The sequence below is a fragment of the Streptomyces sp. NPDC012794 genome (assembly GCF_042901085.1).
GTDB lineage: Bacteria > Actinomycetota > Actinomycetes > Streptomycetales > Streptomycetaceae > Streptomyces.
Map to the genome: position 1 here is coordinate 1 of NZ_JBIBCI010000016.1, position 56,941 is coordinate 56,941.

49 protein-coding genes and 2 pseudogenes (1 of these 51 cut by a window edge) are annotated in these 56,941 nt (G+C 72.5%); 27 read left to right on the forward strand and 24 right to left on the reverse strand.

Translation table 11 applies throughout. The features are described 5' to 3' along the window. Positions 1–353: 353 nt before the first annotated feature. From ACFY7H_RS25755 to ACFY7H_RS25775, 5 genes are all read right to left on the reverse strand, one after another. Positions 354–1,505, reverse strand: coding sequence for an acyl-CoA dehydrogenase family protein (locus ACFY7H_RS25755; protein ID WP_388942168.1), 1,152 nt, complete (start codon positions 1,503–1,505; stop codon positions 354–356). Continuing rightward, positions 1,502–3,409: a biotin carboxylase N-terminal domain-containing protein gene (locus ACFY7H_RS25760; RefSeq protein WP_388942178.1), complete on the reverse strand. Its 1,908-nt coding sequence runs from the start codon at positions 3,407–3,409 to the stop codon at positions 1,502–1,504. Before ACFY7H_RS25760 ends, ACFY7H_RS25755 begins: the two co-directional genes overlap by 4 nt. Positions 3,410–3,417: 8 nt before the next feature. Further along, positions 3,418–5,016, reverse strand: a complete 1,599-nt coding sequence (locus ACFY7H_RS25765) for an acyl-CoA carboxylase subunit beta (protein ID WP_388942181.1) — start codon at positions 5,014–5,016, stop codon at positions 3,418–3,420. Continuing rightward, on the reverse strand, positions 5,013–6,794 hold the full coding sequence (locus ACFY7H_RS25770; protein WP_388942559.1) for an acyclic terpene utilization AtuA family protein: 1,782 nt from the start codon (positions 6,792–6,794) through the stop codon (positions 5,013–5,015). Before ACFY7H_RS25770 ends, ACFY7H_RS25765 begins: the two co-directional genes overlap by 4 nt. A 68-nt stretch (positions 6,795–6,862) precedes the next feature. After that, positions 6,863–7,768, reverse strand: a complete 906-nt coding sequence (locus tag ACFY7H_RS25775) for a TIGR03084 family metal-binding protein (RefSeq protein WP_388942184.1) — start codon at positions 7,766–7,768, stop codon at positions 6,863–6,865. A 351-nt stretch (positions 7,769–8,119) separates the two neighbouring features. Here ACFY7H_RS25775 and ACFY7H_RS25780 point away from each other — a divergent pair, with 351 nt between their 5' ends. The 4 genes from ACFY7H_RS25780 to nadE all read left to right on the forward strand — a co-directional run bounded on the left by ACFY7H_RS25780 (position 8,120) and on the right by nadE (position 12,796). After that, positions 8,120–9,778 carry an alpha/beta fold hydrolase gene (locus ACFY7H_RS25780; protein WP_388942186.1) on the forward strand — a complete coding sequence of 553 codons (1,659 nt, stop codon included), beginning with the start codon at positions 8,120–8,122 and terminating at the stop codon, positions 9,776–9,778. A gap of 103 nt (positions 9,779–9,881) precedes the next feature. Beyond that, positions 9,882–10,697 carry an alpha/beta fold hydrolase gene (locus ACFY7H_RS25785; protein ID WP_388942189.1) on the forward strand — a complete coding sequence of 272 codons (816 nt, stop codon included), beginning with the start codon at positions 9,882–9,884 and terminating at the stop codon, positions 10,695–10,697. A 541-nt stretch (positions 10,698–11,238) separates the two neighbouring features. Beyond that, on the forward strand, positions 11,239–11,955 hold the full coding sequence (locus tag ACFY7H_RS25790; RefSeq protein WP_388942192.1) for a hypothetical protein: 717 nt from the start codon (positions 11,239–11,241) through the stop codon (positions 11,953–11,955). Between the two features lie 19 nt (positions 11,956–11,974). Beyond that, positions 11,975–12,796 (forward strand): ammonia-dependent NAD(+) synthetase, encoded by an 822-nt coding sequence (gene nadE / locus ACFY7H_RS25795; RefSeq protein ID WP_388942197.1) that lies wholly within the window; start codon positions 11,975–11,977, stop codon positions 12,794–12,796. A gap of 498 nt (positions 12,797–13,294) precedes the next feature. Here the strand turns inward: nadE and ACFY7H_RS25800 are convergent, their stop codons facing one another. Both ACFY7H_RS25800 and ACFY7H_RS25805 read right to left on the reverse strand, forming a co-directional pair. Next, a complete protein-coding gene (locus ACFY7H_RS25800) occupies positions 13,295–14,335 on the reverse strand; it encodes a DMT family transporter (protein WP_388942562.1) in 1,041 nt (346 codons plus the stop codon). A gap of 81 nt (positions 14,336–14,416) precedes the next feature. After that, positions 14,417–17,338 carry an FAD-binding and (Fe-S)-binding domain-containing protein gene (locus ACFY7H_RS25805; RefSeq protein WP_388942200.1) on the reverse strand — a complete coding sequence of 974 codons (2,922 nt, stop codon included), beginning with the start codon at positions 17,336–17,338 and terminating at the stop codon, positions 14,417–14,419. Here ACFY7H_RS25805 and serC point away from each other — a divergent pair. Together serC and ACFY7H_RS25815 are read left to right on the forward strand one after the other, a co-directional pair. Continuing rightward, the gene (serC, locus tag ACFY7H_RS25810) at positions 17,310–18,428 is read left to right on the forward strand and encodes a phosphoserine transaminase (protein WP_388942204.1); all 1,119 of its coding nucleotides are present in this window, start codon (positions 17,310–17,312) and stop codon (positions 18,426–18,428) included. The genes ACFY7H_RS25805 and serC overlap by 29 nt on opposite strands. 211 nt (positions 18,429–18,639) lie before the next feature. Beyond that, complete coding sequence (locus ACFY7H_RS25815; protein ID WP_388942207.1) at positions 18,640–21,771, forward strand: sacsin N-terminal ATP-binding-like domain-containing protein; 3,132 nt, start codon at positions 18,640–18,642, stop codon at positions 21,769–21,771. Here ACFY7H_RS25815 and ACFY7H_RS25820 read toward each other — a convergent pair. The 4 genes from ACFY7H_RS25820 to ACFY7H_RS25835 all read right to left on the reverse strand — a co-directional run bounded on the left by ACFY7H_RS25820 (position 21,768) and on the right by ACFY7H_RS25835 (position 25,573). Continuing rightward, complete coding sequence (locus ACFY7H_RS25820; protein ID WP_388942210.1) at positions 21,768–22,211, reverse strand: PIN domain-containing protein; 444 nt, start codon at positions 22,209–22,211, stop codon at positions 21,768–21,770. The genes ACFY7H_RS25815 and ACFY7H_RS25820 overlap by 4 nt on opposite strands. Then, positions 22,208–22,519 carry a hypothetical protein gene (locus tag ACFY7H_RS25825; protein WP_388942212.1) on the reverse strand — a complete coding sequence of 104 codons (312 nt, stop codon included), beginning with the start codon at positions 22,517–22,519 and terminating at the stop codon, positions 22,208–22,210. The genes ACFY7H_RS25820 and ACFY7H_RS25825 overlap by 4 nt, the downstream gene beginning before the upstream one ends. Positions 22,520–22,585: 66 nt before the next feature. Further along, the gene (locus ACFY7H_RS25830; protein ID WP_388942215.1) at positions 22,586–25,042 is read right to left on the reverse strand and encodes an HAD-IC family P-type ATPase; all 2,457 of its coding nucleotides are present in this window, start codon (positions 25,040–25,042) and stop codon (positions 22,586–22,588) included. A 171-nt stretch (positions 25,043–25,213) separates the two neighbouring features. Further along, complete coding sequence (locus tag ACFY7H_RS25835) at positions 25,214–25,573, reverse strand: DUF2530 domain-containing protein (RefSeq protein ID WP_388942218.1); 360 nt, start codon at positions 25,571–25,573, stop codon at positions 25,214–25,216. A gap of 138 nt (positions 25,574–25,711) precedes the next feature. On the opposite strand from ACFY7H_RS25835, the gene ACFY7H_RS25840 reads away from it, so the two are divergent. Beyond that, positions 25,712–27,139 (forward strand): NCS2 family permease, encoded by a 1,428-nt coding sequence (locus ACFY7H_RS25840; RefSeq protein WP_388942221.1) that lies wholly within the window; start codon positions 25,712–25,714, stop codon positions 27,137–27,139. Here ACFY7H_RS25840 and ACFY7H_RS25845 read toward each other — a convergent pair. Beyond that, on the reverse strand, positions 27,132–27,314 hold the full coding sequence (locus tag ACFY7H_RS25845; RefSeq protein ID WP_249767154.1) for a BrnA antitoxin family protein: 183 nt from the start codon (positions 27,312–27,314) through the stop codon (positions 27,132–27,134). The genes ACFY7H_RS25840 and ACFY7H_RS25845 overlap by 8 nt on opposite strands. 129 nt (positions 27,315–27,443) lie before the next feature. On the opposite strand from ACFY7H_RS25845, the gene ACFY7H_RS25850 reads away from it, so the two are divergent. From ACFY7H_RS25850 to ACFY7H_RS25870, 5 genes are all read left to right on the forward strand, one after another. Continuing rightward, a complete protein-coding gene (locus tag ACFY7H_RS25850) occupies positions 27,444–27,881 on the forward strand; it encodes a MarR family transcriptional regulator (protein ID WP_361602399.1) in 438 nt (145 codons plus the stop codon). Between the two features lie 25 nt (positions 27,882–27,906). Next, positions 27,907–29,268 (forward strand): MFS transporter, encoded by a 1,362-nt coding sequence (locus ACFY7H_RS25855; RefSeq protein WP_388942225.1) that lies wholly within the window; start codon positions 27,907–27,909, stop codon positions 29,266–29,268. Positions 29,269–29,401: 133 nt separating this feature from the next. Further along, positions 29,402–29,956, forward strand: coding sequence for an RNA 2',3'-cyclic phosphodiesterase (thpR, locus tag ACFY7H_RS25860; protein WP_388942228.1), 555 nt, complete (start codon positions 29,402–29,404; stop codon positions 29,954–29,956). Positions 29,957–30,292: 336 nt separating this feature from the next. Next, positions 30,293–31,162, forward strand: a complete 870-nt coding sequence (gene ddaH / locus ACFY7H_RS25865) for a dimethylargininase (RefSeq protein WP_388942230.1) — start codon at positions 30,293–30,295, stop codon at positions 31,160–31,162. 34 nt (positions 31,163–31,196) lie between these two features. Further along, positions 31,197–31,763 (forward strand): YbaK/EbsC family protein, encoded by a 567-nt coding sequence (locus ACFY7H_RS25870; RefSeq protein WP_388942233.1) that lies wholly within the window; start codon positions 31,197–31,199, stop codon positions 31,761–31,763. On the opposite strand, the gene ACFY7H_RS25875 is transcribed toward ACFY7H_RS25870, so the two are convergent. From ACFY7H_RS25875 to ACFY7H_RS25890, 4 genes are all read right to left on the reverse strand, one after another. Continuing rightward, positions 31,726–32,709 (reverse strand): MmcQ/YjbR family DNA-binding protein, encoded by a 984-nt coding sequence (locus ACFY7H_RS25875; RefSeq protein WP_388942235.1) that lies wholly within the window; start codon positions 32,707–32,709, stop codon positions 31,726–31,728. The two genes, ACFY7H_RS25870 and ACFY7H_RS25875, sit on opposite strands and share 38 nt — an antisense overlap. Positions 32,710–32,952: 243 nt before the next feature. Then, positions 32,953–33,942 (reverse strand): aldo/keto reductase, encoded by a 990-nt coding sequence (locus tag ACFY7H_RS25880; RefSeq protein ID WP_388942237.1) that lies wholly within the window; start codon positions 33,940–33,942, stop codon positions 32,953–32,955. Between the two features lie 61 nt (positions 33,943–34,003). After that, positions 34,004–34,249 carry a hypothetical protein gene (locus tag ACFY7H_RS25885; protein WP_388942576.1) on the reverse strand — a complete coding sequence of 82 codons (246 nt, stop codon included), beginning with the start codon at positions 34,247–34,249 and terminating at the stop codon, positions 34,004–34,006. Between the two features lie 190 nt (positions 34,250–34,439). Continuing rightward, positions 34,440–36,086: an HNH endonuclease family protein gene (locus tag ACFY7H_RS25890; RefSeq protein WP_388942240.1), complete on the reverse strand. Its 1,647-nt coding sequence runs from the start codon at positions 36,084–36,086 to the stop codon at positions 34,440–34,442. A 320-nt stretch (positions 36,087–36,406) separates the two neighbouring features. Between ACFY7H_RS25890 and ACFY7H_RS25895 the strand changes: the two genes are divergently transcribed. Genes ACFY7H_RS25895 through ACFY7H_RS25905 form a run of 3 tightly spaced genes read left to right on the forward strand, consistent with a single transcriptional unit; the run spans position 36,407 to position 37,888 of the window. Continuing rightward, a complete protein-coding gene (locus ACFY7H_RS25895) occupies positions 36,407–36,598 on the forward strand; it encodes a hypothetical protein (RefSeq protein WP_388942243.1) in 192 nt (63 codons plus the stop codon). Further along, on the forward strand, positions 36,582–37,106 hold the full coding sequence (locus ACFY7H_RS25900; RefSeq protein ID WP_388942246.1) for a DUF6879 family protein: 525 nt from the start codon (positions 36,582–36,584) through the stop codon (positions 37,104–37,106). The genes ACFY7H_RS25895 and ACFY7H_RS25900 overlap by 17 nt, the downstream gene beginning before the upstream one ends. Continuing rightward, complete coding sequence (locus tag ACFY7H_RS25905; protein ID WP_388942249.1) at positions 37,103–37,888, forward strand: helix-turn-helix domain-containing protein; 786 nt, start codon at positions 37,103–37,105, stop codon at positions 37,886–37,888. Before ACFY7H_RS25900 ends, ACFY7H_RS25905 begins: the two co-directional genes overlap by 4 nt. On the opposite strand, the gene ACFY7H_RS25910 is transcribed toward ACFY7H_RS25905, so the two are convergent. Further along, on the reverse strand, positions 37,885–39,534 hold the full coding sequence (locus tag ACFY7H_RS25910) for a recombinase family protein (RefSeq protein WP_388942252.1): 1,650 nt from the start codon (positions 39,532–39,534) through the stop codon (positions 37,885–37,887). The genes ACFY7H_RS25905 and ACFY7H_RS25910 overlap by 4 nt on opposite strands. A gap of 111 nt (positions 39,535–39,645) precedes the next feature. Here ACFY7H_RS25910 and ACFY7H_RS25915 point away from each other — a divergent pair. After that, positions 39,646–40,242: pseudogene (locus ACFY7H_RS25915) on the forward strand (aldo/keto reductase); the annotation flags it as partial. A gap of 81 nt (positions 40,243–40,323) precedes the next feature. Here the strand turns inward: ACFY7H_RS25915 and ACFY7H_RS25920 are convergent. After that, positions 40,324–40,452: pseudogene (locus ACFY7H_RS25920) on the reverse strand (aldo/keto reductase); the annotation flags it as partial. A 59-nt stretch (positions 40,453–40,511) separates the two neighbouring features. Then, positions 40,512–41,201, reverse strand: coding sequence for a GDSL-type esterase/lipase family protein (locus ACFY7H_RS25925; RefSeq protein WP_388942254.1), 690 nt, complete (start codon positions 41,199–41,201; stop codon positions 40,512–40,514). A 76-nt stretch (positions 41,202–41,277) separates the two neighbouring features. On the opposite strand from ACFY7H_RS25925, the gene ACFY7H_RS25930 reads away from it, so the two are divergent. The 3 genes from ACFY7H_RS25930 (at position 41,278) to ACFY7H_RS25940 (ending at position 44,737) form a co-directional block, all read left to right on the forward strand. Then, positions 41,278–42,324 (forward strand): WD40 repeat domain-containing protein, encoded by a 1,047-nt coding sequence (locus tag ACFY7H_RS25930; RefSeq protein WP_388942257.1) that lies wholly within the window; start codon positions 41,278–41,280, stop codon positions 42,322–42,324. A gap of 161 nt (positions 42,325–42,485) precedes the next feature. Further along, positions 42,486–43,679 carry an NAD(P)/FAD-dependent oxidoreductase gene (locus ACFY7H_RS25935; protein WP_388942260.1) on the forward strand — a complete coding sequence of 398 codons (1,194 nt, stop codon included), beginning with the start codon at positions 42,486–42,488 and terminating at the stop codon, positions 43,677–43,679. A gap of 83 nt (positions 43,680–43,762) precedes the next feature. Then, on the forward strand, positions 43,763–44,737 hold the full coding sequence (locus ACFY7H_RS25940) for an RNA polymerase sigma-70 factor (protein ID WP_388942564.1): 975 nt from the start codon (positions 43,763–43,765) through the stop codon (positions 44,735–44,737). A gap of 57 nt (positions 44,738–44,794) precedes the next feature. Here the strand turns inward: ACFY7H_RS25940 and ACFY7H_RS25945 are convergent, their stop codons facing one another. After that, on the reverse strand, positions 44,795–45,727 hold the full coding sequence (locus ACFY7H_RS25945) for a DUF3027 domain-containing protein (RefSeq protein ID WP_388942263.1): 933 nt from the start codon (positions 45,725–45,727) through the stop codon (positions 44,795–44,797). Between the two features lie 372 nt (positions 45,728–46,099). Here ACFY7H_RS25945 and ACFY7H_RS25950 point away from each other — a divergent pair, with 372 nt between their 5' ends. The 4 genes from ACFY7H_RS25950 to ACFY7H_RS25965 all read left to right on the forward strand — a co-directional run bounded on the left by ACFY7H_RS25950 (position 46,100) and on the right by ACFY7H_RS25965 (position 49,698). After that, entirely contained in the window at positions 46,100–47,476 is a 1,377-nt protein-coding gene (locus ACFY7H_RS25950) for an MFS transporter (RefSeq protein WP_388942266.1), read from the forward strand. A 144-nt stretch (positions 47,477–47,620) separates the two neighbouring features. After that, entirely contained in the window at positions 47,621–48,112 is a 492-nt protein-coding gene (locus ACFY7H_RS25955) for a DUF2771 domain-containing protein (RefSeq protein WP_388942269.1), read from the forward strand. Between the two features lie 22 nt (positions 48,113–48,134). Then, positions 48,135–48,860, forward strand: coding sequence for a futalosine hydrolase (locus ACFY7H_RS25960; protein ID WP_388942271.1), 726 nt, complete (start codon positions 48,135–48,137; stop codon positions 48,858–48,860). After that, the gene (locus ACFY7H_RS25965) at positions 48,847–49,698 is read left to right on the forward strand and encodes a 1,4-dihydroxy-6-naphthoate synthase (protein ID WP_388942273.1); all 852 of its coding nucleotides are present in this window, start codon (positions 48,847–48,849) and stop codon (positions 49,696–49,698) included. The genes ACFY7H_RS25960 and ACFY7H_RS25965 overlap by 14 nt, the downstream gene beginning before the upstream one ends. 78 nt (positions 49,699–49,776) lie before the next feature. On the opposite strand, the gene ACFY7H_RS25970 is transcribed toward ACFY7H_RS25965, so the two are convergent. Then, positions 49,777–50,160: a cold-shock protein gene (locus ACFY7H_RS25970; protein ID WP_030012939.1), complete on the reverse strand. Its 384-nt coding sequence runs from the start codon at positions 50,158–50,160 to the stop codon at positions 49,777–49,779. 177 nt (positions 50,161–50,337) lie between these two features. Between ACFY7H_RS25970 and ACFY7H_RS25975 the strand changes: the two genes are divergently transcribed. Then, positions 50,338–50,592, forward strand: coding sequence for a hypothetical protein (locus ACFY7H_RS25975; RefSeq protein WP_344162807.1), 255 nt, complete (start codon positions 50,338–50,340; stop codon positions 50,590–50,592). Between the two features lie 22 nt (positions 50,593–50,614). On the opposite strand, the gene ACFY7H_RS25980 is transcribed toward ACFY7H_RS25975, so the two are convergent. Both ACFY7H_RS25980 and ACFY7H_RS25985 read right to left on the reverse strand, forming a co-directional pair. Next, the gene (locus ACFY7H_RS25980; protein ID WP_388942279.1) at positions 50,615–51,250 is read right to left on the reverse strand and encodes an HAD family hydrolase; all 636 of its coding nucleotides are present in this window, start codon (positions 51,248–51,250) and stop codon (positions 50,615–50,617) included. Between the two features lie 574 nt (positions 51,251–51,824). Then, positions 51,825–52,046: a hypothetical protein gene (locus ACFY7H_RS25985; RefSeq protein ID WP_388942282.1), complete on the reverse strand. Its 222-nt coding sequence runs from the start codon at positions 52,044–52,046 to the stop codon at positions 51,825–51,827. A gap of 276 nt (positions 52,047–52,322) precedes the next feature. Here ACFY7H_RS25985 and ACFY7H_RS25990 point away from each other — a divergent pair, with 276 nt between their 5' ends. Beyond that, positions 52,323–53,441 (forward strand): helix-turn-helix domain-containing protein, encoded by a 1,119-nt coding sequence (locus tag ACFY7H_RS25990; RefSeq protein WP_388942285.1) that lies wholly within the window; start codon positions 52,323–52,325, stop codon positions 53,439–53,441. 13 nt (positions 53,442–53,454) lie between these two features. Next, positions 53,455–54,033: an HD family hydrolase gene (locus ACFY7H_RS25995; protein ID WP_388942287.1), complete on the forward strand. Its 579-nt coding sequence runs from the start codon at positions 53,455–53,457 to the stop codon at positions 54,031–54,033. Between the two features lie 555 nt (positions 54,034–54,588). On the opposite strand, the gene ACFY7H_RS26000 is transcribed toward ACFY7H_RS25995, so the two are convergent. Then, the gene (locus tag ACFY7H_RS26000; protein ID WP_388942289.1) at positions 54,589–55,548 is read right to left on the reverse strand and encodes a hypothetical protein; all 960 of its coding nucleotides are present in this window, start codon (positions 55,546–55,548) and stop codon (positions 54,589–54,591) included. A gap of 63 nt (positions 55,549–55,611) precedes the next feature. Here ACFY7H_RS26000 and ACFY7H_RS26005 point away from each other — a divergent pair, with 63 nt between their 5' ends. Beyond that, positions 55,612–56,941: the 5' portion of a helicase-associated domain-containing protein gene (locus ACFY7H_RS26005; RefSeq protein ID WP_388942291.1), read on the forward strand. Its footprint extends 1,139 nt past the window's final position; the window shows 1,330 of its 2,469 coding nt (coding positions 1–1,330); the start codon lies at positions 55,612–55,614; its stop codon lies beyond the right edge, outside the window.

The following is a 56,941-nucleotide window of genomic DNA, read 5'->3' on the forward strand; positions in this document are numbered from 1 at the left end:
GGGGGGGGGGGGGGGGGGGGGCCGGGGGGGGGGGGGGGGGGGGGGGGGGGGGGGGGGGGGGGGGGCGGGGCGGGGGGGGGGTGTCGTCCGGGGCGGGCTTCGATGTTCGGCGCCTGCTCCGGGTCTGAGTCGTACGGGGTACCGGGCGCCGAATCCATCTCGTTTTGGCCCCGGACGACACCCCACCCCGTCCCCGCCCCCTCACGTCCGCTGTCCGGCCGCCCGCCCGTGCCTTTGCCCGCGCCGGCGTGGTGCTGGCACACCCAGTTGTCGGCCGCCTCGCCCGCAACTCCAGCCTCGCCGGCGTTTGAGGCGCGGGGGCCGGGGCGGAGCTCCGGGGAAGGGGCGGTCGATCAGTACGACTTGGGGAGGCCCAGGGTCTGGTGGGAGACGAAGTTGAGGATCATCTCCCGGCTCACGGGGGCGATGCGGGCGACACGGGCCGCCGTGATCAGTGACGCCAGCCCGTACTCGCGGGTGAGCCCGTTGCCGCCGAGGGTGTGCACCGCCTGGTCCACCGCGCGGACGCACGCCTCCCCCGCCGCGTACTTCGCCATGTTCGCCGCCTCCCCGGCCCCCATGTCGTCCCCCGCGTCGTACAGCTGCGCCGCCTTCTGCATCATCAGGCGGGCCAGTTCCAGGTCGATGTGCGCCGCCGCCAGGGGGTGGGCGACGGCCTGGTGGGCGCCGATCGGCTCCTTCCACACCTGGCGGGTCCTCGCGTACTCCACCGCCTTGGACAGGGCGTAGCGGCCCATGCCGATGGCGAAGGCGGCCGTCATGACGCGCTCGGGGTTGAGCCCGGCGAAGAGCTGGAGCAGGCCCGCGTCCTCGTCGCCGACCAGGGCTTCGGCCGGCAGCCGGACCTCGTCGATGACCAGCTCGAACTGTTTCTCCGCCGCCTGGAGTTCCATGTCGATGACCGAGCGGGAGAAGCCGGGGGCGTCGCGCGGGACGATGAACAGGCAGGGCTTCAGGCGGCCCGTGCGGGCGTCCTCCGTGCGGCCGACGACGAGGGTGGCGTCGGCGATGTCCACGCCGGAGATGAAGACCTTGCGGCCGGTGAGGATCCAGTCGTCGCCGTCGCGCCGGGCGGTGGTGGTGATGCGGTGGGAGTTGGAGCCGGCGTCGGGTTCGGTGATTCCGAAGGCCATGGTGAGGCTGCCGTCGGCCAGGCCGGGGAGCCAGGCGCTCTTCTGGGCCTCGGTGCCGAAGCGGGCGATGACCGTGCCGCAGATGGCCGGTGAGACGACCATCATCAGCAGGGGGCAGCCCGCCGCACCCAGTTCCTCCAGGACGATGGAGAGTTCGGCGATGCCGCCGCCCCCGCCGCCGTACTCCTCGGGGAGGTTGACGCCGAGGTAGCCGAGCTTGGCGGCGTCGGCCCACAGTTCGTCGGGGTGGCGGCCCTCGCGGGCGACGCGGGCGAGGTAGTCGCGGCCGTAGCGCTGCCCGAGGGCGGCGACGGCGCTGCGCAGGGCCTGGTGCTCTTCGGTCTCGATCACGGCTGTTCCTCCTGGACTACGGCGAGCAGGGCGCCGAACTCGACCTGTCGGCCGGTGACGGCGTGGAGCGCGGTGAGCGTGCCGGAGGCGGGGGCGAGGATGCGGTGCTCCATCTTCATGGCCTCCAGCCACAGCAGGGGCTGCCCGGCGGTGACGGTGCTGCCGGGGGCGAGGCCCTCGGCGATGCGGACAACGGTGCCGGGCATGGGGGCGAGCAGCGATCCCGGTTCGGCGCGGTCCTGGGGGTCGGGGAACCGGGGAACGGGCACGAGGGTGTGGGAGCCGAATGGGGAGTCCACGTAGACCTCGTCGTCCGCGTTGTGTTTCACGTGAAACACCCGCCGGACACCGTCGACTTCGAGGGTGACCGCCTCCGGGGTGGCGGCCAGGACGCGGACGCCCGGCTGTTCCACGGGTGCGTAGCGGGCCTCGTGGACGGTGCCCGCCACGGTGTACCGGCGACTCTGCGGCTGGGAGCGGAGGTTGCGCCAGCCGCCGAGACGGGCGGCGAGGCCGGCGCCGGCGGCCGGGGCCGCTTCGGCGAGCGCTGCGGCGAGGCAGGCGAGCGTGGGGTCCGGGGCGTCCTGGACGAGGGCGGCGAGGTGGCGTTCGTAGAAGCCGGTGTCGAGCCGGCCGGCGGCGAACTCCGGGTGCCGCAGTGAGCGTACGAGGAGTTCGCGGTTGGTGGTGAGCCCGTGGATCCGGGCCCGGGTCAGGGCGTCCGCGAGGATCCTGACCGCCTCGGCGCGGGTGGGCGCGTGCGCGACGACCTTGGCCAGCAGGGGGTCGTAGTGGATGCCGACGGTGTCCCCGGCGGCGAAGCCGGAGTCGACGCGGACGCGGCCGGGCACGTCGAGGGTGTGCAGGACCCCGGTCTGCGGGCGCCAGTCCCGGGCGGGGTCCTCCGCGTAGAGACGGGCCTCGACGGCGTGGCCGGCGGGCTCCGGCGGGGTGGCGGGCAGCGCTGCGCCCTCGGCGATCCGCAGCTGGAGGGCGACCAGGTCGAGGCCGTGGACGGCTTCGGTGACGGGGTGTTCCACCTGGAGGCGGGTGTTCATCTCCAGGAAGTACGGGCGGCCGTCGGCGCCGACGAGGAACTCGACGGTGCCCGCGCCCCGGTACGAGACGGCCCGGGCGGCGGCCACGGCGGCGGTGGCGAGCCGCTCGCGCAGCGCTGCGGGCAGGCCGGGGGCCGGGGCCTCCTCGATGACCTTCTGGTGGCGTCGCTGGAGGGAGCAGTCGCGGGTGCCGAGCGCCCAGACGGTGCCGTGGCCGTCGGCCAGGACCTGCACTTCGACGTGGCGGCCGCGCTCCACGTACGGCTCCGCGAAGACCTCGTCGTCCCCGAAGGCCGACCGTGCCTCGGCGCGGGCCGCTTCCATGGCCTCCTTGAGGGAGTCCAGGTCGCGTACGACGCGCATCCCGCGGCCTCCGCCGCCCGCGGCGGCCTTGAGGAGGAGGGGCAGGTCCGCCGCGGTGGCGGCGGCCGGGTCGACGGGGTCGAGGAGGGGAACGCCCGCGGCGCGCACGAGGTCCTTGGCCCGGGTCTTGGAGGCCATGGCCTCGATGGCCGCAGGCGGCGGCCCGACCCAGGTCAGGCCGGCGGCCAGGACCTGGCGGGCGAAGTCGGCGTTCTCGGAGAGGAAGCCGTACCCGGGGTGCACCGCGTCCGCGCCGGCCGTGCGGGCCGCCTCGATCAGCAGGTCCCCGCGCAGGTAGGTGTCGGCGGGTGCGGCTCCCGGCAGGCGGACGGCCGCGTCGGCGCTGCGGACGTGCAGGGCGTCGGCGTCGGGGTCGGAGTGGACGGCGACCGTGGCCAGGCCCAGGTCGCGGGCCGTACGGAAGATCCGGACGGCGATCTCGCCCCGGTTGGCGACGAGGAGGGAGGTGATGGGTGCGGTCATGTGGGGGCTCACATCCGGAAGACGCCGAAGCCGCCGCGGGCGCCCTCGACGGGGGCGTTGTGGACGGCCGACAGGCACAGGCCGAGGACGGTGCGGGTGTCGCGGGGGTCGATGACGCCGTCGTCGTACAGCCGCCCGGACAGGAAGAGGGGCAGGGACTCGGACTCGATCTGCGCCTCGACGAAGGCCCGCATCCCGGCGTCCTGTTCCTCGTCGTACGGGAGGCCCTTCGCGGCGGCGGACTGGCGGGAGACGATCGACAGCACTCCGGCGAGCTGCTGGGGGCCCATGACGGCGGATTTGGCGCTGGGCCAGGCGAAGAGGAAGCGGGGCTCGTAGGCGCGCCCGCACATGCCGTAGTGCCCGGCCCCGTAGCTCGCCCCGATGAGGACGGACAGGTGCGGGACGCGGGAGTTGGCCACCGCGTTGATCATCATCGAGCCGTGTTTGACGATGCCGCCCTGCTCGTACTCCTTGCCCACCATGTAGCCGGTGGTGTTGTGGAGGAAGAGCAACGGGATGTCGCGCTGGTTGGCGAGCTGGATGAACTGGGCGGCCTTCTGCGACTCGGCGCTGAACAGCACGCCCTGGGCGTTGGCGAGGATGCCGACCGGGTAGCCGTGCAGGGTGGCCCAGCCGGTGACGAGGCTGGTGCCGTAGAGGGGCTTGAACTCGTCGAAGTCGGAGGCGTCGACGATGCGGGCGATGACCTCGCGGGGGTCGAAGGGGGTCTTCAGGTCGGCCGGGACGATGCCGAGGAGCTCCTCCGGGTCGTACAGCGGCTCCTCGGCGCGGGGCGGTTCGGCGTACGGCTTGCGGTGGTTGAGCCGGGCCACGATGCGGCGGGCCTGGCGGATGGCGTCGTACTCGTCGAGGGCGTAGTGGTCGGCGAGGCCGGAGACGCGGGCGTGCATGTCGGCACCGCCGAGGGACTCGTCGTCGCTCTCCTCGCCGGTGGCCATCTTGACCAGGGGCGGGCCCCCGAGGAAGACCTTGGACCGGTCCTTGATCATGACGGTGTGGTCGGACATCCCGGGGACGTACGCGCCTCCGGCGGTGGAGTTGCCGAAGACGACGGCGACGGTCGGGACGCCCTGGGCCGAGAGCCGGGTGATGTCGCGGAAGATCGCGCCGCCCGGGATGAAGATCTCCTTCTGGGAGGGGAGGTCGGCACCGCCGGACTCGACGAGGCTGACCAGGGGCAGCCGGTTCTGCCGGGCGATCTCGTTGGCCCGCAGCGCCTTCTTCAGGGTCCAGGGGTTGCTGGCGCCGCCGCGCACGGTGGGGTCGTTGGCGGTGATCAGGCATTCGACGCCCTCGACGGTGCCGATGCCGGTGACCATCGAGGCGCCGACCGGGTGGTCGCTGCCCCAGGCGGCGAGCGGGGACAGCTCCAGGAACGGGGTGTCGGGGTCGAGGAGCAGCTCGACGCGCTCGCGGGGCAGCAGCTTGCCGCGGTCGCGGTGCCGGGCGGTGTACTTCTCGCCGCCGCCGGCGAGGGCCTTGGCGTGTTCGGCCGCGAGCTCCGCGAGCCGCTCCAGGGCGGCGGTACGGGCCTTCGTGTGCTCGGCGGCGAGCGGATCGACGGTGGTACCGAGGCGGGTCATCGGGTCCCCTCAGGTGCGGGAGGCGGGCTGTCGGGAAGCCGGGGCGGGGGCGGGGTGTCGGGCTGCCCGGGCGGGGGCGGGGCGGCGGGGAGGAGGTGTGTCGGGACGTCGAGGTGGCGGGCGCGCAGCCATTCGCCGAGGGCCTTGGCCTGCGGGTCGAAGCGGTGGCCGGAGGCGGCGCCGTCGCCGAGGAGGCCGGGGACGGTGAAGTTCAGGGCGCGCAGGTTCGGCAGCTCGTGGCGGGCGACGGGCAGCCCCCGGGTCTCCGGGAGCAGGCTCTGGAACGCCTCCACCGTCAGGGCGTGGCGCAGCCACTGCCAGGCGGCGTCGTCCTCCACCCACACCCCGACGTTGGCGTCGCCGCCCTTGTCCCCGCTCCGGGCCCCGGCCACCGACCCGAGCGGGGCACGGGTGGTCGCCCTGTGGCCGCCCCGGGCCGCGCCGGCGGCCCCCGGGTCCGCTGCCGGCGGCGGGGCCGGGGACAGGACCGGCGGGGCCGGATCCGGGGCGGCGGGCGGCGGGGCCGGGGACAGGACCGGCGGGGCCGGATCCGGGGCGGCGGGCGGCGGCGGGGCCGGGACCGGCAGGCGGGTGCCGTCCTCCAGGACCGCCGTGTGCGGGACGGACCCGGCCGGGACCAGGGCCGAGGTGAACACCCCGTACGGCTGCGCGGGGCCCGGCGGGGCCGTCACGTGGAAGCCCGGATAGCTGGCGAGGGCCAGCTCGACCGCCGCCGAGGTCAGCGCCCGCCCCACCCGGTCCGGGGAGGGGTCTCGCACCACCAGCCGCAGCAGGGCGCTCGCCGCCTCCTCCGTGTCGGCGTCCGCGTGGTCCGTGCGGGCGAGGGTCCAGCGGACGGAGTCCACCCCGCGCAGCGCTTCGGCGAGCTGTGCCCGCACCAGGGCGGCCTTGGCCTCGATGTCGAGGCCGGTCAGGACGAAGACCACCTCGTTGCGCCAGCCGCCGACGCGGCTGACGCCGACCTTGAGGGTGGTGGGCGGGGGCTCCCCCCGGACTCCGCTGATCCGGACCCGGTCCTCGCCGTCCGGGGCGAGGCGGACCGTGTCCAGGCGGGCGGTGACGTCGGGGCCCAGGTAGCGCACGCCCTGTGTCTCGTACAGGAGTTGGGCGGTGACGGTGCCCGGGGTGACGGCCCCGCCGCTGCCCGGGTGCTTGGTGACGACCGCCGAACCGTCCTCGGAGACCTCCGCGAGCGGGAAGCCGGGCCGCCGCACGTCGTGGCCGGTGAAGAAGGAGTAGTTCCCGCCGGTGGCCTGCGTACCGCACTCCAGGACGTGGCCCGCGACCACCGCCCCCGCCAGCCGGTCGTACTCGTGCGGGCCCCAGTCGAACCACCAGGCGGCCGGCCCGCTCACCAGTGCCGCGTCCGTGACCCGGCCGGTCACGACCACGTCCGCGCCGGCCCGCAGGCAGGCGGTGATCCCGGCACCGCCCAGGTAGGCGTTGGCGGTGAGCGCGTCCTTCCCGTACGGCATCAGGTCGTCGCCCTCGACGTGCGCGACGGAGACGGGCACCCCCACCTCGGCCGCCAGCGCCCGTACGGCCGCGGCCAGCCCGGCCGGGTTCAGCCCGCCCGCGTTCGTCACGATCCGCACGCCCCGCTCGCGCGCGAGCCCGAGGCCCTCCTCCAGCTGCTTCAGGAAGGTCTTCGCGTAGCCGAGGGCGGGGTCCTTCAGGCGGTCGCGGCCGAGGATCAGCATGGTGAGCTCGGCGAGGTAGTCGCCGGTGAGCACGTCCAGCGGTCCGCCGGTCAGCATCTCGCGCACGGCGTCGAACCGGTCCCCGTAGAAGCCGGACGCGTTGCCGACGCGCAGGGCCCGGCGCGTCACCGGGCGGTCCCCCGCACGGTCCCCCCGGTGGCCGTCCGGGGCGTTCCCCCGGGAGCCCCCGGCGGCGCCTCCCGGTCCCGCGCCCCCCGGTCCTGCGGCTCCCGGCCCGGTCCCGCGGGACCGGCGAAGGCCTGGGCGATGCCGAGCCAGCGGTCGGCGTCGGGGCCTGTCGCGGTGAGGCCGAGGTCGGCGCGGTGGGCGCGCTGCGTGACCAGCAGGCAGAAGTCCAGCGCGGGTCCGGTGATCCGCTGCGGGGCATCGGCGGGGCCGTACGTCCACACCACGTCCCCGTCCGGAGCCGTCAGCTCGATCCGGAACTCGCCCTCCGGCGCCGGCAGGCCCCGGACGGCGTACGCGTAGTCGCGCGCCCGCACCCCGATCCGCGCGACGTGCCGCAGCCGGGCCGTCGGGGTCCGCCGTACGCCGAGCGCGTCGGCGACGTCCTGGCCGTGCGCCCAGGTCTCCATGAGCCGGGCGCTCGCCATGGAGGCGGCCTTCATCGGGGGCCCGTACCAGGGGAACCGGGCGTCGGGGGAGGCGGCCGCGAGCGCCGATTCGAGGGCGGCCCGGCCCTCCCGCCAGCGGTCCAGCAGCTCGGCGGGCGCCAGCGCGGCCCCCTCCTCGGCGCCCTCGTCGACGAACGACTCCGGGGACTTCAGCGCCTGATCCACCATGCGCGCGAACGCCCCGGCATCGGTGAGGGAGAGCAGCGCGGCCCGGTCGGTCCAGTGCAGGTGGGCGATCTGGTGGGCGACGCTCCACCGGGGCGCGGGCGTCGGCCGCGTCCAGGCGGGGCCGGGCAACCCGGTGACGAGCGCTTCGAGTTCGCGGCCCTCCTCCCGGAGGTCGGCGAGAAGACCGGTGAAAACGGCGGCGGCGTCGACGGCGGACGGATCGGGCACGGCGTGCTCCCCTCTCGGCGTGCGGGGAAGCCTGGCAGCCTCCACTAAAACAATCAAGCGTGCTTGCATGATTTGGCTGAAGTGGACGGCATTCACGCCAGGGCGGTCAACGCACGCTGCTGCTCGGGGATTTGGGGCGTACCGGTCATCACCCGAGGCCCGGACGAGGACAGCGACGGGCCACGTCCGCAACGATCAGGGACGGTTCCGGCCGTACGCCGGGAAGGCGGCCTGACGGCGCCCGCCCGGGCCGATACTGGGGGCTTCCCGCCCGTGCGGCCGCCGCGCCGGGCTCCGCACCGCCTCCCTCCACGCGCCCCTCCACGCCACCGACGACGAGGACGGCCCGCCGTGAAGAACCCCGCTGCCCCAGCCTCCTTCCCCTCCCCGCCCCACGCCCCCTCCCTCTACCCCGAGCTCGACGCGACCGCCCTCACCGCCTTCGCCACCGCCCTGGAGAGCGGCGACCTCAGCGCCCTGCCGCCCGCGCGCGCCGCCGAGGTCCAGGCGTTACGGGCCGTGGCCGTCTTCAGCCGGGGCGAGGTGACCGGGGCCTGCGGCGACCTGCTCGACGCCGCGCTCTGGCGCCACACCGGGCCCCGGCCGCGGGCGGCGGTGGTGATGCCCTCGCCGTGGACCGGCCTGGGCTGGACCGCGTACGCCGTCCAGGCCACGGCGTTCGCGGCGCGCGGCTACGACGTCCTCGCCTACACCGCCCGGGGGTTCGGCCGCTCCGACGGCCAGGCCGACTTCGCCGGGCCGCTGGACGTGGCCGACGGCCGACGGGCCCTGGACCACCTCCTGGAACGCGCCGCCGGCCCGGTCACCGGGATCGGCTTCCTCGGCGTCTCCTACGGCGCCGGCATCGGCCTGCTCACCGCCGCGCACGACCCCCGGGTCGACGCGGTGGCGGCGCTCAGCACCTGGGGCGACCTCGGCGCCGTCCTGCACGAGAACTCCACCCGCCGTACCGCCGCCGTGCACGCCCTGCTCAGGGCGGCGGAGCGGGCCCGGCTGAGCCCGGAGACGGAACGGGCCCTGGAGGACGTCCTGGCCGGCCGGGACGCCGGGGGGGCCCGGCTCTGGGCGCAGCGGCGCTCGCCCTTCGGCCACGTCAAGGAGTTCAACCGCCGGCGGCTGCCCGTCCTCTTCTCGCACGCCTGGCACGAGACGCTCTTCCCCGCCAACCAGACGCTGCGGCTGTTCGACGAACTCACCGGCCCCAAGCGCCTCGACCTGTCCGTCGGGGACCATGTCGGCCCCGAGAGCGCGGGGCTGCTCGGACTCCCGAGCACGGTGTGGACGGACGCGCACCGCTGGTTCGACCACCACCTGCGCGACGCCGCCAACGGGGTGGACGGGGAGGCGCGAGTGCTCTCCGAGGTGATGTGGACCCGCGCCCTCGAACCCGCCGACGGTCTGCCCGCCCCCGGCACCGAGGTCCGCCGGCTGTACCTGACGGGGCGCGGGGAACTGGCCGGCGAGCCCGAGCACGGCTGGACGGCGGGCCTGCTGTGCGGGGTGGACACCCCGGTCACCGCGGCCGACGCGGTCGTGCGCTCTGGGTACGCGGAGATGGCCGGCCGGCCGAAGTCGTACCCGGCCGGGGAGGTCGACGCCGCCGCGGCTTCGTCGGTGACCGCCGCCTGGACCGGCCCCGCCGCCGAAGCGACCCTCCGCGTACGGGGGATCCCGCGCCTGCGCGTCACGTACCGCGCCGCGAACTCCGGCTCCACCTTCGTCGCGTACCTCCTGGACCTCGCCCCGGACGGCTCGTCCCGGCTGATCTGCCACGCCCCGTTCAGCGACCTGCACTCCCCGCCCGACAGCCTGGTGAGCGCGGACATCGACCTCCAGGCCACGGCGTACGACGTCCCGCGCGGGCACCGCCTCCTGCTGGTGGCGACCGCCCGTGACCCCTTCTACGGGGACGCCAACCTGCCACGCGCGACGCTGGCGTTCACCTCGCCGGAGCCGACGCCGTCGTACGTGGAGGTGCCGGTGGGGTGAGGGGTGCCGGGACAGCCGCCTATACACACGTATTGAACAACCGTATAGATGCTGGGTAGGGTTCATCAGGTCAAGGCGTGAACGAACCGCGAAGGGACCCACCATGGCCGCCGAAACCGCCATCACCGCCACCAGCCGCTCTGAACTGCTGCTCGGCGGACGGCGGTTGTCGTACCTGGACTTCGGCGGCACCGGCCGTCCGCTGGTCGCCCTCCACGGCCACCTGTCCGAGGGCGTCACCTTCGCCGCCCTCGCCCGGACCCTCGGCCCCGAGTGGCGGGTGGTCGCCCCGGACCAGCGGGGCCAGGGCGAGTCCGACAGCGCCGCCGACTACACGCGGGAGGGCTACCTTTCCGACATCGGCTGCCTGCTGGACCACCTCGGACTGGACCGCGTCGTCCTGCTCGGGCACTCCCTCGGCGCCATCAACGCCTACCAGTTCGCCGCACGCCACCCCGAGCGCGTGAGCGCCCTCGTGAACGCCGAGGGCCCGGCTGCGCTCGGGCTGGACGGCTCGAACCCGCTGGGCTTCCTGCTGGGCCTGCCCCACGAGGCCCCGACCCGCGAGGCGCTGCTCGCGGGCCTCGGGGCGGCCGCGCCGTACTTCGCCGACCGGCTCCGGGAGAACGCCGACGGCAGCTGGCGCCTGCCGTTCCGCCCCGCGGAGATGTACGACTCCGAGCACCACGTCCACGGCGACCACTGGGCGGACTGGACGGCGGGCACCTGCCCGGCACTGCTCGTCCGCGGCACCCGGGGGGTCATCCCGGCCGATCAGGCCCGGGCGATGACCGAGCGCCGCCCCGGCACCACCCTGACGGAACTCGACACCGACCACTTCGTCCACACCGCCGCCCCGGAGGCCTTCGCGGCGGCGGTACACCGGTTCCTGGAGGGGGCGGGGCGGGGCGAGGTGTAGGGGGCGGGGTGCCGGCGGGGCGTGTCAGAGCCGGTTCGGGGGTTTCCCGTCAGTCCCATCGTCCTTCCGGTTCGTGCCGGCCCGTCAAGGGCGCTCCTTCGTCGCGTCGCTACGCGATGGCCTTCGGCCACCCTTGACCGACCAGCCCGCCCCGGAAAGCCGAAAGACTGCCGGGAAGCCCCCAAAAGAACGGTCACGGGGCAGGAGAAGGGGAGCGGCTCCCTCAGTGACGAGACGGGCGGCCGGGCCCTGGCCATGTCCCGCATTCGGGCCCGCGCACTGCCCAGCCAGGCCCACGGGCCGACTATCCGCACCACATGACGATCACAACCCCATCCGGGACCGGCAGGCGCATCAGATCGCTAAACGCTCCTCCCGCCATAGCGTCCGACGACCGTCCTCGGCTGATACCCGCACCAAATGACGATCAGGGCAGCATTGGGGACATGTGGGCGCGTCAGATCGCTACGCCCCTCATCTCTCGGCGGCTGACGCCGTCTGGGTGCTGCCCGTGCTGACGAGTGAGGGCCATCATGGGGAGGTGCCGCACATACTCAACGCGCCAGGAGCGCTGACCGACAGGGGGCGGCGCTTCCTGTCCGCGCAGGGCCGCACCGTTCCTTTCCCTGTGAGGGAGAACCCGGGCGAGGTCGCCGAGCGGCTCGCGGCCTTCCCCGGCGTGGACACGGCGATGGTCCTCGCCGGCCTCCGGCGCGCACAGGCCCGCTACGGCGGGCTGGTCTACAGGTCTTCGGCGTGGTCGTTCGAGGAGGAGATCCGCTTCCAGCCCTGGCCGTACTACGTGGACAGCACCGAACACGGGCCGTTGGGAGAGTTCATCGACCACGAGGTGGCGCATCCCTACACCGTCGCGCTCCGGGGTGACGGCACGGTGGTGTACCGGTTCGGGCGGGACGTGGCTGTGTTTCCGGATCCTGACGCCCTCATCGAGGCGGACGCCCTGTACTGGGAGTGCGAGAGGTGGATTCCAGTGATCGAGCCGGAGCCACAGCAGTCCACGGCAGGGGTGTGGGAGGCGGCGTCACGGCTGCCGCTGATCGAGGGTTCAGGCCACACGGAGTGGTGGTGGGAGTCCGACGGGTTCCGGGTGCACCTGTGGAGGACGTTCGCGGAGCTCTTCGAGCAGGAGCGGCTGGCGCAGTGGGGACTCTGGGCGCGAGACGAGGCGGGTCTGCGGGCCGCCCACCGGTTCCTCGCGGAAAACGCTCTTCCGGCTAGGGTGAACGGCACATCGTGAACCGGAACAAGGAGCAGACGTGAGTGCCATCGCCCTGCAGCAGGAGATCGCGCGGGAACTCCAGGTCGCCGAGACCTTCGAGGCCGAGCGGGAGATCGAGCGCCGGGTGGCCTTCCTCACCGAGCGGCTGACCTCCACCGGTCTGCGGTCCCTCGTACTCGGCATCAGCGGCGGCGTGGATTCGACCACCACGGGCCGGCTCTGCCAGCTCGCCGTCGAGCGGGCCCGTGCCGCCGGGCACGAGGCGCAGTTCTACGCGATGCGGCTGCCCTACGGCGTCCAGGCCGACGAGCACGACGCGCAGCTCGCGCTGTCCTTCATCCAGGCCGACCACGTGCTGACCGTGGACATCAAGCCCGCCAGCGACGCGGCGCTCGACGCGTCGGTGGCCGCCGGCGTGAGCTTCCGCGACGCCCACCACCAGGACTTCGTGCACGGCAACATCAAGGCCCGTCAGCGGATGATCGCCCAGTACGCGGTCGCCGGCGCGCACGCCGGTCTGGTGGTCGGCACCGACCACGCCGCCGAGGCCATTTCGGGCTTCTTCACCAAGTTCGGCGACGGCGCGGCGGACGTGGTCCCGCTGACCGGTCTGACCAAGCGCCGGGTGCGCGCCGTCGCGGACGCGCTGGGCGCGCCCGCCGAGCTGGTGTGGAAGACCCCGACGGCCGACCTGGAAACCCTCGACCCGGGCAAGGCCGACGAGGACGCCCTCGGCGTCACGTACGACGACATCGACGACTTCCTCGAGGGCAAGCCGGTGAACGAGCGCGCCTTCGAGACGATCGTCCACCGCTACCGCCTCACCGAGCACAAGCGCCAGCTCCCCATCGCCCCCTGAGCCTCCCGGATGCTGCCCTGGTCAGCATGAGGTGCGGGGTATCAGCCCAAGACGGCTGGAGGACGCCGAGATCTGAGGAGCGCGTAGCGATCTGACGCGCCCACCGGTCCCGAAAGGGGCTCTGACGTCATTTCTGCGGGTATCAGCCCAGGACGGTCGCCGGACGCCAAGCCGGGAGGAGCGCGTAGCGATCTGACGCGCGGGGGTGGACCGCCGAGGGTCTCTAGGGGCCCGGATGCCCGGCGGACCGACGCCCGGCCGCCCGTCTCATCGCTGAGACGCCCGTCCCTTCCCCATGGACCGTGCCGTTCTTTTGGGGGCTTCCCGGCAGTCCTTGTCTTTCCGGGGCGGGACGGCCTGTCAAGGGTCGCCGAAGGCGATCACGCAGTGACGCGACGAAGGAGCGCCCTTGACGGGCCGGCACGAACCGGAAGGACGATGGGACTGACGGGAACCCCCAAACCCTCCCCGACCCGCCCCCGCCGGCACCCCCGCCCCTCACCCCGCTTCGCGGGGCCCCGTCCCCCTCTGCGACCTGACCGCGCCCATGCTCGCCGCGATCACCAGGGCGATCGCCAGCGCGTCGAGCGCCGACATGCCCTGGCTCAGGAGCAGGAAGCCCGCGGTCGCCGCGATGGCCGGCTCCAGGCTCATCAGGATCGCGAAGGTGGGGGCCGGGAGGCGGCGCAGGGCGAGGAGCTCCAGCGTGTACGGGAGCACCGACGACAGCAGCGCCACGCCGAGGCCCAGTGCCAGCGTGCTCGGGGTGAGGAGGGCGGAGCCCGCGTCCACCACGCCCAGCGGGAGCGAGATGACCGCGGCCACGGCCATCGCCAGGGCCAGTCCGTCCGCCTGCGGGAAACGGCGGCCGGTCCGGGCGCTGAAGACGATGTACGCCGCCCACATGGCGCCCGCGCCCACCGCGAAGCCCGCGCCGAGCAGATCGAGGCCGCCGATGCCCCCTCCGCCGTGTCCGGCCAGCAGGGCGACTCCGGCCAGGGCCAGGGCGGCCCACAGCAGGTTCACCAGCCGGCGCGAGACGATCACGGACAGGGCCAGCGGGCCGAGCACCTCCAGGGTGACGGCGGGGCCGAGCGGGATGCGGTCGATGGCCTGGTAGAAGAGGCCGTTCATGCCGGCCATGGCGGCGCCGAAGGCGACGACGGTGCCCCAGTCGGCACGCGTGTACCCGCGCACCCTGGGCCGGCACAGGACGAGCAGCACCAGCGCGGCGGCCGCGAGCCGCAGCGTGACCACGCCCGCCGCACCCACCCTGGGCATGACCATCACCGCGAGGGCGGCCCCGAACTGCACCGACACCCCGGCCGCGACCACCAGGGCGATCGGCCCGAACCGCGAGTCCCGGGCGGCGCCGGAGCCCCGGCGGGAACCCGCACCTGAACCCGGGCCGGAAACGACCGGACCGGAGACGGAACCGGAACCAGAACCGGAGCCAGAAACGGAACCTGAAACCGGGCCGGTAACCGGACCAGACCCAGGACCAGACCCGGGACCGGAACCCGGACCGGAAGTGGAAATGGCGGGGGTCGTCGGGGACGAGGAGGAGCGCGCGGGCATGAATCCAGACTAAGGGGTCCGTAAGGACCATCCCGCCGTGTTTTACCTTACATCCGCCCCGGAATCCGGCCCTCCCCTCCCCCCATCCCCCATCCCCTCCGCGAGCAGTTCCGCCAGGTGCCGCGCCCGGCGTCCGGAGAGCTGCGCGATCTGGGTGCGGCAGGAGAACCCGTCCGCGAGCACCGCCGCGTCCGGTGCCGCGTCGCGCAGCGACGGCAGCAGCTGTTCCTCCGCGCACGCCACCGAGACGGCGTGGTGGCCGGGTTCGAAGCCGAAGTTCCCCGCGAGGCCGCAGCAGCCGCCGCTGAGCTCCCCCGTGAGCCCGGCGCGTTCGCGCAGCCGCCGGTCGGCGGCGTCCCCGAGGACGGCGTGCTGGTGGCAGTGGGTCTGGCCGGCGACGGGCCGGTCCAGGCGGGGCGGGGTCCAGTGGGGGGCGTACTCCTCCAGGGTCTCCGCGAAGGTGCGGACGGCTGCGGCGAGGCGGTGGGCGCGGGGGTCGTCGGGGAGGAGGGCGGGGAGGTCGGTGCGCAGGGCCGCCGCGCAGCTGGGTTCGAGGAGCAGCACGGGGTCGCGTACCTCCCCCAGGGTGTCGAGGGTGCGCAGCATGACCTTGCGGGCGCGGTCCAGGCGGCCGGTGGAGACGTACGTCAGCCCGCAGCACACCGGGCGGCGGGTGGGGACGGTGACGCCGAGGCCGGCCGCCTCCAGGACCCGGACCGCGGCGCGGCCGGCCTCGGGGGCGAGGTGTTCGGTGAAGGTGTCGGGCCACAGGGTCACGGTCACCGCCCCGTCGGGACCGGACGCCGCCGCGCCCGCCTCCCGCACCCCCCGGCCCCGCTCCCGCACCCCAAGGCCCCCGCCCCGCCCCCACCCCCGCGTGAACGGCACCCGTGCCAGTGGTGGCAGTTGCCGTTCGGGGGCCAGGCCGGGGACGCGCAGGGTGCGGCCGGCCGCGTTGACGAGGCGGGCCGCGCGCAGGGCGGAGATCAGGCGGAGCCAGGCCGGGAGACCGCCGAGGGTGTAGTGGGCCAGGGGGCGCAGCCGGCCGGACCAGTGACGGTGCAGGAACTCCGCCTTGTACGCGGCCATGTCCACGCCCACCGGGCAGTCGCTGCGGCAGCCCTTGCAGCTCAGGCAGAGGTCCAGCGCTTCGGCGACCTCCGCCGAGCGCCAGCCGTCGGTGATGACCTCCCCGGTCAGCATCTCGTGCAGCAGCCGGGCCCGGCCGCGCGTGGAGTGCCGTTCCTCTCCGGTGACCCGGTACGACGGGCACATCACCCCGGGCCCGCCGGGTTCGGCGGTCCGGCATTTGGCGACGCCGACGCAGCGGGCCACCTCCTCGCCCAGCGCGGCGCCCCGCGCCACCGCCGCGAAGCGGAGGTTCTCGTCCAGCCGTGCCGGGCGGACCAGGATCCCGGGGTTCATGCCGCCCGCCGGGTCCCACACGTCCTTGTACGCGCCGAAGAGCTCCATGACCCGCGGCCCGTACATCCGCGGCAGCAGTTCCGCGCGGGCCTGTCCGTCGCCGTGCTCCCCCGACAGGGAGCCGCCGTGGGAGACGACCAGGTCGGCCAGTTCTCCGGAGAAGGAGCGGAAGCGGGCCACTCCGGCCGCGGAGACCAGGTCGAAGTCGATGCGGACGTGGACGCAGCCCTCGCCGAAGTGTCCGTACGGGGTGCCGTGCAGCCCGTGCTGCGCCAGCAGGGCCCGGAAGTCGCGCAGGTAGGCGCCGAGCCGGGTCGGCGGGACCGCGCAGTCCTCCCACCCCGGCCAGGCCATGCCGCCGTCCGGGGTCCGGGTGGCGGTGCCGGCCGCGTCCTCGCGGATCCGCCACAGGGCGCGCTGCGCCGCCGGGTCCGTCACCAGGGCCGCGTCGAGGGCGTCGGCCTCCCGCAGCAGGCGCCGGGCCGCTCCCTCGTCCGGCATCTCCACGAACAGCCAGGCCCCGCCCCTGGGGAGCCCGCGGGCGCCGCGCACCAGGTCCTCGGCCATGCCCTCGACGGTGAGCGGCCCGTGTCCGAGGAGTCCGGCGGCGGCGTCGGCCGCCGCGCTCTCGTCGGGGTAGCCGAGGACCGCGAGGACCGGCGCGGGCGGCGGTTCGACGAGGCGCACCACCGCCTCCGTGACCACGCCGAGGGTGCCCTCGCTGCCGCAGAAGGCCCGGGCGAGGCGGACGCCCCGTTCGGGGAGCAGCGCGTCGAGTCCGCCGTAGCCGGAGATCCGGCGGGAGAAGGAGCCGGCGGCGAGGCCGGTGCGGAGTACGGCCAGGTTGCCTTCGACGAGTTCCCGCAGTCCCGCCGGTGCCCCGTACCAGCCGGTGCCGATCCGGTGGGCGGCGCCCCCGTAGAGGGTGACGTTCAGCTCCGCCACGTTGTCGGCGGTGGTGCCCCAGGCCACCGAGTGGGCCCCGCACGCGTTGTTGCCGATCATTCCGCCGAGGGTGCAGCGGGAATGGGTGGACGGGTCGGGTCCGAAGGCCAGCCCGTAGGGGCGGAGCGCGTCGCGCAGCCGGTCGAGCACCAGGCCGGGCTGGACGACGGCGGTGCGGGCGTCGCGGTCGACGGACACGAGGGCGTTCATGTGCCGGGTGAGGTCGAGCACGACCCCGGCGCCCGTCGCCTGCCCGGCGATGGAGGTGCCGCCGCCGCGCGGTACGACGGGCACGCCGGCGTCGGCGCAGATCCGCAGGGCGGCCGCCACGTCGTCGGCGTCGCGCGGGGCGGCCACGCCGACCGGTACCCGCCGGTAGTTCGAGGCGTCCATGGTGGCGAGGGCCCGTGCGGCGGCGCCGAAGTCCACCTCCCCGCGCAGCTCGGCCCGCAAGGTCCGCTCGAGTTTCCCTGGAGACGTCACGGATCCCACCTTCCCACCCGCGTCCGTCTCACCGGGTGGACGCGGCTCCGAAGGCCGGTCGGGGACCCGATACGCTCCGCTTGTGGCTGAGATCCAGATTCCCGCTGACATCAAGCCCGCCGACGGACGCTTCGGCGCGGGCCCCTCCAAGGTGCGGACAGAGGCGCTGGACGCCCTCGCCGCCACCGGTACCTCCCTGCTCGGCACCTCGCACCGCCAGGCCCCGGTCAAGAACCTGGTCGGCTCGGTGCGTCAGGGCCTCCGGGACCTCTTCTCCCTGCCCGAGGGTTACGAGGTGATCCTGGGCAACGGCGGCTCCACCGCCTTCTGGGACGTCGCGACCGCCGGTCTGATCGAGCGGAAGTCCCAGCACCTCACCTTCGGCGAGTTCTCGTCCAAGTTCGCCAAGGCCGCGAAGCTCGCGCCGTGGCTGGACGAGCCGTCCGTGATCTCCTCCGAGCCGGGTACGCACCCCGAGCCGGTCGCCGAGGCGGGCGTGGATGTGTACGCGTACACGCACAACGAGACCTCGACGGGTGTGGCGGCTCCGGTCCGGCGCGTGGCGGGCGCGGACGCCGGGTCCCTCGTCCTGGTGGACGCGACCTCGGGTGCCGGTGGTCTTCCGGTGGACATCACCGAGACGGACGTCTACTACTTCGCCCCGCAGAAGTCCTTCGCCTCGGAGGGCGGCCTGTGGCTGGCGGCGTTCTCCCCGGCCGCCCTGGAGCGTGCCGCGCGCGTGCACGCCTCGGGCCGGCACATCCCGGAGTTCTTCTCACTGCCGACGGCGATCGACAACTCGCTGAAGAACCAGACGTACAACACCCCGGCGCTGTCCACGCTGTTCCTGCTGGACCAGCAGCTGCGGTGGATGAACTCCCAGGGCGGCCTGGAGTTCACGACCTCCCGCACGGCGGCCAGCGCGCGCAACCTGTACGGCTGGGCGGAGGCGTCGAAGTACGCCAACCCCTTCGTCCAGGACGCCGACAAGCGCTCCGCGGTCATCGGCACGATCGACTTCTCCGACGACGTCGACGCGGCGGCGGTGGCGAAGGTGCTGCGCGCCAACGGCATCGTGGACACCGAGCCGTACCGCAAGCTGGGCCGCAACCAGCTGCGCGTCGCGATGTTCCCGGCGATCGACCCGGCGGACGTGCAGGCGCTGACCGCCTGCGTCGACTACGTCATCGAGCGGCTCTGACCGCGGCTTTCACCGCCGCTCCCGCCTTCGGGCGGGCCTGACGTACGTGTCGTCCTGACACGTGGAGCCCCCGGTGCCTTCCCGGCGCCGGGGGCTCCCGTGCCGGGGCCCGGCGGCGGGACGCCGACGGGACCGCGGCGTCGCCGTGTTCACCCACCTCACGGGCGGGGGGCGGCCTCAACACGCGGTACCTTCAGCACTCCAGAGGCAGATGCAGCGTGGAGGCAGCGGCGTGAACGTGCGAGTGACGGCGGCCCAGAGCGGCGTGGACCCCTTCAGCACCGCCCGGCTGCGGCGCGGGGTGCTCGACGCGTGGGGCGCGGGCCCGGCCCGCTTCCGCGAGGACGCCAACGCCGAGGAGGACCTCGCGCTCGGCGGCTACCGGGACCGGCTGGTCGTCGAGCTGGCGCAGAACGCCGCCGACGCCGCGGCCCGCGCCGGGGTCCCCGGCCGGCTGCGCCTCACCCTGCACCCCGCCGGACCCGACGGCCCCGCCGTGCTGGCCGCCGCCAACACCGGTGCCCCGCTGGACGCGACGGGCGTGGAGTCGCTGAGCACCCTGCGCGCCTCCGCCAAGCGGGACGCGGGCCACGGCTCCGTCGGCCGCTTCGGCGTCGGCTTCGCCGCCGTACTGGCCGTCTCCGACGAGCCGGCGGTGCTCGGCCGCCACGGCGGTGTCCGCTGGTCCCTCGCCGAGGCCCGCGAGCTGGCCCGGGACGCCGCCAACGGCAGCCCCGGCCTCGGTGACGAGCTCCGCCGCCGCGACGGCCACGTACCGCTGCTGCGGCTGCCGCTGCCGGCCGAGGGCACCGCCCCCGAGGGGTACGACACCGTCGTGGTCCTCCCGCTGCGCGACGCCGCCGCCGAGGACCTCACCGAACGCCTGCTGTCCGGCATCGACGACGCGCTGCTGCTGACCCTGCCCGGGCTGCGCGAGGTCGTCGTCGAGACCCCGTCCGGCGGGCACCGGGTGCTCTACCGGCGGACCGACGGCCCGTACACCGTCATCGAGGACTCCGCCTCCGGCACCCACCGCTGGCGCACCGTCCGCCACACCGGCCCCATCGAGCCGGCGCTGCTCGCGGACCGGCCCGTCGAGGAGCGGCTGCGGCCCGACTGGACGGTCACCTGGGCCGCGCCCGTCGACGCCGACGGCGCACCCGTACGGCCCCGGACCGCGCCCGTGGTGCACGCCCCGACCCCCACCGACGAGCCCCTCGGCATCCCCGCGCTGCTCATCGCCTCCCTGCCGCTGGACACCACCCGCCGCCACCCCGCGCCCGGTCCGCTGACCGACTTCCTCGTGGAGCGCGCGGCCGACGCGTACGCCGAACTCCTCGGCGCCTGGCAGCCGGTGAGCACCGGCCTGGTCGACCTGGTGCCCGGCCCGCTCGGCAGCGGCCCGCTCGACGGCGCCCTGCGCGCCGCCGTGCTCAAGCGGCTGCCCCGCACCGCCTTCCTCGCCCCGGCCGCCCCCAGCGAGGAGCTGCCGGCACTGCGCCCCTTCGAGGCCGAGGTGGTGGAGGGCGCGGGCGCCGACACGGTACGGGTCCTCGCGGAGGTCCTCCCGACGCTGCTGCCCGCCGGGCTGGAGCGGCGCCCCGAGCTGCGCACCCTGGGCGTGGGCCGGCTCCCGCTCGGTGACGCCATCGAGCGGATCGCGGGCATCGAGCGCACCCCGGACTGGTGGCACCGCCTGTACGACACCCTGGCCGGGGTGGACCCGGACCGGCTGTCGGGCCTGCCCGTGCCGCTGGCCGACGGCCGTACCGCCATCGGCCCGCGTCACGTGCTGCTGCCCGGCCCGGACACCCCTCCGGAGCTGGCCCGGCTGGGCCTGAAGGTGGCCCACCCCGACGCCGCGCACCCGCTGCTGGAGAAGCTGGGCGCGCTCCCGGCCACCGCGCGGGCCGTGCTGTCGACCCCGCAGGTCCGGGCCGCCGTGGCCGCCTCCCTGGACGCGGGCGAGGTGTGGGACGAGGACGCGCCGGACCCGGACGAGCTCGCCGACACCGTCCTGACGCTGGTCCGGGCCGCCGGGCTGGCCCCGGGCGAGGAGCCCTGGCTGGGCGCGCTGGCCCTGCCGGACGAGGACGGGGAGCTGACCCCGGCCGGGGAACTGCTCCTCGCCGGGAGCCCGTTGGCGTCGGTGCTGCGGGAGGACGAGGTCCCGTACCTGGACGCCGGGTTCGCCGCCCGCTGGGACGCGGACACGCTGGCCGCTTGCGGGGTGCTGACGGCGTTCCAGCTGGTCCGCGCCACGGACGTGGTCCTCGACCCGGACGAACTGGAGCCCCGCGAGGGGGACTTCGCCGAGCCCGACGACGCGGGACTGCTGGACGCGGTCGACGTGTGGTGCGAGGACCTGCTCGACCAGTTGCCGGACACCCCGGTGCCGCCGGTGGCCACCGAGCTGATCGCCGTCCGGGACCTGGACCTCGTCGACGACGACCGCTGGCCGCAGGCCCTGGCGATGCTGGCGCAGCCGCCGCTGCGCGACGCCCTGACCCAGCCGGTGCGGATCCTGCTCCCGGACGGCACGACCCGGTCGGTGCGCCCGTACACCGCCTGGTGGCTGCGTGACCACCCGGTGCTCGACGGCCGCCGTCCCGCCGGGCTGCGGGCGGCCGGCGGCGACCCGCTGCTGGCGGGCCTGTACACCCCGGCGGACGCGACGGGCTTCGAGGACGAGCAGGTCCTGCGGGCCCTGGGCGTACGGACCTCCGTGCGCGCCCTGCTGGAGGAGCCCGGCGGCGCGGCCGAGCTGCTGGCGCGGCTCGCGGACCCGGAGCGCGAGGTGTCGGGGCAGCAGCTGCACGGCCTGTACGGGGCGCTGGCCGACCTGGACCCGGAGCAGGTCACCCTGCCGGACGAGCTGCGGGCGGTGGTGGACGGCGAGGTGGTCGTGGTGGACGCGGCCGAGGCGGTCGTCGCCGACGCCCCCGACCTCCTCCCGCTGACGGGGGGCCTGCCGCTGCTGCCGGTGTCCCCGGCGCGCGCCGCCGACCTGGCGGAGCTGCTCCAGGTGCGCCGCCTGTCGGAGACGGTCCCGGCGGAGGTGAGCACGCCGGGCGAGGAGCACGAGGTGCCGGACGCGGTGCGGGTGCTGCTGGGCCCGTCGGCGCCGGTGACGTACGTGGAGCACGAGGAGCTGGTGGCGGGCGGTACGGAGCTGGACTGGCGGCTCACCCCGGACGGCGTCCTGCACGCGGCGACCCTGGAGGGCGTGGCGGCGGGCCTGGCCTGGGCGGCGGCCCAGTGGCCGCGCCGCTTCGAGGTGGCGGCCCTGCTGGAGGATCCGTCCCGCACGGCGGAACTCGCGCGGGACAGGTGGTTCGACTAGACGGGGTCGATTCGGACGCGGTGGCCCGCGAGCAGCTTGCGCAGGTCGTCGGTGTCGGAGGTGAGTACGGTGACGTCCGTCTTGGGTTGCGAGGAACGCAGCGCGACGGCGGCGAGGACCGCGTCGATGGCGTACTTGCGACCGTGCAGACCCGCATGGGTCAGCAGGTCACGCGCCACGGCGAGGATCCGGTCGTCGGTGTGCACGATGTCGATCCGCGACAGGGTCCAGTCCCAGGCTTTGCCTTGCCTGGCGGATCGCGGATCCCAGGCCTCCAGAACGGTGAGCGACGACGTGACGACGTGGATGCCGTTCTGCGAGGCGGCCTTCACGAGCAGGGCGACGGTCTCGTCTCCGCGCGAGGCCTTGGACAGGGCCTCGCAGTCGAACACGAAGACGCGACGGCGCGTGGACAGCGTCCGAGTGGGTCGAGGGGTCACGCGGCACGCTCCTGCGGAGCTTCCGGCACGACCTCCTCCGCCTCGGGTCTGGCGTACTCCCCGACGCGCATGGCGTCGTGCCAGGCGTCCATCTCCGTGATGCGGTCGAGGACCGCGTCGTAGGCCTCCTCCGAGTAGGGGCCGAACTCCTCCTCGAGCATCGCCGAGAGCTCGGCCAGCTTGTGCATCGCGATGCGCTCCTCGACGGCCTCGGTCACATAGGCGGAGACACCTCGGGCGTCCACGCGGTCCTTGATGTACTCCAGGACCTCTTCGGGCAAGGTGATGGTCACCTTCTTCGTAGCCATACACGGAGTATGACCACTCTGCGGAGACCCTGTCATCACCCGGAAGGGTCAATCCGCCGCGCCTCCCTACGCCGGGAACCGCCGGTCCACCCAGCGGAAGGCGAGCTCGATCAGCGCGGCGGCCGCCGCCGCGACCGCCACCGCGATCCACGGCATGGTCACGCCCTCCAGCTTGAGCTGGAAGAAGTCCTGGAGCCACGGCACGACGAGGACGACGAGGAAGGCCGCGCCCATCGCGCCGACCAGGGCCACCCGCCACCACGTGTACGGGCGGGCGATGATCGCCAGGACCCACATCGAGGTCAGGAACAGGGCCAGCGTCGCCGCGCTGGTCTCGGCCTTCAGGGCGTCCGGGCCGCCGTAGTGGGCGCGGGCGATCAGGTACGTGAGGAAGGTGGCCACGGCGGCGATGGCGCCGCCGGGGATCGCGTAGCGCATCACCCGCTTCACGAAGTGCGGCTTCGCGCGCTCCTTGTTCGGGGCGAGGGCCAGGAAGAAGGCCGGGATGCCGATGGTGAGGGTGGACAGCAGGGTGAGGTGGCGCGGCAGGAAGGGGTACTCGACCTGTGAGCAGACCACGAGGATCGCCAGCAGCACCGAGTAGACCGTCTTGGTGAGGAAGAGGGTCGCGACCCGGGTGATGTTGCCGATGACGCGCCTGCCCTCGGCGACCACCGAGGGGAGGGTGGCGAAGCTGTTGTTCAGCAGCACGATCTGGGCCACGGCCCGGGTCGCCTCCGAGCCCGAGCCCATGCTGACGCCGATGTCGGCGTCCTTGAGGGCGAGGACGTCGTTGACGCCGTCGCCGGTCATGGCGACGGTGTGACCGTGGGACTGGAGGGCGCCGACCATGTCCCGCTTCTGCTGCGGGGTGACGCGGCCGAAGACCGAGTTCCCGTCGAGGACCTCGGCCATCCCGGCCCGCTCGGCGGGCAGCTCGCGGGCGTCGACGGTGTTCTGCGCGCCGGGCAGGCCGAGCTTGCCGGCGACCGCGCCGACGGAGACGGCGTTGTCACCGGAGATGACCTTCGCCTTGACCTTCTGGTCCTCGAAGTAGCGCAGGGTGTCGGCGGCGTCGGGGCGCAGCCGCTGTTCGAGGACGACGAGGGCGGTGGGCCGCACGCCGGTGGTGACGGCGGGGTCGTCGAGCTCGCGCTCGGAGCGGGCCAGCAGCAGGACCCGCAGTCCCTGTTCGTTGAGGCCGTCGATCTCGTCGAGCGCCGGGTCCCCGGCGGGCAGGAGCACGTCGGGGGCGCCGAGCAGCCAGGTGTTGTTCTCGCCGTCGCCCTCGCTGAAGCTCGCGCCGCTGTACTTCCGGGCGGAGGAGAAGGGCAGGGACTCGGTGCAGCGCCATTCGGCGCTGTCGGGGTAGGCGTCGATGACGGCCTGGAGGCTGGCGTTGGGGCGGGGGTCGGATTCGCCGAGGGCGCCGAGGACCTTCTTGACGTACTCCGGTTCCGCGCCGCCGAGCGGGCGCAGCTCGGTGACGTCCATGCCGCCCTCGGTGAGGGTGCCGGTCTTGTCGAGGCAGACGACGTCGACGCGGGCGAGGCCCTCGATGGCGGGCAGCTCCTGGACGAGGCACTGTTTGCGGCCGAGCCGGATGACGCCGATGGCGAAGGCGACGGAGGTGAGGAGGACGAGCCCCTCGGGGATCATCGGGACGATGCCGCCGACGGTGCGGGCGATGGAGTCCTTGAGGTTGGAGTCCTTGACGACGAGCTGGCTGATGATCAGGCCGATGGAGGTCGGGATCATCATCCAGGTGACGTACTTGAGGATGGTGGAGATGCCGGAGCGCAGCTCGGAGTGGACGAGGGTGAAGCGCGAGGCCTCTTCGGCCAGCTGGGCGGCGTAGGCCTCGCGGCCGACCTTGGTGGCGGTGAAGGCGCCGCCGCCGGCGACCACGAAGGAGCCGGACATGACCTGGTCGCCGGGCTTCTTCAGGACGGGGTCGGCCTCGCCGGTGAGGAGGGACTCGTCGATCTCCAGTCCGTCGGCCTCGCCGACGGCGCCGTCGACGACGACCTTGTCGCCGGGACCGAGCTCGATGACGTCGTCGAGGACGATCTCGGAGGTGGAGACCTCGGCGGTGGTGCCGTCGCGGCGCACGCTCGGTTTGGCCTCGCCGATGACGGCGAGGCCGTCGAGGGTCTTCTTGGCGCGCAGTTCCTGGATGATGCCGATGCCGGTGTTCGCGAGGATCACGAAGCCGAAGAGGCTGTCCTGGATGGGCGCGACGACCAGCATGATCACCCACAGGACGCCGATGATGGCGTTGAAGCGGGTGAAGACGTTGCCCCGGACGATGTCGGCGGTGGAGCGGGAGGAGCGGACGGGGACGTCGTTGACGTCGCCGCGCGCCACGCGTTCGGCGACCTCGGCGGTGGTGAGGCCGCCCGGCCTGAACCGGGGGGCCGGGGGTTTCACCGGGTGGACGGGGTCGAGCTCGGCTCCCGCGTCGATGGCGGCGCCGCCGGCCCGTTCCGGCCCGTCATGGTCGATCCTCGCCCGCTGCGTCATGCTTTCGACGGTAGAGGCGGTTCGAACGCTTCACCCGCCGAGCGGGCGAAAGATCCGACTTCGGGATGACCCGGATCGTCCCGTGGTCGTCCCGTGGTCGGCCCGTGCTCGTCCCGCGGTCGGCCCGCGGTCGGCCGGCAGCCGGCCGGCAGCCGGCCGGCGGTCGGCCCGTCAGGCGTCGTCTCCCGGCCGCGCGGCGGGTCCGGCCTCGCCGGAGCCGCCGGGGGCGTCGGCACCGTCCGCCCCCTCCGCCGCGTCCGCCCCGCCCTCGGCGCGGGCGGCGCGCTCCGCGGCGTGGGCCCGGAGCGCGGCGTCGCGGCCGCGGACGTACCAAATGCCGATCAGGCCGAGGCCGCCGCCGGCGGCGCAGGTCCACACCCACCACAGCAGGTCGCGGTCGGCGAACCAGCCGTAGAAGGGCAGCTGGACGAGGAACAGGGCGAACCAGAGGATCGTGCCGCCGGTGATGGTGGCGACAACCGGGCCCTCCAGGGGCTCGGGCGCCTCGTGCTTCGCAGTCCACTTCGCCATGGCGCCAGTCTAGGTGGCGCGTTTTGGGGTCTACGCGCGGAGATGGACTGGGCTTCGTTCATGTGTTCATACTGAAACGGTTTGCCTGCGACCGGATTCGTTCGTATGAACCGCCCAATAGAACCGTTTGAGGACCGCATGAGCACCTCGGCACCCGCCGCGGCCCCCACCACCGGCCTGGACCGGTACTTCAAGATCTCCGAGCGCGGCTCGACCGTCGCCCGCGAGGTCCGGGGCGGCTTCGCCACCTTCTTCGCGATGGCCTACATCATCGTGCTGAACCCGATCATCCTGGGCAGCGCGAAGGACATGTACGGGCACCAGCTCGACGGCGGCCAGCTCGTCACCGCCACCGTCCTGACGGCCGCCTTCTCCACCCTCCTCATGGGCGTGATCGGCAACGTCCCGATCGCGCTGGCGGCCGGCCTCGGCGTCAACACCGTCGTGGCCCTCCAGCTCGCCCCGCGCATGAGCTGGCCCGACGCCATGGGCATGGTCGTACTGGCCGGCTTCGTCGTGATGCTGCTGGTCGCCACCGGCCTGCGCGAGCGGGTGATGAACGCCGTCCCGCTGGGCCTGCGCAAGGGCATCGCCATCGGCATCGGCCTCTTCATCATGCTGATCGGCCTCGTCGACTCCGGCTTCGTCACCCGCATCCCCGACGCCGCGCACACCACGGTCCCGCTCCAGCTCGGCGGCAACGGCCACCTGCACGGCTGGCCGGTCCTGGTCTTCGTGATCGGCGTGCTGCTCACGCTCGCCCTGCTGATCCGCAAGACGCCCGGCGCCATCCTGATCTCGATCGTGGTCATGACCGTGATCGCGGTCGTGGTGCAGCTGCTCGCCGACCTCCCCGCCCTGGCCTGGGGCCTGACCGTGCCGCAGTGGCCGGGCAACCCGGTGGCCGCGCCCGACTTCGGGCTCGTCGGCCAGGTCAGCCTCTTCGGCGGCTTCGGGAAGGTCGGCCTGCTCACGGGCATCCTGTTCGTCTTCACCGTGCTGCTGTCCTGCTTCTTCGACGCGATGGGCACCATCCTCGGCGTCGGCGACGAGGCCAAGCTGACGAAGCCGGACGGCACCTTCCCCGGCATCAACCGGGTCCTGCTGGTCGACGGCCTGGCCGTCGCCTCCGGCGGCGCGACCTCCTCGTCCGCCACCACCTGCTTCGTGGAGTCCACGGCGGGCGTCGGCGAGGGCGCCCGCACGGGCCTGGCCAACGTGGTGACCGGCGGCCTCTTCACCGTCTCGCTCTTCCTGACCCCGCTCGCCACGATGGTCCCCTCGCAGGCCGCCACCCCCGCCCTCGTGGCGGTCGGCTTCCTGATCCTGGCGGGCTCGGTGCGGGACATCGACTGGAGCGACTTCACCATCGCCGTCCCGGCCTTCATGGCCATGGTGATGATGCCGTTCACCTACTCGATCACCAACGGCATCGGCATCGGCTTCGTCAGCTTCTGCGTGCTGCGACTGGCCACGGGCCGGGGACGCGAGGTGCCGGCCGCCATGTACGCCGTCTCGGCGGTCTTCGTCTTCTACTACGCGATGCCCGCCCTCGGCCTCACGTAAGGCCGTAGAACTTCTCCGTCTCGTCGACGGCGGCCTTGAACCGCTCGTCGAAGTCATCGCGAATGAGCGTCCGGACGACATAGTCCTGGACGCTCATTCCGCGTTTGGCGGCATGGTGCCGGAGCCGGTCCAGCAGCTCCCCGTCTATGCGCATGCTCAGCACATGTGTCCCCATGCCCGAAAGGGTCGGGCCAGACCGTGCGGACGCGTGTCACTTTCGGCCGCCCTCTCACCCGTACGAGTGAGGAGGCGGGATCCCTGAAACCGTTTTTCCTTAGACAGAGTAATGAGTTATTCTAAATACATGCATGACCTCTCCCATGGCGACGACGCCGCCGCCGTGAACGATCTGCGCTCCGCCGTGATGCGGCTGGGCCGGCGCCTGAAGCACCAGCGCGTCGACGAATCGCTCAGCCCGACCGAGATGTCGGTGCTCGGCACCCTCGCCCGCTGCGGCCACGCCACCCCCGGTGAGCTGGCACGGCGCGAACACGTCCAGCCCCCGTCGATGACACGCATCGTCGCGCTGCTGGAAGCCAAGGGACTGGTCACGCTGGAGCCGCACCCCGAGGACCGCCGCCAGAAGGTGGTCCGCCAGACCGAGGAGGCCGAGGCGATGCTCGAAGAGAGCCGTCGCAAGCGCAACGCCTTCCTGGCCGGGCTCGCGGCCGAGCTCACCGAGGACGAATGGGCCAAGCTCCGCGCGGCCGCACCCGTCCTGGAGAAGCTCGCCCACCTATAGGAACGACGCCAGGAGGCGACCGCTTTTGAGTACGGGAACCGGAGCAGACTCCGCACCCGGCCATACATCCACCACTACGCGCACCCCGGGCGGCCGCCCGGGGACACCCCCCGGCGGCGGCCGGGGGACGTTCAGCTCGCTGAGGATCCGCAACTACCGGCTCTTCGCTACCGGCCAGGTCGTCTCGAACACCGGCACCTGGATGCAGCGCATCGCGCAGGACTGGCTGGTCCTCTCCCTGACCGGCTCCGCCTCGGCCGTCGGCATCACCATCGCCCTGCAGTTCCTGCCGATGCTGCTGTTCGGGCTCTACGGAGGCGTACTCGCCGACCGGCTGCCCAAGCGGCCGCTGCTGCTCGTCACCCAGAGCGCGATGGGCCTCACCGGCGTCGCACTCGCCGCGCTGACCCTGGCCGGACACGTCCAGGTCTGGCACGTCTACCTCGCGGCCTTCCTGACCGGCCTGGTCACCGTCGTGGACAACCCGGCCCGGCAGACGTTCGTCTCCGAGATGGTCGGCCCCGAGCAGCTCGCCAACGCCGTCAGCCTGAACTCGGCGAACTTCCAGTCCGCGCGGCTGGTCGGCCCGGCGATCGCCGGCGTGCTCATCACCGCCGTCGGCTCCGGCTGGGCCTTCCTGCTGAACGGCCTGTCCTTCGCCGCACCCCTCGCCGGCCTGCTGCTGATGCGCACCCACGAACTGCGCCCCGTCACCCCGCAGCCGCGCGCCAAGGGACAGCTGCGCGAAGGCCTGCGGTACGTCGCGGGCCGGCCCGAGCTGGTCTGGCCGATCGTGCTCGTCGGATTCATCGGCACCTTCGGGTTCAACTTCCCGATCTGGCTGTCGGCCTTCGTCGACGACGTCTTCCACGGGGACGCGGGCACGTACGGGCTGTTCAACACCCTCATCGCGGCCGGCTCCCTCGCCGGCGCCCTGCTGGCGGCCCGCCGGGGACCCTCCCGCCTGCGGCTGCTGGTGACGGCGGCGGTGCTCTTCTCGGTGCTGCTCCTGGTCACCGCGTTCGCCCCCGGCTTCTGGCTGTTCGCGGCGCTGCTGGTGCCGATCGGGATGTTCGGCCTGACCGTCAACGTCGTGGCGAACTCCGGCGTCCAGACGGCCACCGGCCCCGAGATGCGGGGACGGGTGATGGCCCTGTACATGATGGTCTTCACCGGCGGCACGCCCGTCGGCGCCCCGCTGGTGGGATGGATCACGGACACCTACGGGGCCCGCCTCGGCATGGCGTCCGGCGGCCTGATCTCCCTCGTGGCGGCGGTCGGCGTCGCGGTGGTCCTCTCCCGCGTGGGCAACCTCCGCCTGAGCGTGAACCGCCGCGGCATCGCCTTCGTCCCGTCCCCCCGCCGCGAACTGGCCACCGCCGCCTGAGCCGCGGCCCGGGGGGCCACCCGGCGGGGAAGCGGGGGCGGCCGGCGAGGCCGTCCCCTCCCCGCCGTACGCCGTTCCGTGCGGGCCCCGCGCCGGGCGGTGCGGGGGCCGGGCCGGGGATAGGGTCGCAGGCGTGAGACTGTTCGCCGCCGTACTGCCCCCCGCGGGCGCCGCCGCGGAACTGCGCGCCGCGCTCGCGGACGCTCCGTGCCCCGAGGGGCTGCGGTGGACCGGCGAGGCGGGCTGGCACTTCACGCTCGCCTTCATGGGCGAGGTCCCCGACCCCCTCCTCCCCGACCTGTACGCCCGCCTCGCCCGCGCGGCACACCGCAGCGCCCCCTTCCCGCTCCGCCTCCACGGCATCGGCCACTTCGGTGACCGCACCCTGTGGACCGGCGCCGCCGGCGGGCTCGACGCGCTGCGGCTGCTCGCCGAGCGGGCCCACGCCGCCGCCCGCCGCGCCGGGGTACCCATGGAGGACCACCGCCGCTACACCCCGCACCTCACCCTCGCCCGCGGCCGCCCCGGCACCGACCTGCGGCCCTGCCTCGACGCCCTCGCCGGCTTCGAGGGCACCCCCTGGCAGGTCGGCACCCTCAGCCTGGTCCGCAGCAACCTCCCCACCGCCGGGGTCCCCGGCGAGCAGCCCCGCTACGAGGTCGTCGAGGCCTGGCCCCTCTCGGGCTGAGCCCGGCGAGACCGCCGGAGCCCGGCCGAGCCCCGGCCAACCCGGCCGAGCCCCGGCCGAGCCCCGGCCAGGCCCGGCCGAAACCCCCTGATACCGGCCGGGAGCCCCGCCGCGAGCCCGGCGTTCGGGCACGGTTCATCCCCCGGCAGCCCGCACTTCGGGGCGCGGAATCCGGATTCCGGTGAAACAGAAGCAGTAGAGGCGATCCCGGCATGCTCCGGACACGTATCCGGCAAGCCGCCCGCTGACGCACGCACGCACCGCACCACCGGTCGCCCCGCCACCCACCCCGCGGGGCGGCCCGGAGTCCCTCCGGCCACCCTCGAAGGAGTCCCCGTGCCGTTCACCGAGCCGACCACGGCCCCGCACACGACGACGACCGCGCCCGCCACCCCCGCGCGCGTCGCCACCCGCCGCAGGCTGCTGATGTGCCGGCCCCGGCACTACGACGTCACGTACTCGATCAATCCCTGGATGCACCCGGAGCACAGCACCGACCCCGCCCTCGCCGTCCGCCAGTGGGAGCGGCTGCGCGACCTGTACCGCGAACTGGGCCACTCCGTCGAGGAGATCGACCCCGTCGAGGGCCTGCCCGACATGGTGTTCGCCGCGAACGGCGCCACCGTCGTCGACGGCAAGGTCTACGGCGCGCGGTTCCGGCACGCGCAGCGCACCGCCGAGGGACCGGCGTACCTGGGCTGGTTCCGGCACCGCGGCTACCGCGAGGTGCTGTGGCCCGAGTACGTCAACGAGGGCGAGGGCGACTTCCTCACCGTCGGCCGCCGGCTGCTCGCCGGCACCGGCTTCCGCACCGACCCGCGCTCGCACGCCGAGGCCCAGGAGTTCTTCGGCCTGCCGGTGACGAGCCTGACCCTCGTCGACCCGGAGTACTACCACCTGGACACGGCCCTGGCCGTGCTCTCCGACGACGAGGTCATGTACTACCCGGCCGCCTTCTCCGAGGGCAGCCGGGCCGTGCTCCGCACGATGTTCCCCGACGCGATCCTCGCCACCGCCGAGGACGCCGCGGTCTTCGGGCTGAACGCCTTCTCCGACGGCCGCCACGTGCTGCTGCCGGAGGCGGCGACCGGCCTGATGGCCCAGCTCGGCGCGCGCGGCTTCGAGCCGGTGGGGGTCGGGCTCTCCGAACTCCTGAAGGCGGGCGGCAGCGTGAAGTGCTGCACCCTGGAGCTGCGCGACCGCTGAGTCACCACCGACGTAGTTTCCGGAAAGGACCGTTGTGACCTCTGCGACCGCGATCGCGGACAGCCACGCCCGCCCGCTCTGCCTCCTGGCCGACGCGGGAGCCGACTACCGGCTGCTGCGCCACTCCCCGGAGGGGCGTACCGACCTCGCCAGCCTGATACGCGGCCACAGCCTGGAACAGGCCGCCAAGTGCCTGGTCATCAGGGTCGCGCTGGGACGCAAACAACGCCGCTACGTGATCGCCGTGGTGCCGGGCCACTGCCGCGTCGACCTGGAGGCGGTACGGGACGAGTACGGCGGCACGAACGCCTCCTTCGCCGTCCGCGAGGTCGCCGAGGAGCTGACGGGCTGCGTCAGCGGTTCGATCATGCCGGTGAGCTTCGACCCGGCCGTGGAGGTGGTCGTCGACCCGGCGCTGCTGGAGCACGAGGAGATCTGGTTCAACGCGGGCCGCCTCGACGTGTCGGTGGCCCTGCGCACCAGCGGCTACCGGGCGCTGGTACGGCCGAGGACGGCCCGGATCAGCGAGGAGCCGGCACTGGTGTCGGCGTCGGCGTCGCCGTCTACGCCCGCACCTGTGCCTTCTGCGGTGAGTGGCTGAGGGTGACGTAGAGGTACTCGTCGAGCACCTTGGCCAGCGGCAGCCCGGGCCGGCCCAGCCCGGCGGTGAGCGCGTCCTCGTCGAGGCCGCTCTCCGCCAGCGCGGCCCGGGCCCAGGCCCGGCCGGTGCGCAGGTGCCGGCCGAAGGCCCGCTCGTCGCGGCCGCCGTGCAGGCGGGCCGCGATGGCCGCGTCCCAGGGCATGACCGTGCGCGGGCGCAGCGCGAACAGGGCCTTGGCGGCGGCCGTCGGGCCGAGGGTGCGCCGGCCCAGCGGCAGCGCGGCCAGGTCCGCGTACGCGGCCGCGAGCAGGCCGATCTCCCGGTCGGTCAGGGCCGCGAGCGGGGCGGCGGGCAGCACGTGCCGGGCCCACCAGGCGTCGAGGCCGGCCCCCAGCGGGTCCGGTTCGCCCTCGCGCGGGTAGCGGATGCGGCAGCCCCAGGCGTTGAGCCAGCGGTGCAGGGCGGTGCGGTGCGCGGCTCCGGAGAGGTCGAGGCCGGGGGCCGTGTCCGCGACGAGCGCGTGCCAGCTGCGGTCCACGCCGGGGAACTCCCCGAACACCGCGGCGGCGGCGCGCAGCCGGCCGAGTCCGGGCGCGGGCGGCAGGGCGTCCTCCAGGTGCGCGCGGGCCACCTTGGCCGGTACGCACATCCGCCAGGCGTCGGTGATGAGCTCGCCCAGTTCCGCGGTGCCGAGGGCGGCCATGCGGGCGTGCACCCAGTGGTAGCGCATGTCGCCCGCGCCGGGCAGGGAGAACTTCTCCGGTTCGGAGGCGACGAGCGCGGCCCGCTCCTCCTTGGGGAAGGCGAAGCCCAGCTCGGTCTCGTCCCGGGACAGGGCGAGGTAGACGATCCGGCCGATGCGGAACTTCACCCGGTCGCGGATGAGGTGCTCCTCGGTGCGCGGCAGGGCGAGCGCGAGGCGCCGTACGTCGTCGACGGTGACCATGACGGAAGTCTCGCAGCCCCCGGCGGGGGGCGGGGGCGGGAGGGCGTTAGTCTCGACGGGTGGACCCGAAGACCAGGAACCGTGTCATGGCCGGTGTGCTCGTGTTGATGTTCGTCGTCGTGGCGGTGGCGGCCGCGGTGGGTCAGTAGCCCGTACGCCCGCCGCCCCGCGCACGCCCGTACCCGCCCGCCCCGCCCGCGCTCGCAGCGCCGGCGGGGCGGTGCCCGTCGGGGGGCGCGGCGGTTACCAGGCGAAGGCCTCCGGGGCGGGGCCCGGTCCCGGGAAGATCTCGTCGAGGGAGCGCAGCAGCTCCTCGGAGAGCTCCAGTTCCAGCGCGCGCAGGGCGCTGTCGAGCTGCCCGGCGGTGCGCGGGCCGACGATGGGGCCGGTGACGCCGGGCCGGGTCAGCAGCCAGGCCAGCGCCGTCTCGCCGGGCTCCAGACCGTGCTTGCCGAGGAGGTCCTCGTACGCCTGGATCTGCGCCCGTACCGCGGTGTTGGCCAGGGCGTCCGCGGAGCGCCCGGAGGCGCGGCGGCCGCCCTCGGCCTCCTTCTTGATGACGCCGCCCAGCAGCCCGCCGTGCAGCGGGGACCAGGGGATGACCCCGAGCCCGTACGCCTCGGCGGCCGGGATGACCTCCATCTCGGCGCGCCGCTCGGAGAGGTTGTAGAGGCACTGCTCGCTGACCAGGCCGAGCGTGCCGCGCCGGGCGGCCGTCTCGTTGGCCTGGGCGATCTTCCAGCCGGGGAAGTTGGAGGAGCCCGCGTAGAGGATCTTGCCCTGCTGGATGAGGACGTCGACGGCCTGCCAGATCTCCTCGAACGGGGTCCGGCGGTCGATGTGGTGGAACTGGTACAGGTCGATGTGGTCGGTCTGGAGCCGCTTGAGGCTGGCCTCGACGGCCCGGCGGATGTTCAGCGCCGACAGCCGGTCCTCGTTGGGCCAGGTCTCGCCCTCGCGGGACATGGAGCCGTAGACCTTGGTGGCGATGACCGTCTTGTCGCGGCGGCCGCCGCCCTGGGCGAACCAGGTGCCGATGATCTCCTCGGTGCGGCCCTTGTTCTCACCCCATCCGTACACGTTGGCCGTGTCTACGAAGTTCAGACCTGCGTCGAGCGCGGCATCGAGGATGCCGTGACTGGTCGGTTCGTCAGTCTGCGGGCCGAAGTTCATCGTCCCCAATACGAGTCGGCTGACCTTGAGTCCGGTGCGTCCCAGCTGTGTGTACTTCATGGCACACAAGCCAACTGCTTCGAGCCCACTCCAAGCAAGGGCAGCCCGCGCACCCCTCGATTTATGCGTCAACGCGCATAGCCGCGTTGACGCATGGACGGCTGACCGCCGCCCTCCGTACGGTCTTGGTGGTCGGCCCGCATGCGGCATCGACCAGCCGGTAGAAGCCCTCGGCGGCGTTCGGGGAGACAGGCTGGAGCCCGATGTCGTCGTCGATGATCAGGTCGATGGAGATCAGCAGAAGCGTCGCTGAGCAGTTCGGATGCGACGAGTCGGCGGCGTAGAAGGAGGAGATCGCTGAGGGCATGCTCAAGAAGTCGGCAGAGTTCGAGGCCTCGGGCAATCGCGTCTACCTCCCGCTGGCTGACTGACCTGGAACCACCGGCCGGGCCCGCGACTTTATGGGGAGAGTCGTCGTCCCGTTTCGTTGGAGGGCCACCCTTCAAGACGGGTCAGGGCAGTCACAGGGGTCGGGTACGCCCCAGAAGTTGGGGGTCTCAGCCAGTCCGGTTTGCGTAGCGGCTCTCCTTGTAGCCGGAATTACAGTATGGGTGAGTCAGAGCTGCGTTACTCATCGATCCTGTTCCCCCGTCTTCTTTGCGAATCTTGTGGTCTACGGTGACTGATTTGAAGTGCAGACGCGCCCGGCAAATCTCACACCTGGTGGCTTCGGCAAGCGCGGCTTTCAAGAATACCGAGTTCTTCGTTTCTGCAGAGAAGTTTCGACGGTTGATTCGGTCGTCTTCTGTGAGTACCTTCACTGGCGCTCGCAGTGCACCGTTCTCCTGAAGGCGCGCAATGATCGTGTCTTCGTCCAGCCCTTCGACCATCGATTCGAAGACGATACGGTACATCGTCAGAATCGGTGGTACGGATCGCTGGAGGCTTCCGTACGCGCGGACGATCTGATTCAAGAAGTACTTGTAACCGATCAGGAATTCCTCGAAGTCCTTCCGGACATCGGTAAACTTGAGGAGACGGTTCTTTTCTGAGAGCTCTTGAATGAGGGCCGTCGCGGCCAAGAAGGCCGCTGGTTGAAACCTTCCAGTCGCGCTATAGAAGTAGACTGCAGGGTGGAGCCCCAGCGATGCCGGTCCGTTTCCTGCAATCCGACCAGCAGTCCTTTTCACCGCCCGCATGTACTCCAGTGTAGTTGCGCCGTCAGGGTCGTCATCCAAGGTGATGATTTGCTGCTGGTTCCGTCCCTTTCGCTTGGCGGCTGTGACCTCGCTGCGCCACATGTCGGGGTGGAGTTTGTTGACGAAATTGACGAGCTCGAAGACCATTTTGACGCTATCGGAAGAGTATCCTCTCCCGGCCACGGGCAGGTCCGCTGAGCGGATGGCCATATCCAAATTCGGCTTAAAGATCAGATCGTAGACATCCTTGGCGAGAGACTCGATTTCGGACTGGATCGACTCTTCGAAGGATGACCAGTACTTGTGACCTGTGCCCGCGCGGATAAAAGCCCGCGTGGCCAGTGCGTTGGGCTTGCGGCGCGCCTTGATCATCTCAAGTTCGGTCGGATCGATAGGCGTGGCTTGCTGGTTGATCCTGAAGAATGAGCTCTCCGCCTTCTCGGCTTCCCCGTTGACCCACTGCAGGTGGATTGCGAAAGCGCTCAGGTTTCTGGCGAGCTGCAGTTTCTCCTTGGGGGTGGTATCGGTATTACGTAGAGCGAGGCCCAAATCGGCGTAAGCTCCCACGCTTTCCTGGATGAGCCTGCGCGTAGCTTCGGCCGCCTTCTTTTGTTCATTTGGGATGACGTTGTCGAAGAAGCGCATCGATGTGTGCTTGTCGCCGTAGTCGTCTTGGACCCAAGCAGCAAGGGCACTCAACCTGTGGGCGCCATCAATTACGAAGATGTTTCCACTGGTGGGTGAGCGCCACAGGATGATGGATGGGATCAAGTCCCCGGCAAGAAAACTGCGGACTAGTTCGGCGACCTTTTCGGGGGTCCAGTTCGCCGTTTCACGCTGAAAGTCTGGCTTTCGCAGGACGTTGTACATCAAACTATCCTGTGTCAGGTCCGTAATTTTCATCGTGGTGCTGAGAATGGAGGTCTGAGTTGCCTGCTCAGAGGTGATGGCCTCGAAGTCTTCGCGAGGGATCAACGCATCGAGGTTGACCATATGAGTCGCCATTTTCCGCCCCTTTCCTGTGCTGCGCGATTAGCCCACCCGTCGGTATCAAGCGATTGCCACACTAGCGGTGTTGGACTGCACAGGGGTGGGATATTCAGGTTCGGGTGGCATCTCAGGATTGCGGTCTTGTAGGGTTTCTCCGGTATAGAGGTAAAGTTTCCTTTATTTGCCTTTTGTCTAGATTCGCTAGATTGGCCGGTAAGGGTATCTGCCGGGTAGGGGTTTCCCGTTGTGGAAACTTGAAGCCCTTGCCCTGTTCTACCTTTGATCGGGAGCATGGAAGGTGTCAGCAGGGCAGCCCACGGCGAGGGGAGTACGGCGTGGAGGTTACGAAGCTGGTCACGACCTGTAAGAACGGGGACTGCCCCACGCTGTACGCGACTGACCGGGACACCCTGTTCGTGCAGGGTGGGATGCCGGCTGACCACGGGTTGGAGATCCCGGCGCACGAGACCCTGGTGGAGATCTCCATGAAACTCGTCCGGAAGCCCATCCGTGATCAGCTCATCTAGCAACCTGGCGGGGCGGTTCAAGACGTTCGAGCGTGAAGCGTTCCGGCTGGAGATCCTGGACGACTACAACGTGCCGTCGAGCGCAGAGAACCTGCGTGCGTTCCTCGCCGGTGAGCCGCAGCCAGAGGACTACGACGCGGGGTGTGTCGGGACCGTTCGATCCGCCACACAGGCCGGCAAGAGGATGTACCGGGTGCACATCGTCTCCCGTCCGTTGACGGACTACCTCCGCTACGAGCTCGGCTGGGGGTACATGAAGAACATGACGGGTGGTGAGGAGTTCTTCATCCTGGACATCACCGAGGGGCCGAACCCCCTGGAAGGGGTGCCGGACTTCTGGCTGTTCGATGCGGCTTCCCCGGTCGTCATGAACTACGACGACACAGGTACGTTTCTTGGGCCGGACTTACTTGAGGCCGGGCGTGCGGCGGAGTTCGTCCGCCACCGGGACACGACTCTCGCTCACGCCGAGCCGTTTCCCGAATGGTGGGCGAAGCACGGCGGGTGAACAGAACAGAGCTGGGTACGGCGCTGCGGGCTCTGCGACAGGCGTCCGGCAAGGAGGCCAAGGCGGTAGCCCGTAGCGCGGTCATGTCCACGGCCAAGCTGTCGAAGGTTGAGAATGGCCACGTAGCGCCCAGTGTGATCGACGTAGAGCGCATCCTGACGGCCTTGGACGTGTCCAATCAGGTGAAGGCCGAGTACATGGCCGCGGCCCGCGCTCAGGCCACGGAGGCGACGGCCTGGCGGCTGGTCAGACGTATGGGCTTTCACCGGAAGCAGGAGGAGATCCGGGCGCTTGAAGCGTCGATGAAGCTCCTACGGCTGTTCCAGCCGTCCCTGGTCCCCGGTCTGTTGCAGACACCCGAGTACGTACGAGCTGTCCTGCAAGGCAAGGGACTGAGCGAGGACCAACTCGCCCGAACCATCGGTGCACGGATCGAACGGCAACGAGTGTTGTACGACACCGGGAAGCAGCTTCGCTTCGTCGTCATGGAACCCGTTCTTCGCTGGCGCCTTCTCCCGCCCGCGATGATGGCCGGACAGGTGGATCGCATCACCTCCGTCTCCCGCCTGCCGAACGTGGATGTCCGAGTCGTCCCGCTGGACCGTCCGCAGGCCGATGTGCCTGGGCACTCTTTCGTGATCCGGGACGACCGCATGGTGACAGTCGAGACCACGCACGCCGAGGTGATCGTTACCGATCCCCGGCATGTTGCTCTGTACGTCGAAAAGTACGAGCGGTTCGCCTCGGTGGCCCTTCCCGGTTGGTTTCGGCGGGACGGCTAGCTCTCACTGTGCACCGCTGCGAGGTCTCGGACGCGGCGCTTGAAGTCCATGGGAATCAGAACCTGCACGCGCCCCTTCCCCTCCTGCCACATGCCCTCATGCCCCTCCGGGGCCATCGCCTGAGCAGCGGTCATCGGAGGCAGATTCTCGGCGTGAATGACCGCCCTGACTCCGGCGGCCCGGAGTTCCTTGCCCTTCTCGTGCTGGGTTGACAGCTTCGTCCAGCGCTCCCTGTAGGTCTCATTCGTCGGGATCTCCTCCCAGGTGTCAGGCCGGGTGGGCTGGGCCATGAGCTGTTCTCGTCGTGCGTCCAGTCGCCTGTACGTCTCTCGGTATTCTTGCTTGCCCAACTCGCTGGAGTAGAGACCGGCTTCGCGGTCCTCTCGCAGCTCGGCCAGCGCGCGGTTCACCTCCTCGATGTCGCGTGTGAAGTCGATGCCCGGGCGGAAGACCTTCCGCACGATCTCGACATTGCCAGCCGCGCGCAGGAAGACCTCCTCAACAGCTCCCTCCAGGACATGAGCCGCAATGCCCTTGCTACCCGTGGGGCAGGGCTTGTGCGTGGTCCGGGACGCACAGCGGTAGTACGGCCAGTTTCGCCCCGGGCCGAGGTACGCGGGTTCACCGCAGGTGCAGAAGGCGACCCTGAGCATCGGGGAGCCGCCCTTCCGGTTGCCGTTGCGCTTGCTGGTGTTCTCGTCCAGCTTCTTGTTCGCCAGCTCCCACTCCTCTTGAGTGATCAGTGGCTCCGCCCGCTGAAGAGGGCGCCCTTCCGTGTCACGGACGACGCGGGTTCGCTTCGTCTTCTGGCCGTCGATGACGACTTCTTCCGTGACCTCCATCTGACCGAGAACGTTCAGGGAGCGCACCACCTTGGCTGTGTTCGCAGCGGTCCACCGGCCGCCCTTCGGGGGCTTGCCGTTCCTGATGAGCTGAGCGTCGAGCGATACAGGAGTCTTGATTGGGTCCTCGTTGAGCCACTGGGCGATGCTGTTCGCCGACTCGCCCTCGATAAGCCGGCGGACGATTTCGCGCAGCGTCCCGGCGGTGTCCGTTCCGTAGTCGTCCAGGACCAGACGCCAGCCGTCACCAGTGTCCTGCTTCTCCGCCCGGTAGCCGTACGGGATCCGGCCACCGCGCCAGCGCCCCTCCTTCACCAAGTGGTTGTACGAGGACTTCGCCCGGGCCTTGATGGCTTCGAGCTCCCCTTCCGCGAAGGAGGCGATCAGGCTGAACAGCAGCTTGCCCATCTGCGTGTTCAGGTTGATCCCGTCCTCGACGGTGGCGACCTCCTTGCCGTGCTTCTCGCACCACTCCACGAGCGTGTGTACGTGGAGTACACGCCGTGAGAGGCGGTCGAGCTTCAGGGCGCAGATGATGTCGTACTCGTCGGCACGGGATTCCTCAAGCGCGATCCGGTGCTCGATCGAGCTGACCTCCTTGCCGATGGTGGACGGCAGCCACTTGCCGAACTCCGGTCGCTTCCAAGGCTCGACACCGCCGGATACGTCGATGTCCTCGACCCATCCGACAAGGAGGTGCCCTTCCTGGTCGGCCCATCGTTGAATCGATCGGCGCTGACGCTCCGGCGATGTTGTCTCGTCCGACACCTTCGACAGGCGGATTACTCCCAGGACCCTTGCCACTTGTTCTCCCCATCCCCTGTGGTGCTTGGGGATCGACGCTAGGGCCGTTGCAGGCTTGGCGTCAAAGTGGATTTTTCGGTGCTGCGAATGTGCATGGGTGGGGCGAGAACAATCGACCGTCGGGCCCCCTTCGAGGAGATCTGGCAGGCCGTCGACGTCCTCATCCAGCAGTGCAAGGTCCTCTACGCGGGCTCCTCCAACTTCCCCGGCTACAAGACCGCCCAGGCCAACCAGACGGCCGCCCGGAGCGGGATTGTCGGCCTGGTCACCGAGCAGCGCCTGTACAACCTCTCCGAGCGGCGGGCCGAGATGGAGGTCATCCCGGCGGCCCAGGAGTACGGCCTCGGAGTCATCCCCTGGTCCCCGCTGCACGGCGGTCTGCTGGGCGGGGTCATCAAGAGGGAGGTCGAGGGCGGCCGCCGCGCCTCCGGCCGGTCCACGGACGCGCTGGCCAACAGCACGGTACGGGCGCAGATCCAGGCGTACGAGGACCTCCTCGACAAGCACGGCCTGGAGCCCGGCGAGGCCGCCCTGATCCAGCTGCTGATCCGGCCGGGCGTGACGGGCCCCATGGTCGGCCCGGGTACGGCGCAGCAGCTGGAGAGCGCGCTGCGCGCGCTGGAGCTGGAGCTGAGCGAGGAGGTGCTGGCCGGCCTGGACGAGATCTTCCCCGGGCCAGGGCCGTCCCCGGAGGCCTTCGCCTGGTGAGCCAGTAGTAAAGGGCCGTCGCCCCTCCCATGGGGGCGACGGCCCTTGCACACGCTGGCGTCAAACTCCCTGGTTGGACGTTCCCGCGTCGAGGGCCGAGTCCATGATCGCGTGGCTTTCCGGCTCGCCCGTCTGGGGGCCGAAGTTCATGGTGCCGAGTACGAGGCGGCTGACTTTGAGACCGGTGCGTCCGAGCTGCGTGTACTTCATGGGCCACTAGCCAACTGCTTGGAGTGCGCTCCAGGCAAGACCCGTTCCCGGGAGGGGAGTTACGCGTCCGGCGCGGGGCGGTAGGGGCCGCCGATGCCCCAGGCCTGGTGCAGGACGGCCGCGAACTCGCCCGCGAGGCGGTGCTCGCCCGAGGCGTTGGGGTGCGTGCCGTCGTAGGTGTCGCGGTGGATGTCGTACGCCTCCGGGCGCGCGGCCAGCAGGATCGGCGAGGCGTCGGTGGTGAGGTCGGCGACCGCCTTCGCGAGCAGCTCGTTGAACCGGGCGACCTCCGCCGCGAAGGGGGCGTCCTCCTCGGCCCGGACGTTGGGGATCACCGGCAGGAAGACCATCCGGACGGCGGGGCGGGCCTCCCGGGCGGCCGCGACGAAGCGGCGGACGTTGTCGGCGGTCTGGTCGGCCCGGGTGTAGAAGCCGAGGTCGATCAGGCCGAGGGAGACGAGCAGGACGTCGGCGCGGGCGTCCCCGGCGGCGGGCCCGATGAGCGGGGCCATGTGCTGCCAGCCCTCGCCCCAGCCCGCGAGGTGCCGGCGGGCGGGCTCGGGGAAGTCCGCGGCGGCGTAGCCGGAGCCGGTGCCGGCCTCGGTGCCGTACAGCCCGGTGCGCGGGCCGACGATCTCGAAGGAGGCCTCGCCGAGGGTGGCGCCGAGGTGCTGCCACATCCGGTAGCGCCAGGTGTAGTCGCCGGCGCGTCCGATGGTCATGGAGTCGCCGACGAACATGAAACGCATCCGGTCATCATCGCGGATCACACCGCGGGAACCCCTGTGATGCCGGACACCCCCGGGGGGCTGGCAGGCTTGGGGGATGCGCCTGCTGCCCCGGTCGACCGCCGTTCCCGCCGCTCTCGTGCTCACCCTGCTGCCGGGGGCCGCCGCAGCGGCCGAAACCCCCGCCGCGTCCGGCACCGCCTCCGGATTCACCATCGCCGACCCGCGGATCAGGGAGTCGAGCGGGCTCGCGGCCAGCCGGATCCACCCGGGCGTGTACTGGACGCACAACGACAGCGACGACGGCCCGTACGTGTACGCGGTGGACTCGGCGACCGGCAGGACCGTCGCGCGCGTGACGCTGACGGGGACCGGGACCCCGCGCGACGTGGAGGCGATCTCGCTCGGCCCGGACGGGCGGCTGTACGTCGGGGACATCGGCGACAACCGGGACGGCACCTGGGACCGCGTGTGGATCTACCGCTTCCAGGAGCCGGCGGAACTGGGCGACCAGACCGTCAGGGCGGAGCAGTTCACGGTGTCCTACGCGGACGGGCCGCGCAACGCGGAGGCGCTGATGGTGCATCCGGTGACGGGCCGGGTGTACATCGCGAGCAAGAACGAGCAGGGCGGCGGCCTGTACGAGGGCCCCGAGCGGCTGTCGGCGGACGGGCGCAACGTCTTCCGCCGGATCGCGGAGGTGCCGTGGGTGACGGACGGGGCGTTCTCGCCGGACGGGACCCGGCTGACGCTGCGCGGGTACTTCACGGCCCGTACGTACGCCTGGCAGGGCGGCCGCCCGGACGGCGCGGGCGAGCGGGTGGACGCGCCCTGGCAGGGCCAGGCCGAGTCCGTGACGTACACGCCGGACGGGCGGACGCTGATGTTCGGGGCGGAGGGCGCGAACAGCAGGGTGGTGGCCGTACCGGTGGCACCGGCGGCGGGACCGTCCGGCCCGGCCCGCCCCGGCTCCCCGCAGCAGCCCGCGGCCCCGGGATCCGGCGGGCCCGCCGGCCCGGGTGCGCAGGGGGCGCCCGCCGGGCAGGACTCGGGCAGCTTCGCCAAGGGGGCGCTGGTCCTCGCGGTGGGCACGGCGGTGGTCCTGGCGGGCAAGCGGCTGTTCCGCCGCCGCCCGAAGGCCTGAGCCGCGCGGAGGCGCGAGCCGCGCGGAGGCGCGTGCCACACGAAGGCCCGAGCCGCGCGGAGGCGCGTACGGCCGCCCGGAGGTGACCTGCCTCACACTCCGTCACACGGGCCGGTTCCGCGGTGTCCTGTGTCCGAAGCCCTGAACCGGAGGAGGACACCATGAGCGAGAAGACCGGTGTGGTCGTGGTCGGTGGAGGTTACGCGGGCGTGATGGCGGCGAACCGTCTGACGCTGGGCGGTGAGGTGACGGTGACGCTGGTCAACCCGCGTGCCTCCTTCGTCCACCGCATCCGCCTGCACCAGCTGGTGGGCGGTACAGACACGGCCGTGGTCGACTACCGCGACGTCCTCGCCGAGGACGTACGCCTGGCCGTCGACACCGTCGACCGCATCGACGCCGGCGCCCGCACCCTGCACCTCGCCTCCGGCGCCACCCTCGGCTATGACTACCTCGTCTACGCCGTCGGCAGCACCGGCGCACAGCCGCGCGTGCCCGGAGCCGCCGAGCACGCCTACCCCGTCGCCACCCTCGAGGACGTGGAGCGGCTGCGCCCCGTCCTGGACGCCGCGCCCGCCACCGCTCCCCTCACCGTCATCGGCGGCGGCCCGACCGGCATCGAGACCGCCGCCGAACTCGCCGGTACCGGCCGCACCGTCACCCTGGTCTGCGGCGGCGCCCTGGGCCCCTACCTGCACCCCCGCGGCCGCCGCTCGGTCGCCCGCCGCCTCGCCCGTCTGGGCGTCACCGTCGTGGACGGCCCCGGCACCGAGGTCACCGCCGTCACCGACCGCACCGTCCGCCTCGCCGACGGCCGCGAACTGCCCAGCCACGTCACCGTCTGGACCGCCGGCTTCGCCGTCCCCGACCTGGCCGCCCGCAGCGGGCTGACCACCGACGACGCGGGCCGCCTGCTCACCGACGAGACGCTGACCAGCGTGGACGACGTACGGATCGTGGCGGCCGGGGACTCGGCCGCGCCTTCGGGCGTGCCGCTGCGGATGAGCTGCCAGGCCGCGATGCCCCTGGGCGCGCGGGCCGCCGACACCGTCCTGAGCCGGCTTGCGGGCGAACGGCCCGGCACCCTCAACCAGGCCTTCGGCGCCCAGTGCATCAGCCTGGGCCGCCACGACGGCATCTTCCAGTTCGCCGACCGGGGCGACTCCGCGATCTGGCTCCACGTCGACGGCCGGCCCGGCGCCACGATGAAGGAAGCCGTCTGCAAGGGCGTCGTCAAGCACCTCGCCGACGAGGCCCGCAAGCCCGGCGGCTACCGCCTCCACCGCATCTCCGGCGGCCCGGCACGCCAGAAGAAGCTCCGGGCGCGGGACACGGCGGAAGCGGCGGCCGTCTGATGCGCGCGGCGGACACGGGGACCGGCACGACCGGCGGGAACGACGGCACCAGCGGCATGGACGGCACGGACGGAGCGACCGGCATGGACGAGCAGGACCTCGCGGACCACGACGGCAGCACGGACCGCGACGGCAGCGACGGCAACCACAGCCGCGACGGCGGGGGAGGCGGCGCCGGCGAAACGGCGACCGAGACCTTCGTCGCCCACCGCAACCTTCTCTTCACCGTCGCCTACGAGATGCTCGGCTCGGCCTCCGACGCCGAGGACGTCCTCCAGGAGACCTGGCTGCGCTGGGCCGGCGTCGACCTGGAGCGGGTCGACGACCGGCGCGCCTACCTGGTCCGCATCACGACCCGGCAGGCCCTGAACCGGCTGCGCGCCCTGAGCCGCCGCAAGGAGGCGTACGTCGGCCAGTGGCTCCCCGAACCGCTGCTCACCGCGCCGGACGTGGCCCAGGACGTGGAGCTCGCCGAGAGCGTGTCGATGGCGATGATGCTCGTCCTGGAGACGCTGTCGCCGACCGAGCGCGCCGTCTTCGTCCTGCGCGAGGCCTTTGACGTCGGCTACGACGAGATCGCCGCCGCCCTCGACAAGTCCCCCGCCGCCGTACGGCAGATCGCGCACCGCGCCCGCCGTCACGTCGACGCCCGGCGCCCGCGCCGGACCGTGTCCGCGAGCCAGACCCGGGCCGCCCTGGAATCGTTCCGCCACGCCCTCGACAGCGGGGACCTCCAGGGCCTCCTCGACGTCCTCGCCCCCGACGTCGTCCTGGTGGGCGACGGCGGCGGGGTCAAACGGGCCGCGCTGCGCCCCCTCTTCGGCGCCGGCAAGGTCGGCCGCTTCATCCTCGGCGGCACCGGCAAGGTCGCGGGCCGGCTCACCGTCACCCCGACGGTGGCCAACGGCAGCCCGGCGTTCCTCGCGTACCTCGACGGGGAGCTCGACGGCGTCATGGTGTTCCACGTCGAGGACGCCCGCATCGCCGGCATCTACTACGTCCGCAACCCCGAGAAGCTGGGCCGGATCGAGGCCGAGACCGCGCTCACCCTGCGGTGACGGCGGTCGCGGGGGCGGGCGTGCCCGTCCCCGGCGGCCCGTCGGCCGCCGTTCCCGCTACGAGTGCCCCAGGTCGGCGGAGGGGAGGTCCGCCGCGGGCACGGAGCCGGTGTCGGGGACGGGGCGCAGCGGGAACTCGTCCGTCGCCATCGAGTCCAGTACCGGCGGCGCGGGCCGCGGCGGCTTGGGCATGACGGCGGCCTCCGAGTGGCCGCCGCAGCCGTACGAGAGGGACACGAGCCGGCCGTCCGCCGGGCTGAACTCGTTCGCGCAGACGCCGAAGGCCTGGCCCAGCGAGCCGCCGATCGCGACGAGGAAGCCGCACGAGACGCACGACGCGGGCGCCGCCTGCGCCATCGCGGTCTTCGCGCCGAAGGCCTCGTCCCACCGGTCGGCCGCCGTGTGCAGCCCGTACCGCGACAGGACGCGGGCGCGGCGCATGCCGAGCTCCTCCGCCACCGCGGTGATGGAGCCGCGCGCCGGGGCGACCACCCGGTCGGTGACGTCGGCGTCCTCGGCCTCGACCAGTTCGGCCATCTCGGTGGAGACCACGGAGTTCGGCGGCGGCGTGTCCTCACCGGACCAGCCGGGCTCCAGGCGCAGGTCGTCGGCGTCCGTGGGCAGCAGGTCGCCGGGGCCCATGTCGCCCGGGCGCAGCCGGTCGCTCCACGGCACCCATTCGGGGGCGAGCAGCGCGTCGTCGCCGGGGAGGAGCACCGTTTCGTTGAGGGTGACGTTCTTCGCGCGGGAGGCGCGGGTCACGGTGACGGCCCAGCGCCAGCCGCGGTAGCCCGGTTCCTTGCACTCGAAGAAGTGCGTCACGACCCGGTCGCCCTCCGCTACGGCGGAGACGTGCGCGCCCACCACACCGGGGTGGGCGGCCTCCTCGGCCGCCGCACGGGCGAACTCCACCGCCTCGGCGCAGAGGCGGTCCGGGGCGGGCGTACGCGGGGTACGCGGGGTACGGCTTCGCGTCGTCGCAGCACTCACAGGTCTCGTTCTCTCCTACGCCGTCTCACGAGTGCGCCGTCCGTACTGTCGTCCACAACGACCCGTCGGTCTCGTCCGTACGTAGCGCGGGCGGAGCGGACCAGAGGGCCGCGTCGACGTCCGCGCCCCGATCGGCCTCGGGCGCACCCCACTGTGATCCATTCTGCGGGATCACGAAGAGGCGCGCGGCCAAGTGCAACCGCCGGTGGCGCGCTACGCACGCTACCTCCTCCGAAGCCTTCGGCCCACATGCGAGGTCCGATTCGCGGACACGGCACGCGCGGGAGGCCGGCGTGCCGGGTCCGTGCGGCACCTCCCGGAGACGCACCGGGGACGCGCCGGGAGGGGTTCCGCACGGCCTCTTGGGGCACTATGGGCCACGTGGCACCCGCACGGTCGTCCGCAGACGGCTCGGGACCGGCCAGGCGGGCCGGCCGGGCTGTCGGGCGTGCCCTGCACCTCCCCTTCACCGGTACGGCGCGCGGGATCCGGCGTGCCACGCACGCCCACGGGGCCGGCGAGTCGGGACTGGGCCGGCTGATCGAACTGCACGCGATCAACGGCGCCGGCGACGTCATGATCACCGTCGCGCTGGCCTCGACGGTGTTCTTCTCCGTCCCCACGGACGAGGCGCGCGGGCGGGTGGCCCTGTACCTGGCGATCACCATGGCTCCGTTCACCCTGCTGGCCCCGGTGATCGGTCCCCTGCTGGACCGGCTGCCGCACGGCCGGCGGGCGGCGATGGCGGGAGCGATGCTGACGCGGGCTCTGCTGGCGGTGATGATGTCCGGCGCGGTCGCCACGGGCGGGCTGGAGCTGTATCCGGCGGCGCTGGGCGTCCTGGTGGCCTCGAAGGCGTACGGCGTCGTACGCAGTGCCGTGGTCCCGCGCCTGCTGCCGCCGAAGTTCTCACTCGTCAAGGCGAACTCCCGGGTCACGCTGGCGGGCCTGCTCGCGACGGGCGCGGCGGCGCCGGTGGCGGCCGGACTGCACACGATCGGGCCTCCGTGGCCGCTGTACGGGGCCTGCGCGATCTTCGTCTGGGGCACTTTCGCGGCGTTCCAGCTGCCGCACAAGGTGGACGAGGCGAAGGGCGAGCGCCGGGCGCGGCTGTCCACGCACGAGGCGCATTCGAAGCGGCCGGGGCTGCGGACGGTCAGCCGTCCGGTGCTGTGCGGGCTGCTGGCGAACGCCTCGATGCGCGGGCTGTCCGGGTTCCTGATCTTCTTCCTGGCGTTCCTGCTGCGCGAGCACCCGCTGGCCGGGCAGAGCGCGGCGGTGTCGCTGGGCATCGTCGGTGTCGCGGCGGGCATCGGCAACGCGTGCGGGACGGCGGTCGGGGCGTGGCTGCGGGCCCGGGCGCCCGAGGCGATCATCGCGTCCGTCCTGTCGGTCACCCTGGGCGTGGCGATCGTGGCGGCGATCCTGTTCAGCGGCCTGTTCATGGCCTTCCTGGCCGGCACGGCGGGCTTCTGCCAGGCGCTGGCGAAGCTGTCGCTGGACGCGATGATCCAGCGCGACGTGCCCGAGGCCGTGCGTACGTCGGCCTTCGCCCGTTCGGAGACGCTGCTCCAGGTGGCGTGGGTGATGGGCGGTGCGATCGGGATCGCCCTGCCGCTGAACGGCGTCCTCGGCATGTCGGTGGCCGCCGCCGTGGTCGCCCTGGGCACCCTGATGGCCCTGCGCGGCTTCCTGACCTCCCCGCACCACCAACGGCAGCACGGCTCCTCCCGCACCCGGGTGGCGTAAGGGCCCCGGCCCGGCCCGCGGGGGCGCGCCGGGGGCGCCGCGCGGGCGGCCCGGACCCGCCGCGGGAGCCCCGCCGGGTCGGCCCGCCCCGCCGCAGGACCCCCGTGCGGCGGTGCGGCCCACCGGCCCGATAGCCTTCGGCTCATGACCGCACCGCTTTTCCCGGGTAGGGCCCGCCGCAGCGTCGCGGCCCTCGGAGCCGTGTCCGCCGGCCTCCTCCTCCTGTCCGCCTGCGACAAGCCGACGCCGCTCGCGACGGTGACCGTCGGCAGCTCGTCGGTTTCCGCCGAGTCCGAGTGCCGCACCGACGGCAAGGACCTCTCCATGGACAGGGTCCAGGAGTGCCTGACGGACCCCAAGAACGCCAAGACCATCGAGTACGGCCGCGGGGACACGCTGCGCCTGGGCGTCGAGCCCGAGATCGTCGAGGACGGCAAGAAGTGGCAGGCGGTCCTCGACGGCCAGCCGATCACCGAGCCCTCCGCCAACACCTACCGCAGCTTCCAGGGCGCCGACGTCTTCGCGACCGGCGGCCAGGGCGAGGCGCCCCAGTCGAAGCTGCTGGGCTTCGTCCAGGTCGGCGAGGACGGCAAGCCCCTCTCCGTCTGGTCCTTCAAGCTCAAGCTGAAGAACTAGCGGACGGAAGGCGGGCGGCGGCGTGCGCGCGCTGATCGTGACCGCGGTGGCCGCGGAGGCAGACTCCGTGGCCGCCGGCCTGACCCCTCATCCGGACCCGGTCACGCCCGAGCCGCGCACCCTGCCCGGCGGGTACCTCATCACCCGCCGGGACCTGCCCGGCCTCGCGGCCGACGTCCTCGTCGGCGGTGTCGGCCCGGCCGCCGCCGCGGCCGCCACGGCCACCGCGCTCGCGCTGGCCGACTACTCCCTCGTCGTCTCCGCCGGCATCGGCGGCGGGTTCGCTCCCGCCGCCCCGCCCGGCTCGCTGGTGGTCGCCGACGCGCTCGTCGCCGCCGACCTGGGCGCCGAGACCCCCGAGGGTTTCCTCCCGGTGCAGGAGCTCGGCTTCGGCCGCAACGTGCACCTGCCGCCCGCCGGGCTCGCCGCCCGCGCCGCCGAGGCCACGGGGGCCCTGCTGGCGCCCGTCCTGACCGTGTCCACCGTCACCGGCAGCGCCTCCCGCGCCGCCGAGCTCGCCGCCCGCCACCCGCTCGCGGGGGCCGAGGCGATGGAGGGCTTCGGGGTGGCGGAGGCCGCCGCCGCGCACGGGCTGCCGGTACTGGAGATCCGCGCCGTGTCCAACGCCGTCGGACCGCGTGACCGGGCCGCCTGGCGGATCGCGGAGGCGATGGACGCCCTCACCGCCGGATTCCGCGCGCTGGGACCCGTACTCGTCCATTGGGGAGAACGCCATGAGCACCGCTGAACCGCTCGCGATCGCCTACTCGCCCTGCCCGAACGACACCTTCGTCTTCGACGCCTGGGCGCACGGACGCGTCCCGGGCGCACCCGCCCTCGACGTGACCTTCGCCGACATCGACGTCACCAACGGCATGGCCGAGCGCGGCGAGTTCGACGTGCTGAAGGTGTCGTACGCCGTGCTGCCCTGGGTGCTGGAGGAGTACGCGCTGCTGCCCTGCGGCGGGGCGCTGGGGCGCGGCTGCGGCCCCCTCGTGCTGACGCGCGGGCCCGGCGTGGACCTCGGCACCGGCACGGTGGCGGTGCCGAGCGAACGCTCCACGGCGTACCTGCTCTTCCGGCTGTGGGCGGCGGACGTACTGCCGGACGGGGTCGGCAAGGTGGTCGTGCTGCCGTTCCACGAGATCATGCCGGCCGTGCGCGACGGGCGGGTGGACGCCGGGCTGGTCATCCACGAGGCCCGGTTCACCTACCAGGACTACGGACTGCACCGGCTGGCCGACATGGGCGAGCACTGGGAGTCCACCACCGGCCTGCCGATCCCGCTCGGCGCGATCATCGCCAAGCGCTCGCTGGGCGCGGAGAGGCTGCGCGCGCTGGCCGAGGCGGCCCGTACGTCGGTGCGGATGGCGTGGGACGACCCGGAGGCCTCACGGCCGTACGTACGCGCCCACGCGCAGGAGCTGGACCCGGCGGTCGCCGACCAGCACATCGGGCTGTACGTCAACGAGTTCACCGCCGACCTCGGCGACGCCGGGTACGCGGCCGTCCGCGGGCTGCTCACCAGGGCCGCCGCCGAGGGGCTGGTACCGGCCATCCCGGCGGACGCGCTGCGCTTCCCGTGACGTGACGCGCCGGTGCCCCGCCGCTCGGTGGGAGCGGCGGGGCACCGTGGTTCCGCGACGGGTCGGACGTCGAGCCGGTCAGACGTCGAGCTGGTCGGCCACCGCGCGCAGCAGGCCGGCGATCTTCGTGCCGTGCACCTTGTCGGGGTAGCGGCCGCGCTCCAGCATCGGGGTGATGTTCTCGAGCAGGGTCGTCAGGTCCTGCACGATGGAGGCGAGCTCATCGGGCTTGCGGCGCTGCGCGGCCGCGACCGAAGGCGCCGGATCCAGCACCGTCACCGAAAGTGCCTGGTCACCGCGCTGTCCCGCGACCACTCCGAATTCCACCCGCTGCCCGGGCTTGAGGGCGTCGACCCCGGCCGGAAGCACCGACGAGTGCACGAAGACGTCGCCGCCGTCATCACGGGAGAGAAAGCCGAAGCCCTTCTCGCTGTTGAACCACTTGACCTTGCCGGTAGGCACGTCCGTCCTCTGTCCTTGTGCTCGTCGGGTCCGGTCGGCCGTCGTGAACGGCTCCGGATAGCAGTACAGCGGGTCCTCCGACCCGCCACCTCCAGGCTAATGGTCCAGAAACCGCTGACAAGACGTTCCCCGGTCCTTCCCGCTCCACCGCTTCGGCCAGGGAACTACCCTGGTGGGGTGACTGTTACTCCTCATCCCGACGAAGCACGGCCCGGCGACGGCCTGGTCAAGGCCGGCGGCATCGTGTTCATCGTGGGCGCCGTGGCGACCCTCGCGACGATGGCCCCGCTGTTCCTGGGCACCGACCCGTTCCCGTCGTACGCGTGGGCCGTCTGCATGCTCATGGGCGTCGGCTTCGCCATCTCCGCGGCCGGCGTACTCCGCTCGGCCGCCGCCCAGCGCCGGGCGGCCCGGGCTTCGCAGGCCGCCTGACGGGCCGCCGCCGCCCGGCGCCTCAGGCCGCGCGGGCCCGCTCGTACTCCGCGAGCCACTGCGGCAGCGCGGTGAGGTCGCCCAGCACCACGTCCGCACCGGCCTCCCGCAGCTGCGACTCCGTGCACGGACCGGTCGGCACCACCACCGACAGCGCGCCGGCCGTGCGGGCGCCGCGCACGTCCCCGATGTGGTCGCCGACGTAGATTTGCGCGCCGTACTCGCGCAGCGCCCCGGCCTTGGCCTCGGCCCAGAGCCAGCCGATGACGGCGTCGGGCTCCATGCCCAGGTGCTCCAGGTGGTGGCGGGCGTTGGGCTCGTTCTTGGCCGTCACGACGATCGCCCGTCCGCCGAGGGCCTGGACGGCCTTGATCGCCTCGCGTGCGCCGGGCATCGCGGGCGTCGGCTCGATGGCGTGGTCGACGTAGAGCTCCCGGTAGAGGTCCCGCATCGCCGGTATCTCCTCCTCGGGGAACCAGTACGCGAGCTCCTCCTCCAACGGCGGCCCGAGGCGCGTGATGGCCTCGTCGGCGTTGATGTACGCCCCGGTCTTCGCGGAGAGCGCCTGGTAGGCGGCCTTGATGCCGGGGCGGGAGTCGATGAGCGTCATGTCGAGGTCGAAGCCGACGGTGAGCTGCTGCGGGATGTGGGAGGTCATAGCGCCATTGTGCCGAGGCTCCACCGGACTGAGGGAAGCTGAGGGGAGGTTGGCTCAGCAGATCCCCTTATTTGGCGAAATGTCGGCTGCGTGGTGGTTTCTACCACCGGGGTGGGGCTGCGGGGGGGCGGAGTTTCGGCGGGACGGCATCACAGCCGCGTTGGGGGCTTCCCGTCAGTCCCATCGTCCTTCCGGTTCGTGCCGGTCCTTCAAGGGCGCTCACTTCGTTCGCGTCGCTACGCGATGTCACTTCGCTCCACCCTTGACCGACCGACCCGCCCCGGAAAGCCGAAAGACTGCCGGGAACCCCCCGAAAGAACGGTCACGGGTCCAAGGGGAAGGGACGGGCCCCTCAGTGACGAGACGACGGGCCGGGCACCGGCCGGCCGGACTTCCGTGGGCCCACCAGCCATCGAAACCCGGACCGGGCGCCCACTACCCGCACCGAATGTCGACCAGGACGGCATCCGGCACCGGCAGGCGCGACAGATCGCTACGCGCTCCTCATGGCTTAGCGTCCGGCGACCGTCCTGGGCTGATACCCGCACCACAACCGTGTCCTCGGTGACTCTCCTCAGGGCCTACAGTCAGTGGTGGGCTGGATGTTGCCGACGGCAGTGGTGAACTCCCTGCCCGAGGCCCCACGGATGTAGGCCAGCTCCATCCAGCGTTCGATGCCGCAATCGGAAACGTTCTCGTTGATCACGGCCATCAACTCGCCCTCGACACCGGAGGCGATGTCACGCACCCGACGGCGGAGGAGCCGATGGGGCACGTACTCGTACTGCTCACGCATCCAGGTCCTCCATGGAATCGACGAAGTGCTGCCAGCCGATGCGCGCACGGGCAAGAACCGCCTGGCTGGGCGCTGGAACGGACATCAGCTCCGGTCGGAGCCGAGGCCCTCCGTCATCCGCAGCCTCTTCCTCTGCCGCATCCAAGACGGCCCCCTTGTCGCTACGCTGAGTACCCTGCTGGTCACCACACAGAGGAGCGTAGGCGCGCTCCCGCACCGCTCGAAGTGACCGGGGGTACGGGTACTTGGCGAAGAATCCGAGGGCAGGGAGATGCTGTGGCCGGCAAGGGACGTTCCACCCTGACCACCGGTCCGGGAGGTCGGCGTCCCAGCCGCCTGGGAACGGTTTCCGGCTTTGTCTTCCGGGTCATCCGGGAACAGCTCGGCCACACGCAGGACAGTCTGGCGGAGTCCTTCCACATCTCGGCCGACGCCATCGCGGGATGGGAATCCGGCAGACGGCCGCTTACGGCTCTCTCCGTCGGCCAGATGCTCGGACACCGCCATCGGCTCATGCACATGGGAACTCCTGCAGCCCTCCTCACGACCTTGGAAAAGGCGATGGAGGCAGACGTCCTGCTCCTCAGCGCCATCGAAGGTGCGAAGGCGACCAGCGGCAGTCCGCTGGGAGCGTGGGTCATGCAGCGCGACCTTGTCGAGGTCCTGGCGTGGCCGCTCAATGGCGAAGCGCCGGAGTCCATGCGCGCGTTGCCGCCATCGGGCCGTCCCCGGCGCGGCCCGTCATCACGCAGACCCGAGCTCGCTGCGGCAGAACGCACGCGGTTCTTCGAGTACCTGCGCACGACGGCCGAGGAGGCCCGTGGCACCGATCAGTTCCTGCTGCGCCGGCAAGCCCTGTACCTGGCAGGCTACGACCAGGCGGCGGATACCACCGGCTGGCTCGTGCAGCAGCAGAAGACAGAGCGACCCGATACCTGGCTCACCCGTTGGCTCAATGCCCGTTCCGTAGCCGCTGTTGCAGCACGTCAGGGCGACCGCGAGCGCATGCGGCACTTCATCTCCACCACGCTCGAGGGCGACGACTCGGGCGAGACCGCCAATCTCAACTATTGGGCGTACTGGATCGGTGAAGCGACACATCCCCAGCTGTCCGACGGTTTCATCGTGGAAACCGATGTCACTTCCTGGCAAGGTCACAAGCTCTTCCATCACTTGGTGAAGGGGCTCGCACCACAGCAGGGGTACTTCGATCTGAACGTGCACACCCTCTGGGCTCTCGTCGCCGCCCGCCCCAGTCTGCTGAGGACGGCCGCTTCCACCGCCCGGGACCTGCGGGCTCGGATACCGGTGCTGTTGGATGACACCGAGCCCTCGACGGGAGCGCGTCGCGAGCTCGAAGGCATTCGGTACGCGATCCGCCTCGCAGAGGCGTGAGAAGGAGACTGACGTGGCTGACGACTTGTCCGCGGTGGCCCACTTCCTGTACGAGGCCGGAACGCTCAAGAACGCACGCCGTACGGGCTGGTGGATGGCCGGTGTCAACGACCCGGAGAGCGTGGCCGAGCACTCCTGGCGCACTGCGCTGATCGCCTCCGTCATCGCGAAGCTGGAGGGAGCCGACCCGGCACGCGCCGCGTTCCTCGCCGTGTGGCACGACACCCAGGAGACCCGCAGCGGCGATGTAAACCATCTGGGGAAGAAATACTCCGCCTCCGCCAACCCCGCCGCGATCACAGCCGACCAGACAGCAGGCATGCCCGAACTGCTCGCCGCGACGATCCAGGACCTGGTGGCGGAGTACGAGGGCAAGGGCACACCCGAGGCGGTCTGTGCGCGGGACGCCGACAAGCTGGAGTGCATGCTGCAGGGCATCGAGTACAAGGCGCAGGGTTACGTGAACGCACAGCGCTGGATCGACAACAGCCGCAGCCGGCTGACCACCGAAACCGCCCAGCGCCTCGCCGATGAGCTCCTCGCTCAGGGCACGCTGGGCTGGCTGCGCGCAGCCATGGGTGAGCAACCCTGATCCCCACCCCGGCCTGACCAGCCCGAGACCACCGCTCGCCGCCGAGATCCGAGGAGCGTGTAGCGATCTGACGCGCGCCTGCCAGTCCTGGATGCTGCCCTGTTCGTCATTTGGTGCGGGTATCAGCCCCGGACGGTCGTCGGACGCTATGCCGGGAGGAGCGCGTAGCGATCTGATGCGCCCACCGGCTCCCCGTGCTGCTCTGGTGGGCATGCGGGTGCGGGTGGCCGGGCCCCCGGCCCGGGGTCAGGCCATCGGCGGGCCCGGATCCCGGAGCAGGCCGACGCCCGGCCCCTCGTCTCGTCACTGAGGGACCCGTCCCTCCGACTCTTGCCCCGTGACCGTTCTTTTGGGGGGTTCCCGGCAGTCCTTGTCTTTCCGGGGCGGGACGGCCTGTCAAGGGTGGCCGAAGGCCATCGCGAAGCGACGCGACGAAGGAGCGCCCTTGACGGGCCGGCACGAACCGGAAGGACGATGGGACTGACGGGAAACCCCCAAACCCTCCCCGACCCGGCCCCGCCGGCACCCCGCCCCCGCACCCCCGCCCCCGCGCCCCTACCGTCGTCGCGCGCGCCACAGGAGGTACGCCGCCGTGGTGGCGGCCGCTGTGCGGGCCAGGGTGGGCCAGAGGGAACGGAAGGCCGGGCCGAGCTGGTCGGAGGGGAGCGGGGTGCCCCAGTGGCCGGAGGCGCGGCCCCAGAGCCAGAGCATGGCCAGGGCGAAGACCGAGGCGGGCAGGCCGAGGAGTACCCACTTGCGCTCGCGGGGTCCGAGCACGCGCGAGGCGTACGCCACCAGCGCGCCGGCGCCGAGCAGCGGCCAGTACGCGGTGAGCGCCCCCGCGAGGAGCAGTACCGCCGCCAGCAGGAGGAACGCGTGGGGGCGGGGCCTCGGTTCCCCCTCCGGGGCGGCGGCCTTCTTCTTCCGGCGCCGGTCGCGCAGGAACCGTACGAGGCCCCCCGCCGCCACGCCCGGGCCTGCGGCGGAGTCCGGCTCGGCCCCCGCCCCCTCCCCCTCCCTCTCCGCGTCCTCGTCCCCCCGCTCCCGGAAGTGGTCCGGGAACTCGATGCCGCCCGCGAAGCCCTCCACCTGCGGCCCCGCACCCAGCGCGCCCGGGGACAGGCTCCACCAGTCGGGTTCGGCTTCGGCGGAGGAGCCGAGTTCGTCGAGGCCGGCCAGGTGCGGCGGGACGTTCCGCGGGACGTTCTGCGGCCCGCGCTGCGCCGGAACCGCGGCCGGAGCGGCGGGAGCCCCCGGAGCCCCCGGAACCGCCGGTGGCGCGGACCGGGTGGAGGTCACCCCGTCCAGGACCTCCTCCGGCGTGCCGATCCGGTCCAGGATGCCGCGTACGGCCGCCGGGGTGTCCGGTTCGTATCGGGCGCGCCGGCGGTCGATCTCGTCCCGCAGCCCCGCGACCAGCCGCATCCGGTCTCCGGACGACAGCTGTCGGCGCTGCGCCAAGTCCCCGACGCGGCTCAGGTATTCGTAGACCAGATGGTCGCTCTCGATCCCCACGCCCCCGACGGTAGCGCGTGCGTCCGTGGAGCGGCCGACGGCTCAGCGGATACCGTTGGCCGGATGGGGACCGGACGGCGGTCCGGCCGGCGTGACCAGGAGGCGACCAACGTGCCCGAGGCAAGTACCGCTGCGGCGAACGCCCCGCGCTCCCTCGCCGAGGCGCTCCGCGCCCGCGACGACGTGGCGCTCGCCGCCCTGCTGCACGCCCGCCCCGACCTGCTGAACCCGGTGCCCGGCGACGTCACCCAGCTGGCCACCCGCGCCGGCACCCGCGCCTCCGTGGTGCGCGCCCTGGACCGTCTGGACCGGTTCGCGCTGCAGACGGCGGAGGCCCTCGCGGTCGCCCCGGATCCGTGCCCGTACCCGGTGCTGGAGTCGCTGCTGACCGGGACCGGCGGCGAGGACACCGAGGCCCGCGACGCGCTCCCCCGGGCTCTGGGGACCCTGCGCGACCAGGCTCTGGTGTGGGGGGACGAGAACCGGCTGCGGCTGGTCCGCACCGCCCGGGAGCTGCTCGCCCCGTCGGCGCAGCGGCCCTCGCCGACGGGGCTGGGGCCGACCGCGGCGGAGGCGGTGGCGGGGATGTCGCCGACCCGGATCCAGGAGATCGTGGCGGCGGCCGGGCTGCCCGCGACGCACGACCCGGTGTCCGCGGTGTCCGCGCTGACCGGGCTGTTCACCGACCCGGAGCGGATGTCGGCGCTGCTGGACGAGGCTCCGGCGGAGGCGCACCAGGTGCTGGGGCGGCTGGTGTGGGGGCCGCCGTACGGGGAGGTGACCCCGAATCCGACGCCGCCGGTGCGCTGGCTGCGCGACCGGGGACTGTTGCTGCCGGCTTCGCCGCGGACGGTCGTACTGCCCCGGGAGGTCGCGCTGCACCTGCGGGGCGGGCTCGCGCACCGGCGGACGGCTCCGCTCCCGCCGCCGGTGGGCGTGCACCGGGAGCACCGTCCACAGCTTGTGGACGCGAACGCGGCGGGGCAGGCGCTGGCGGCGCTGTCGACCGTCGAGGAGCTGGTGAAGTCCTGGGAGCACGCCGGACCGCTGGTGCTGCGGGCGGGCGGGCTGGCCGTACGGGACCTGAAGCGGACGGCGGCCGCGCTGGACACCACCGAGAGCGCGGCGGCGTTCTGGATCGAACTGGCCTACGCGGCGGGGCTGCTGGCCACCGACGGCGAGGCCGACGAGCGGTACGCGCCCACGCCCGCGTTCGACGGCTGGCGCGAGCTGCCGCCCGCCGAGCGGTGGGCGGCGCTGGCCCGGGCCTGGCTGCCGGCCACCCGCACGCCGGGGCTGGTCGGGGAGCAGGACGCCAAGGGGCGCACCCTGTCGGCGCTCGGCCCCGACCTGGACCGTTCGGCGGCGCCGGAGGTGCGCCGCCGGGTCCTGG

Coding starts and splice junctions, on each gene's coding strand:
- ACFY7H_RS25760 (WP_388942178.1), bottom strand. CDS start 3,409: ATGACCGCACCCATCACCTCCCTCCTCGTCGCCAACCGGGGCGAGATC.
- ACFY7H_RS25765 (WP_388942181.1), bottom strand. CDS start 5,016: ATGACCCGCCTCGGTACCACCGTCGATCCGCTCGCCGCCGAGCACACG.
- ACFY7H_RS25770 (WP_388942559.1), bottom strand. CDS start 6,794: ATGCTGACCGGCGGACCGCTGGACGTGCTCACCGGCGACTACCTCGCC.
- ACFY7H_RS25785 (WP_388942189.1), top strand. CDS start 9,882: ATGGCCGCCGAAACCGCCATCACCGCCACCAGCCGCTCTGAACTGCTG.
- ACFY7H_RS25805 (WP_388942200.1), bottom strand. CDS start 17,338: ATGTCAGCGGGAATCTGGATCTCAGCCACAAGCGGAGCGTATCGGGTC.
- ACFY7H_RS25815 (WP_388942207.1), top strand. CDS start 18,640: ATGCAGCGTGGAGGCAGCGGCGTGAACGTGCGAGTGACGGCGGCCCAG.
- ACFY7H_RS25825 (WP_388942212.1), bottom strand. CDS start 22,519: ATGGCTACGAAGAAGGTGACCATCACCTTGCCCGAAGAGGTCCTGGAG.
- ACFY7H_RS25830 (WP_388942215.1), bottom strand. CDS start 25,042: ATGACGCAGCGGGCGAGGATCGACCATGACGGGCCGGAACGGGCCGGC.
- ACFY7H_RS25835 (WP_388942218.1), bottom strand. CDS start 25,573: ATGGCGAAGTGGACTGCGAAGCACGAGGCGCCCGAGCCCCTGGAGGGC.
- ACFY7H_RS25840 (WP_388942221.1), top strand. CDS start 25,712: ATGAGCACCTCGGCACCCGCCGCGGCCCCCACCACCGGCCTGGACCGG.
- ACFY7H_RS25845 (WP_249767154.1), bottom strand. CDS start 27,314: ATGGGGACACATGTGCTGAGCATGCGCATAGACGGGGAGCTGCTGGAC.
- ACFY7H_RS25850 (WP_361602399.1), top strand. CDS start 27,444: ATGCATGACCTCTCCCATGGCGACGACGCCGCCGCCGTGAACGATCTG.
- ACFY7H_RS25875 (WP_388942235.1), bottom strand. CDS start 32,709: ATGGTCACCGTCGACGACGTACGGCGCCTCGCGCTCGCCCTGCCGCGC.
- ACFY7H_RS25880 (WP_388942237.1), bottom strand. CDS start 33,942: ATGAAGTACACACAGCTGGGACGCACCGGACTCAAGGTCAGCCGACTC.
- ACFY7H_RS25885 (WP_388942576.1), bottom strand. CDS start 34,249: ATGCCCTCAGCGATCTCCTCCTTCTACGCCGCCGACTCGTCGCATCCG.
- ACFY7H_RS25890 (WP_388942240.1), bottom strand. CDS start 36,086: ATGGCGACTCATATGGTCAACCTCGATGCGTTGATCCCTCGCGAAGAC.
- ACFY7H_RS25925 (WP_388942254.1), bottom strand. CDS start 41,201: ATGCGTTTCATGTTCGTCGGCGACTCCATGACCATCGGACGCGCCGGC.
- ACFY7H_RS25930 (WP_388942257.1), top strand. CDS start 41,278: ATGCGCCTGCTGCCCCGGTCGACCGCCGTTCCCGCCGCTCTCGTGCTC.
- ACFY7H_RS25935 (WP_388942260.1), top strand. CDS start 42,486: ATGAGCGAGAAGACCGGTGTGGTCGTGGTCGGTGGAGGTTACGCGGGC.
- ACFY7H_RS25940 (WP_388942564.1), top strand. CDS start 43,763: ATGGACGAGCAGGACCTCGCGGACCACGACGGCAGCACGGACCGCGAC.
- ACFY7H_RS25950 (WP_388942266.1), top strand. CDS start 46,100: ATGGGCCACGTGGCACCCGCACGGTCGTCCGCAGACGGCTCGGGACCG.
- ACFY7H_RS25955 (WP_388942269.1), top strand. CDS start 47,621: ATGACCGCACCGCTTTTCCCGGGTAGGGCCCGCCGCAGCGTCGCGGCC.
- ACFY7H_RS25965 (WP_388942273.1), top strand. CDS start 48,847: ATGAGCACCGCTGAACCGCTCGCGATCGCCTACTCGCCCTGCCCGAAC.
- ACFY7H_RS25980 (WP_388942279.1), bottom strand. CDS start 51,250: ATGACCTCCCACATCCCGCAGCAGCTCACCGTCGGCTTCGACCTCGAC.
- ACFY7H_RS25985 (WP_388942282.1), bottom strand. CDS start 52,046: ATGCGTGAGCAGTACGAGTACGTGCCCCATCGGCTCCTCCGCCGTCGG.